Annotated in this window: 46 protein-coding genes and 1 rRNA gene; 21 read left to right on the top strand and 26 right to left on the bottom strand. The window is 57.2% G+C overall.

All coding sequences use genetic code 11. The annotated features are described in order from the left end of the window. A 5S ribosomal RNA gene (gene rrf / locus AC13DJ_RS10240) occupies positions 1-103 on the top strand; the annotation flags it as partial. Between the two features lie 100 nt (positions 104-203). On the opposite strand, the gene AC13DJ_RS10235 is transcribed toward rrf, so the two are convergent. From AC13DJ_RS10235 to AC13DJ_RS10195, 9 genes are all read right to left on the bottom strand, one after another. Continuing rightward, positions 204-452 (bottom strand): sulfurtransferase TusA family protein, encoded by a 249-nt coding sequence (locus AC13DJ_RS10235; protein ID WP_022989825.1) that lies wholly within the window; start codon positions 450-452, stop codon positions 204-206. Further along, positions 436-561, bottom strand: coding sequence for a hypothetical protein (locus AC13DJ_RS10230; RefSeq protein WP_266096169.1), 126 nt, complete (start codon positions 559-561; stop codon positions 436-438). Before AC13DJ_RS10230 ends, AC13DJ_RS10235 begins: the two co-directional genes overlap by 17 nt. Continuing rightward, the gene (locus AC13DJ_RS10225; protein ID WP_288371917.1) at positions 558-1730 is read right to left on the bottom strand and encodes a formate dehydrogenase subunit gamma; all 1173 of its coding nucleotides are present in this window, start codon (positions 1728-1730) and stop codon (positions 558-560) included. Before AC13DJ_RS10225 ends, AC13DJ_RS10230 begins: the two co-directional genes overlap by 4 nt. An 88-nt stretch (positions 1731-1818) precedes the next feature. Then, on the bottom strand, positions 1819-2427 hold the full coding sequence (gene fdh3B / locus AC13DJ_RS10220; protein WP_036219858.1) for a formate dehydrogenase FDH3 subunit beta: 609 nt from the start codon (positions 2425-2427) through the stop codon (positions 1819-1821). 15 nt (positions 2428-2442) lie between these two features. After that, positions 2443-5250 (bottom strand): formate dehydrogenase subunit alpha, encoded by a 2808-nt coding sequence (locus AC13DJ_RS10215; RefSeq protein WP_482934069.1) that lies wholly within the window; start codon positions 5248-5250, stop codon positions 2443-2445. A gap of 165 nt (positions 5251-5415) precedes the next feature. Then, the gene (locus AC13DJ_RS10210) at positions 5416-5604 is read right to left on the bottom strand and encodes a hypothetical protein (protein ID WP_199456033.1); all 189 of its coding nucleotides are present in this window, start codon (positions 5602-5604) and stop codon (positions 5416-5418) included. A 41-nt stretch (positions 5605-5645) separates the two neighbouring features. Then, entirely contained in the window at positions 5646-6257 is a 612-nt protein-coding gene (locus AC13DJ_RS10205; protein ID WP_474544095.1) for a TorD/DmsD family molecular chaperone, read from the bottom strand. A gap of 91 nt (positions 6258-6348) precedes the next feature. Beyond that, on the bottom strand, positions 6349-6972 hold the full coding sequence (locus AC13DJ_RS10200) for a DUF3306 domain-containing protein (RefSeq protein WP_482934068.1): 624 nt from the start codon (positions 6970-6972) through the stop codon (positions 6349-6351). Beyond that, positions 6972-7550, bottom strand: a complete 579-nt coding sequence (locus AC13DJ_RS10195; RefSeq protein WP_199456036.1) for a DUF3305 domain-containing protein — start codon at positions 7548-7550, stop codon at positions 6972-6974. Before AC13DJ_RS10195 ends, AC13DJ_RS10200 begins: the two co-directional genes overlap by 1 nt. Before the next feature lie 142 nt (positions 7551-7692). Between AC13DJ_RS10195 and AC13DJ_RS10190 the strand changes: the two genes are divergently transcribed. The 4 genes from AC13DJ_RS10190 to AC13DJ_RS10175 are packed head-to-tail and all read left to right on the top strand — an operon-like array spanning position 7693 to position 11711. Further along, entirely contained in the window at positions 7693-9672 is a 1980-nt protein-coding gene (locus AC13DJ_RS10190; RefSeq protein WP_482934067.1) for a 4Fe-4S binding protein, read from the top strand. Positions 9673-9691: 19 nt separating this feature from the next. After that, complete coding sequence (locus AC13DJ_RS10185; protein ID WP_232902918.1) at positions 9692-10537, top strand: Mrp/NBP35 family ATP-binding protein; 846 nt, start codon at positions 9692-9694, stop codon at positions 10535-10537. Continuing rightward, positions 10534-11238 (top strand): biotin/lipoate--protein ligase family protein, encoded by a 705-nt coding sequence (locus tag AC13DJ_RS10180; protein WP_289103188.1) that lies wholly within the window; start codon positions 10534-10536, stop codon positions 11236-11238. The genes AC13DJ_RS10185 and AC13DJ_RS10180 overlap by 4 nt, the downstream gene beginning before the upstream one ends. Continuing rightward, positions 11235-11711 (top strand): DUF6505 family protein, encoded by a 477-nt coding sequence (locus AC13DJ_RS10175; RefSeq protein WP_482934066.1) that lies wholly within the window; start codon positions 11235-11237, stop codon positions 11709-11711. The genes AC13DJ_RS10180 and AC13DJ_RS10175 overlap by 4 nt, the downstream gene beginning before the upstream one ends. On the opposite strand, the gene AC13DJ_RS10170 is transcribed toward AC13DJ_RS10175, so the two are convergent. From AC13DJ_RS10170 to AC13DJ_RS10140, 7 genes are all read right to left on the bottom strand, one after another. Continuing rightward, a complete protein-coding gene (locus AC13DJ_RS10170; protein ID WP_482934065.1) occupies positions 11712-12989 on the bottom strand; it encodes a molybdopterin-binding protein in 1278 nt (425 codons plus the stop codon). It lies immediately after the preceding gene. Continuing rightward, the gene (gene mobB / locus AC13DJ_RS10165) at positions 12986-13477 is read right to left on the bottom strand and encodes a molybdopterin-guanine dinucleotide biosynthesis protein B (protein ID WP_482934064.1); all 492 of its coding nucleotides are present in this window, start codon (positions 13475-13477) and stop codon (positions 12986-12988) included. Before mobB ends, AC13DJ_RS10170 begins: the two co-directional genes overlap by 4 nt. Next, positions 13474-14061: a molybdenum cofactor guanylyltransferase MobA gene (gene mobA / locus AC13DJ_RS10160; RefSeq protein WP_482934063.1), complete on the bottom strand. Its 588-nt coding sequence runs from the start codon at positions 14059-14061 to the stop codon at positions 13474-13476. The genes mobB and mobA overlap by 4 nt, the downstream gene beginning before the upstream one ends. Further along, positions 14054-14923 carry a formate dehydrogenase accessory sulfurtransferase FdhD gene (locus AC13DJ_RS10155; RefSeq protein WP_482934062.1) on the bottom strand — a complete coding sequence of 290 codons (870 nt, stop codon included), beginning with the start codon at positions 14921-14923 and terminating at the stop codon, positions 14054-14056. Before AC13DJ_RS10155 ends, mobA begins: the two co-directional genes overlap by 8 nt. A gap of 64 nt (positions 14924-14987) precedes the next feature. Beyond that, positions 14988-15794, bottom strand: a complete 807-nt coding sequence (locus tag AC13DJ_RS10150; RefSeq protein ID WP_474544100.1) for an ABC transporter substrate-binding protein — start codon at positions 15792-15794, stop codon at positions 14988-14990. A 42-nt stretch (positions 15795-15836) separates the two neighbouring features. Continuing rightward, positions 15837-16580: an ATP-binding cassette domain-containing protein gene (locus tag AC13DJ_RS10145; protein ID WP_288373645.1), complete on the bottom strand. Its 744-nt coding sequence runs from the start codon at positions 16578-16580 to the stop codon at positions 15837-15839. Continuing rightward, positions 16577-17275, bottom strand: coding sequence for an ABC transporter permease (locus AC13DJ_RS10140; protein WP_199456047.1), 699 nt, complete (start codon positions 17273-17275; stop codon positions 16577-16579). Before AC13DJ_RS10140 ends, AC13DJ_RS10145 begins: the two co-directional genes overlap by 4 nt. A gap of 117 nt (positions 17276-17392) precedes the next feature. On the opposite strand from AC13DJ_RS10140, the gene AC13DJ_RS10135 reads away from it, so the two are divergent. Together AC13DJ_RS10135 and AC13DJ_RS10130 are read left to right on the top strand one after the other, a co-directional pair. Beyond that, positions 17393-18277 carry a substrate-binding domain-containing protein gene (locus tag AC13DJ_RS10135; RefSeq protein WP_482934061.1) on the top strand — a complete coding sequence of 295 codons (885 nt, stop codon included), beginning with the start codon at positions 17393-17395 and terminating at the stop codon, positions 18275-18277. Positions 18278-18318: 41 nt separating this feature from the next. Next, the gene (locus AC13DJ_RS10130; RefSeq protein WP_482934060.1) at positions 18319-19443 is read left to right on the top strand and encodes a molybdate transporter family protein; all 1125 of its coding nucleotides are present in this window, start codon (positions 18319-18321) and stop codon (positions 19441-19443) included. A 60-nt stretch (positions 19444-19503) separates the two neighbouring features. On the opposite strand, the gene AC13DJ_RS10125 is transcribed toward AC13DJ_RS10130, so the two are convergent. Continuing rightward, the gene (locus AC13DJ_RS10125; RefSeq protein ID WP_286815499.1) at positions 19504-19671 is read right to left on the bottom strand and encodes an RSP_7527 family protein; all 168 of its coding nucleotides are present in this window, start codon (positions 19669-19671) and stop codon (positions 19504-19506) included. 125 nt (positions 19672-19796) lie between these two features. Here AC13DJ_RS10125 and gcvA point away from each other — a divergent pair, with 125 nt between their 5' ends. From gcvA to AC13DJ_RS10110, 3 genes are all read left to right on the top strand, one after another. Next, the gene (gene gcvA / locus AC13DJ_RS10120) at positions 19797-20693 is read left to right on the top strand and encodes a transcriptional regulator GcvA (protein ID WP_482934059.1); all 897 of its coding nucleotides are present in this window, start codon (positions 19797-19799) and stop codon (positions 20691-20693) included. Positions 20694-21166: 473 nt separating this feature from the next. Then, entirely contained in the window at positions 21167-22567 is a 1401-nt protein-coding gene (locus AC13DJ_RS10115) for a hypothetical protein (protein WP_482934058.1), read from the top strand. 42 nt (positions 22568-22609) lie between these two features. After that, positions 22610-24235 (top strand): AMP-binding protein, encoded by a 1626-nt coding sequence (locus AC13DJ_RS10110; RefSeq protein WP_482934057.1) that lies wholly within the window; start codon positions 22610-22612, stop codon positions 24233-24235. A gap of 108 nt (positions 24236-24343) precedes the next feature. On the opposite strand, the gene AC13DJ_RS10105 is transcribed toward AC13DJ_RS10110, so the two are convergent. From AC13DJ_RS10105 to AC13DJ_RS10090, 4 genes are read right to left on the bottom strand one after another with little or no spacing between them, the layout of a single operon-like run. Further along, positions 24344-25765 (bottom strand): NAD-dependent succinate-semialdehyde dehydrogenase, encoded by a 1422-nt coding sequence (locus tag AC13DJ_RS10105; protein WP_482934056.1) that lies wholly within the window; start codon positions 25763-25765, stop codon positions 24344-24346. Positions 25766-25789: 24 nt separating this feature from the next. Further along, a complete protein-coding gene (locus AC13DJ_RS10100; protein WP_482934055.1) occupies positions 25790-27538 on the bottom strand; it encodes an acyl-CoA dehydrogenase family protein in 1749 nt (582 codons plus the stop codon). A gap of 41 nt (positions 27539-27579) precedes the next feature. Next, a complete protein-coding gene (gene phbB, locus AC13DJ_RS10095) occupies positions 27580-28329 on the bottom strand; it encodes an acetoacetyl-CoA reductase (RefSeq protein WP_273133533.1) in 750 nt (249 codons plus the stop codon). 23 nt (positions 28330-28352) lie between these two features. Next, complete coding sequence (locus AC13DJ_RS10090) at positions 28353-29720, bottom strand: malonyl-CoA decarboxylase (RefSeq protein WP_482934054.1); 1368 nt, start codon at positions 29718-29720, stop codon at positions 28353-28355. Positions 29721-29871: 151 nt separating this feature from the next. On the opposite strand from AC13DJ_RS10090, the gene AC13DJ_RS10085 reads away from it, so the two are divergent. The 6 genes from AC13DJ_RS10085 (at position 29872) to AC13DJ_RS10060 (ending at position 34172) form a co-directional block, all read left to right on the top strand. Then, positions 29872-30303 carry a MaoC family dehydratase gene (locus AC13DJ_RS10085; RefSeq protein ID WP_273133530.1) on the top strand — a complete coding sequence of 144 codons (432 nt, stop codon included), beginning with the start codon at positions 29872-29874 and terminating at the stop codon, positions 30301-30303. Positions 30304-30319: 16 nt separating this feature from the next. Continuing rightward, positions 30320-30865 carry a hydrolase gene (locus AC13DJ_RS10080; RefSeq protein ID WP_482934053.1) on the top strand — a complete coding sequence of 182 codons (546 nt, stop codon included), beginning with the start codon at positions 30320-30322 and terminating at the stop codon, positions 30863-30865. 95 nt (positions 30866-30960) lie between these two features. Next, complete coding sequence (locus AC13DJ_RS10075) at positions 30961-32481, top strand: PAS domain-containing sensor histidine kinase (protein WP_482934052.1); 1521 nt, start codon at positions 30961-30963, stop codon at positions 32479-32481. 4 nt (positions 32482-32485) lie between these two features. Continuing rightward, positions 32486-33127 carry a response regulator transcription factor gene (locus AC13DJ_RS10070; RefSeq protein ID WP_482934051.1) on the top strand — a complete coding sequence of 214 codons (642 nt, stop codon included), beginning with the start codon at positions 32486-32488 and terminating at the stop codon, positions 33125-33127. 167 nt (positions 33128-33294) lie between these two features. After that, positions 33295-33573 (top strand): hypothetical protein, encoded by a 279-nt coding sequence (locus AC13DJ_RS10065; RefSeq protein WP_273133526.1) that lies wholly within the window; start codon positions 33295-33297, stop codon positions 33571-33573. After that, on the top strand, positions 33489-34172 hold the full coding sequence (locus AC13DJ_RS10060) for a lipid A-modifier LpxR family protein (RefSeq protein WP_482934050.1): 684 nt from the start codon (positions 33489-33491) through the stop codon (positions 34170-34172). Before AC13DJ_RS10065 ends, AC13DJ_RS10060 begins: the two co-directional genes overlap by 85 nt. A gap of 535 nt (positions 34173-34707) precedes the next feature. Here the strand turns inward: AC13DJ_RS10060 and dctP are convergent. From dctP to prpR, 5 genes are all read right to left on the bottom strand, one after another. Then, the gene (gene dctP, locus AC13DJ_RS10055; protein ID WP_482934049.1) at positions 34708-35772 is read right to left on the bottom strand and encodes a TRAP transporter substrate-binding protein DctP; all 1065 of its coding nucleotides are present in this window, start codon (positions 35770-35772) and stop codon (positions 34708-34710) included. A gap of 22 nt (positions 35773-35794) precedes the next feature. After that, positions 35795-37102, bottom strand: a complete 1308-nt coding sequence (locus AC13DJ_RS10050) for a TRAP transporter large permease (RefSeq protein ID WP_289103317.1) — start codon at positions 37100-37102, stop codon at positions 35795-35797. Positions 37103-37105: 3 nt separating this feature from the next. After that, a complete protein-coding gene (locus tag AC13DJ_RS10045; protein WP_273133522.1) occupies positions 37106-37618 on the bottom strand; it encodes a TRAP transporter small permease subunit in 513 nt (170 codons plus the stop codon). A gap of 52 nt (positions 37619-37670) precedes the next feature. Further along, on the bottom strand, positions 37671-39281 hold the full coding sequence (locus tag AC13DJ_RS10040; RefSeq protein WP_273167726.1) for a long-chain fatty acid--CoA ligase: 1611 nt from the start codon (positions 39279-39281) through the stop codon (positions 37671-37673). A 223-nt stretch (positions 39282-39504) separates the two neighbouring features. Next, on the bottom strand, positions 39505-41469 hold the full coding sequence (gene prpR, locus AC13DJ_RS10035; protein ID WP_273167724.1) for a propionate catabolism operon regulatory protein PrpR: 1965 nt from the start codon (positions 41467-41469) through the stop codon (positions 39505-39507). Positions 41470-41714: 245 nt separating this feature from the next. On the opposite strand from prpR, the gene AC13DJ_RS10030 reads away from it, so the two are divergent. The 5 genes from AC13DJ_RS10030 to AC13DJ_RS10010 are packed head-to-tail and all read left to right on the top strand — an operon-like array spanning position 41715 to position 45895. Then, complete coding sequence (locus AC13DJ_RS10030) at positions 41715-42779, top strand: phosphotransferase family protein (protein ID WP_273133519.1); 1065 nt, start codon at positions 41715-41717, stop codon at positions 42777-42779. After that, the gene (locus AC13DJ_RS10025) at positions 42776-43162 is read left to right on the top strand and encodes a DUF6285 domain-containing protein (protein ID WP_273133518.1); all 387 of its coding nucleotides are present in this window, start codon (positions 42776-42778) and stop codon (positions 43160-43162) included. Before AC13DJ_RS10030 ends, AC13DJ_RS10025 begins: the two co-directional genes overlap by 4 nt. Then, on the top strand, positions 43162-43884 hold the full coding sequence (locus AC13DJ_RS10020) for a histidine phosphatase family protein (protein ID WP_482934048.1): 723 nt from the start codon (positions 43162-43164) through the stop codon (positions 43882-43884). Before AC13DJ_RS10025 ends, AC13DJ_RS10020 begins: the two co-directional genes overlap by 1 nt. A gap of 56 nt (positions 43885-43940) precedes the next feature. Beyond that, on the top strand, positions 43941-45119 hold the full coding sequence (locus tag AC13DJ_RS10015) for an acyl-CoA dehydrogenase family protein (RefSeq protein ID WP_273133516.1): 1179 nt from the start codon (positions 43941-43943) through the stop codon (positions 45117-45119). Between the two features lie 2 nt (positions 45120-45121). After that, positions 45122-45895, top strand: coding sequence for an SDR family NAD(P)-dependent oxidoreductase (locus AC13DJ_RS10010; RefSeq protein WP_482934047.1), 774 nt, complete (start codon positions 45122-45124; stop codon positions 45893-45895). Positions 45896-46091: the final 196 nt, after the last annotated feature.

The raw sequence follows: 46091 nt of genomic DNA, 5'->3' as shown, positions 1-46091 counted from the left end.
TAGCGGTCTGGAACCACCTGATCCCATCCCGAACTCAGACGTGAAACAGACCAGCGCCGATGGTAGTGTGGTTCGCCCATGTGAGAGTAGGTCATCGTCAGGCTCTTAATACCAAAACCCCCGACAGCGTTGCTGCCGGGGTTTTTTTCATTTCAGGTCTGGGAAAAATGAAAGTCTGCAGAAAGAATCCAAAGGCATTCTCTCTAAGCCAGGCAAATCCGATAGCGGAGCACGCCGGCCTCCTCCTCGCGAATCCATTCAATCCGGTGCCCTGTGATATCGCACAGCGCCTGCATGTCCTTACGGCCACTGGGGTCATCGGCCAGGAACTCGACCTGGGTCCCGCTGGGTAACCCCTGGGTGCGTTTCTTGAAGCGGAGAATAGGGAGGGGGCATACCAAGCCGACGGCATCGATCTGGTATACCTCGGTTTGATCAGTCAAGTCGTACACTCTCACTGCTGCCCTGTTCCGCTGAAGACCAGCCGAACTGGTTCAGAACAACCGGGGCGAGCGAGGCTATGATCAATGCTACGACAAATGCGGAAATCATTACCTTCATGATGATCCTCCTTTGCCTTGTTTGGCCTCTTCCTCTTCTACCCAGAGGTCGTGGTGCTGGCGAGCCCATTCCAGGTCAACCTGGCCGCTACCCATCGCATCGAATGCGCCTTCCATACCCACAGTGCCGATATAGATATGGGCGATGATGGCCAGCATCATCACGAATGCCACGATCGAATGCCAGATGTTGGCATATTGCATTTCCTCGTGTGGTGTCAGCTCTGTTGGCAGGCCTGTGCCCAGAATGCTGTTGATGACACCGAAGGTGTCGCCGAAAAGAGGCATCTGGAACGGGAACAGCAGGGATAATCCGGAAAGCGAGACAGACACACCCAGCAGCATCACGGTCCAGAAAACGACCTTCTGGCCTGCGTTGAATTTCCTGGCCGATGGATGGCCCTTGGTGAAGATGCCGCCCCCCGCCTTGATCCACTGCCAATCTAGTTTGTCAGGTATGTTATGCGCTACCCACATCACAAATGTCATAACCAGGCCGAGCATGAATGCCCAGGCAATGTTGTTGTGAAGCCACTTTGAACCGACTGCGAGGGTCGAAAAGGCATCGAGCCCGATCACCGGGATCAGGAAACTGCGGCCCATCAAGGTCAGCAGCCCCGTTACGCCCAGGGCTATGAACGAGCCGGCCAGCAGCCAGTGACCAAACCGCTCTATGGCTTTGAATCGTTCAATGGTCGTGCCCGCAGGGCCGCCATCAATCATGATTTTGCCACGCACAAAGTAGAACACCACGAGCAGCACGATGATCCCCAGCAGGGCACCACCGCCCCAGGTGATGATGGGTCCTTCCCGCAGTTTGTACCAACTGATGCCCCCGTCCTGGATCATGACGCCATTGGCCGGGCCCGGAGACTGCACGGTGGGGTCGATCTGGTTATAGCGAATCGCGCGCCAGGTGTCGGCATCCGAGACGCCGCCCCGTGTTCCCAGCTGTTCTGTGATTGGTGCCGCCTTCTCAGGATTGCCCAGATTTTCGGACCGGAAACTGTCGTCCAGTTTCTGCTGCTCCTGGCGGCGCATGATATCTTCGAGGGTCTGGGCACCCCCGGTTGCTGTGCGGTCAACCTCCGGGCCCTCTTGCGCCCAGGCAGGGTTGAATATCAGTGACGCCAGCACAAGGGCGGCGGCACCCAACAGACGTTTGTTCATCAGAGTACTCCAGCGGAATCAACAAGAAGGCGTTGTGGCTGAAGAAGTTCCGGAGCTCGGGGAGCTCCGGAACTTCGTTCAGATCAGCTTATGCACCTTTCTTCTCGTAGGCTGTGCCCCATCCCCAGGCGCCGGAACCGAAACCACGGTTCACCACGCGCTGGCGATAGATGTCCGCCACCTCGTTGCCGTCACCGGCAAGCAGGGCTTTGGTCGAGCACATTTCCGCACAGATCGGCAGTTTGCCTTCCGCAATACGGTTGCGGCCGTACTTGGTGAATTCGGCTGCGGAATTGTCTTCCTCAGGACCGCCTGCACAGAAGGTGCATTTGTCCATCTTGCCGCGGCTGCCAAAGTTGCCCGCTTGCGGGAACTGGGGCGCACCGAACGGGCAGGCGTAGAAACAATAGCCACAACCGATACACAGGTCCTTGGAATGCAGCACGATGCCGTCCTCGGTCTGGTAGAAGCAGTCCACCGGACAAACCGCCATACAGGGCGCGTCTGAACAGTGCATGCAAGCTACCGAGATCGACCGCTCGCCCGGCTTGCCATCTTCGATGGTTACCACTCGGCGACGGTTGATGCCCCAGGGGACTTCGTGCTCGTTTTTACAGGCCGTTACGCAGGCATTACATTCGATGCAGCGCTCGGCGTCGCAAAGGAATTTTGCTCTTGCTTGTCCTTCAAGTGCCATGGTCTACACCTCTTGTTATGCTGGTTCGATCGCACACAGGGTGCACTTGGTCTCTTGCATCTGCGTGACCGAGTCGTACCCGTATGTCTGAACGGTGTTAGTGGATTCACCCAGTACGTAAGGATCGGAACCCTTCGGGTATTTGTCCCTCAGGTCCTTTCCTTCCAGGTGCCCGCCGAAGTGGAAAGGCATGAAGGCAACACCTTCGCCAACCCTTTCGGTCACCATGGCCTTGACCCTGATGCGCGCGCCCTCCGGGCCGGAAACCCAGACGTCTTTACCGTCACGGATGTTCAGGTTATTGGCATCACGCGGGTTTATTTCGATGAACATATCCTGCTGCAGTTCCGCCAGCCAGGGATTCGAGCGGGTTTCTTCACCACCACCTTCATACTCAACCAGACGGCCGGAGGTCAGAATGATGGGGAAGTCCTTGCTGAAATCCTTCTTCTGAATGGACTCATACAGGGTCGGCACGCGCCAGAAGGTCTTGTCGGCGTAGGTTGGGTAATCTTTGACCAGATCGCGCCGATTGGTGTAAAGCGGTTCACGGTGCAGAGGCACAGGGTCCGGGAAGTTCCAGACAATAGCACGGGCCTTGGCGTTACCAAAGGGCGCGCACTCGTGCTTGATGGCCACACGCTGGATGCCGCCGGACAGGTCGGTTTTCCAGTTGGTCTCGGGGCCTGCCACCGCATCAATGCTGGCACGTTCCTCGGCTGTGAGGTCTTTATCCCAGCCCAGGTCCATCAGCATCTGCATGGTGAACTCCGGGTAGCCGTCCTTAATGTCGGAATCCTTGGAGTACACGCCATCGGCCAACAGGTTATTGCCGTTATGCTCAACACCGAAGCGGGCGCGGAAAGTCAGGCCGCCCTTGGACACCGGTAGCGACATGTCGTACAGGTTCGGTGTTCCCGGGTGGTTCATTTCCGCCGTACCCCAGCACGGCCATGGCAGACCGTAGATATCGCCATCGCAAGGTCCACCGACTGCGCGCAGGGTGGTCTTGTCGAAGTGATGCTGGTTGGCCATGTGTTTCTTCAGGCGCTCGGGCGATTGGCCGGTATAGCCGATAGTCCACATGCCACGGTTGAACTCATGGGTGATGTCTTCCACCACCGGTTCGTCGCCCTCAATAGCAATATTGCGAAACATGCGGTCTGTGAAGCCAAACTTGTCCGAAAACAGCTTCATGATCTCGTGGTCGACCTTGGAGTCGAACAACGGCTCGATGACCTTTTCACGCCACTGCAGGGAACGGTTCGATGCGGTAACGGAACCGCGGGTTTCGAACTGGGTGGTTGCCGGCAGCAGGTAGGCACCGTCTTTGCGATCGTGCAGCACGGCCGACACGGTCGGGAACGGGTCTACAACCACCAGCAGGTCCAGTTTTTCCATCGCTTCTTTCATTTCGAGCATACGGGTCTGCGAGTTGGGCGCGTGGCCCCACAGCACCATGGCCCGTGTGTTGTCAGGCTGCTCGAGGTTTTCCTTGGCTTCCAGGACACCATCAATCCAGCGGGAAACCGGGATACCTTTCTCGTTCATCATGGGTTTGGTTTTGCCATTCCTGTCCAGGGTGGCAAAGCGGCCTTTCAGCCAATCGATGTCTTCTTCCCAGACCCGCGCCCAGTGGGCCCATGAACCAGCCGCCAGGCCATAGTAGCCGGGCAGGGTATCTGCCAGTACGCCGAGGTCGGTAGCGCCCTGAACGTTGTCGTGGCCACGGAAAATATTGGTACCGCCGCCAGCGACACCCATGTTGCCCAGTGCCAGTTGCAGGATGCTGTAAGCGCGGGTGTTGTTGTTACCGTTGGAGTGCTGGGTACCCCCCATACACCAGATCACCGTGCCCGGACGGTTATTGACCAGGGTGCGGGCGACACGTTCCAGCTGTGCGCCGGGGGTGCCGGTTACCCGCTCGACTTCCTCTGGGTTCCAGCGTTTGACCTCTTCGCGAATCTGCTCCATGCCGTATACGCGGGTACGGATGAATTCCTTGTCTTCCCAGCGGTTTTCGAAGATGTGCCAGAGAATACCCCAGACCAGCGCTACGTCAGTGCCCGGGCGGAAACGCACATACTCGTCGGCATGGGCGGCTGTGCGGGTGAAGCGCGGGTCACACACGATAAGCGGTGCGTTGTTCTCTTCCTTGGCTTTCAGGACGTGCAGCAGGGACACCGGATGCGCCTCGGCCGGGTTGCCCCCGATAATGAAAATGGCCTTGGAATTGTGGATGTCGTTGTACGAGTTGGTCATCGCACCGTAGCCCCAGGTGTTGGCTACACCGGCGACGGTGGTGGAGTGGCAGATTCGGGCCTGGTGGTCGACGTTATTGGTGCCCCAGTAGGCCGCAAACTTACGGAACAGATAGGCCTGCTCGTTGCTGAATTTCGCACTGCCCAGCCAGTAGACGGAATCAGGGCCGCTTTCCTCACGGATCTGCAGCATCTTGTCGCCGATTTCGTTAATGGCCGTATCCCAGGAAATCTTCTGCCACTGGCCGTTGACCATTTTCATGGGGTACTTCAGACGCCGTTCGCCGTGGGCGTGCTCCCGCACAGAAGCGCCTTTGGCGCAGTGTGAGCCCAGGTTGAACGGGCTGTCCCATCCGGGCTCCTGCCCGACCCAGGTGCCATTCTGTACCTCGGCAATCACGGTGCAGCCTACCGAGCAATGGGTGCATACAGACTTTTTAAGCACCATTTCCCCACCTTCGGTTGATGGGGTTGCAGCCTGAACCCGGCCCGATGTCAGTGATAAGGCCGCCAGGCCTCCCACCGTTACACCGGAAGCCGCCAGAAAACTACGACGGTCCATAGTCTTGGCAGCGAGGGATGAAAGTAAAGATCCTTTACGGGGGCCTTTCGCAACCCCGTTGGTCTTCTTCCGTAACATGTCACCTACCTCTCTCTTTTTATTCTCGTTTTTCCGGAGGTGTGATCATCCAAGAGCGTCACGCAACCTTGAATGATTCACGCATCCTTAAAAGCGAGCCGATTCGAAATACTTGCGAGTGTGTTCAGTGTCGCGCAGACCGCTGCTTTTCGGGGCGTCTGTTGCCACCCCGGCTGCAGCGTTCGGTGCAACGGCCATGGCAACAGCAGCGGGTGCTGCGGATGCGGCCAGTTGCAGGAAACGGCGCCGACTGTTTTCACGCTTCGGGCTGTCCATCGGACTCCTCCACCTGAGTTAAGGGATCGGGCAGATCCCGGTTATTGAATTGCAAAGGCATCCGCCTCTACCGCCATGAAGGCCCGGCCCAGCGAGCCGACCGGAGCGTAGAGGACTGAGCTTTGCGCTTCTTCCAGATCCGTAAAAAACAACGCCGCCCACTTTGCCATGTGGGCGTCAAAAAAAGCTTTCTGTGATGACACATCGCTGTCGCAGGCGAACTCGCCGGTGATAATGCCCGCCATGATTTCGCATAGGGTGCCGATGTGATCTTCCGGTTCTTTCACGTCGTCGCTGACCTTCACTCCCCGGGCCATCAGGTCGGTGCGCAGGTCGGCCAGCGGTTTCTCGTTCAGGAAGCCGGTCAGGTAATAACTGGCATAGGGCAACAGCTCACCCCGGCCCACGCCAATGAACAGGTTGTTGAACTCCTGCTCGGCGTCGACGGCCGTAGTACGTTGGGCAAGGGCGGCCAGATTTTTGTAGGCGGAACCCAGAGGTGTGTCGTCACCCTGCAAGGACGCCAGCCCTTTAAGCAGCTCGTCCGAAGGCGGGCTGCTTAACAATACAGCCAGTAATTGATAGATCTGGGCCCGGGCGCGGTCTTCGCCAGTGATCGAGCGGGGGCATTGAAGTACAGCGGTATCAGACAAGTCTCTTTCCTTCGGGTTTTGTACGACTTTTAGACAGTCATTTGTAAGTTATAGCCCTAACCTGTATCCGGTGCAATGATACTTCCGGCCTTCAGGATTCGAAACGCATTCTCGGCCTGTAGCGTGGTTCCCACTCTTCCTGGGTGTCAGAAGAGGCCGGCTCGGCCGGATAAGGCGCTGCTGAAGCTGTCACAGGGGTGTCGGGCGCCGGTTCATGGTCAGCGCTCACAGGGGGCGCCTGTTTCGGGGCCGGGGGAATCACGTTTGGAGAACTCGCCTGGGGCTCGATCTGAGTGTCGCCCTGTTCTTCACGGCGGGCGTTCTTATCGAACATGCCCTGTCCCACCTTATACAGGGTATTTACGGTTTTGGTGGCGAGGGCGGCATCCGTGTAGTCTTCATCGTAGTCATTCAGGCCGTCCAGCACCGCCAGTACCGGGTTGGTTTTCCACAATGCCCGCAGGGCCTTGCGGCGCAGTAATTCCGGAATCTCTTTACGCATGAAGCCGGTGATGTCCGCACCCAGTTCAAGGGTGTCCGGATCGGGCAGGTGGTACTTCGCCAGCACCTCCTGCTCGGGCAGGGCTTCATTGAGGGCGAGCTCCTGTTCCTCGGGTGAAGGCTCGGGGTCATTGCTTTGGGGAGGAACAGGTTCGGCCGGTTTGCCCGCTTCGGCCTTTTTGCGCGCCCAGCGCTGAAGACGTGACTCAGCCATCAGTGAACCCTCGGCTTCTTGATATTGGAGGGGGCGCGGTAAACGTCGCTTTCCTGGCGAATCCGGGGGTCGCCCTTGCCGTCTTCTACGGTGTCGACAGCAACCTCATTGCGACGGCGTTTCTTGAAGGGCTCCTCGATGTAGTGCATGTCGATAAATTCCTTGATCCAGGCCGCCAGGGACTCGGGAATCGGAACCGGTTCGACAATGCTTTCGCCACTATCCAGGGAATCCAGCGCCTCATGGGCACTGGCGGTAACAGTGCTGACCACCCAGCCAGACGGGGACTGGCCGGTCTGGTCCTTGTCCATGACAATCCAGACGGAAGGCACGGCCATATTCAGGGAGACCAGGTAGCCCTCCACATCCGCGCGGAACAACTCCATGGTGACCGTGCCCGCGTGGTAATCGACCACTTCGCCCTCGCGAACCAGCTCTTTCCAGAACGCCTCCGGAGCGCCGGGTATCACCGCCACGGGCTTCCAGATGTCCTTCGCCCAGCGGGTTATCCCCGGGGTACGGCGTACAACGGCCCCCACCTGTAACTCACGTTTCCAATGCTCTGTACGACTGCTCATGGGAATTCTCGTTTTGTCATAGCCCTAAGCTAGCAGGACACAAACAATTATCCAATTGTCCTTACGTAAAAGCCTGTGGCATGCTCGAAAGTCAGAATTAATCTGTATACGCAGAAAAGCAACGAAAAGAGCCAAATTCCTGATGACGGCACACAAGACCCTACTGTTATGCACCTGTGACAAAACACAGAGCTTTGATCCGAAGGCACTGCAGGCGGCCGCGGCAGCCGAGCAGGTCATCGTGGTGGACCAGCTGTGCGGCACAGACATGAAAACCGCTGCGGAGCACCTGAGTGGCGCAAACGAAGTCCTTATTGCCTGTGGCCAGCAGGCGGCTCTGTTCGAGCGCCTGGGCGAGGATATACAGGCGGAGATTCAGCATTCCGCGCCCCTGAGCACCCTCGATATCCGGGATCGCGCCGGATGGAGTGCGCCGCAGGCTAATCCGAAACGCCTCCATGCCAAGCAGGCAGCGCTGATGGCCGCGGCTCAGTTACCGGCGCCCATGGCACCGGTGAAAACCATCCGTTCCAGCGGCGTATGCTGCGTTGTCGGCCCCACCGAGCAGGCCATACGCATGGCCGAACTGGTGCAGGACGAACTCGGCGTTACCTGTATCGTTAATGATGCGGGGCCGGTACAACTGCCCTCGGCGGCCTATGACGTGGCGAAGGGCAAGCTGACCGGTGCCTATGGCGCACTGGGCAACTTCAAGCTGGAGTTTTCCGGCCTGCAGATGATGAATCCCGCCGGCCGAGGCGAGCCCGGTTACGGCGAGGCGAAAGCCACCGCCCACAGTGAATGTGACATCTTTATCGACCTGCGCGGCATGGGCCCGGCATTCCCCAGCCACGAGAAACGTAACGGCTATTTCTGGGCCGACCCGGCCAAGGCCGGGGAGCTTGAGCGCATTGCCCTGAACGCAAGGGAGTTGGTGGGCGAGTTCGAGAAGACCGTGTACTTCCGGCTGGAAGAATCCCTGTGCGCCCATTCCCGGGCCAATCAGCCGGGTTGTACCCGTTGCCTGGACGTATGCTGCACCGAGGCCATTTTCTCTGCCGGTGACCATATCCAGATCGACTCGGATATCTGTGCCGGTTGCGGCTCCTGCGCGGCGGTCTGCCCGACCTCTGCGATCACCATGAACGAGACCTCCTTCGAAGCCATCACACGAAACCTGGAGGTGATGGCCCGGGTTTATCGCGAGCACACTGGCGAGGCCCCGAGGCTGGTGTTTCACACCCTGGACGCCGGCGCTGAGGCGATTGCCTACCTGGCCCGTTACGACGATGGCCTGGCAGACGATCTGATCCCGCTCGGCCTGGAGCACATCGACCGGGTTGGCCATGCCGAAATCATGGCAGCCTTCGGTGCCGGTTACGCGGAAGTGCTGATCCTGCCGGACAATGAGATCGACCGCCGGGCGGTTGCAGCGGAAGTTGAACTGGCTCAGGCCATGCTGACGGGCACCCGGAACTCTCCCGGCCGGGTCCGGGTTATCGAAGCCATCGAACTCTGCGCCGCCGGCGACAACGCCGGGCGGGTGAGTGAACCGGTGCTGCTGGTGGGCGGGCGCCGTGATATCACCCGGGTAACGGCCAACGCGATGGCAGATAACATCGAAGCGCCGATTCCGCTGCCGGCCGGCGCACCCTATGGCGCCATCGAGATTGATTCCGACAAATGCACGCTCTGCCTGGCCTGTGTGTCGTTGTGTCCGACCGGGGCCCTGGGCGATCACCCTGATCGGCCAGAAGTCCGCTTTACCGAAAACGCCTGCGTCCAGTGTGGCATCTGCCAGAGTACCTGCCCCGAGACGGCCATTACACTGAAACCCCGGCTGGATCTGTCGAAGGATGCGCTGAGCCCCCGGGCGTTGCATGGCGAGGAACCCTTCGAGTGCATCCAGTGTGGAAAGCCGTTTGGTGTTGCCAGCACCATTAACCGGATTGTTGAAAAGCTGGAGAACCAGCACTGGATGTACACCAAGTCTGATAATGTTCAGCTGATCAAAATGTGCGACGACTGCCGGGTCAAGGCCCAGTACCATGGCAACAACGCCCCCATGGCGGGCGGTGAGCGCCCCCGGGTTCGCACCAGTGACGACTATCGGGACAGCTGAACACTAAACGGGAAGTAACATGGTTCAATACACCGAAGTAGGAAAAGACAACCTGATTGGCACCGACGCGCCGCGGCCGCAGGACAAGAACCCGAGAGGCGTTGACCGGATTATTGCCATTGCCTCGGGTAAGGGCGGCGTGGGCAAGTCCACAGTGGCATCGAACCTGGCGGTTGCGCTGGCCTCGAAAGACCTGAAAGTCGGGCTCCTGGATGCCGACGTCTACGGCCCCAGCCAGCCCCGCATGCTGGGTGTTTCAGGCCGCCCGTCCAGCCCCGATGGCCATACCATCCTGCCGCTGCGCAATCATGGGGTCACCCTGATGTCCCTGGGCTTGATGGCTCCGGAAGACGAAGCCATCGTCTGGCGTGGCCCCATGCTGATGGGTGCCCTGCAACAGATGATGAACCAGGTGGAGTGGGGCCGGCTGGACGTTCTGCTGGTGGACCTGCCCCCGGGGACCGGTGACGTGCAGATGACCCTGAGCCAGAAATTCTTTGTGGCCGGCGCCGTGGTGGTCTCCACGCCCCAGGACATCGCCCTGATGGATGCACGCAAGGGCATCGACATGTTCCAGCGCATGGACGTGCCTCTGTTCGGTTTGATCGAGAACATGGCGTCGTTTATCTGTGACGGTTGCGGCAAGGAGCACCACCCGTTCGGGCACGGCGGTGCCCGGGCCGAGGCCGAAAAGCTTGGCGCGCCTTTCCTTGGAGAGATCCCGCTGGACCTGGATATCCGGCTGGGGTCGGACGGCGGTGTGCCGATCGTGGTCTCCAAGCCAGAGAGCCCACAGGCAAAAGCCTTCCAGCGCATTGCCGATGAAATCATCGCCTCTGACGTCTACGCCCGGGCCATCCGATGATGCAGTCACCCCAGTTCCCACCGTTGCTCACGGGCGAAGCGGTGCCCAGACACATGGATCCGTTTGCCAAGGCGGTCAGCCGGGCCGTTGCTGGAGTCGATTCGGGTACGGTGTTCTACTCGGAGGGCCCAGACACGCTGCATGCGGCCCTGGTGCTGGCACCGGAGACGCCTTTGGAAGAAGCCATCCAGGCCGTCTACGTGGCCCAGGTCGGCCTGGCCGAGAGCCTCGGCGCCCTGGCCCCACCGGAAGTGCCGGTACATTTCCAGTGGCCCGATCGTATCAAGGTGAACGGTGCTGTCTGTGGCAGCGTCCGCTTTGCGGCGGACGTATCCGACCCGAAAGCCTTCCCTAACTGGCTGGTGATTGGCATTGATGTGCCCTTTACCCCGGCAGGCGGTGAGCCAGGTGCCAACCCGAATGAAACCTGCCTGCACGAGGAAGGCTGTGTGGATATCACGCCCATGGCGTTGCTGGAAAGCTGGTCCAAACACACCCTGTTATGGCTGACCTACTTCCTGGACAGCGGGTTCGAGCGGGTACACAACGAATGGCGGCCCCGCTGCGACACCCTGGGTAAAACGATCGAGTATCCGAAGCCCGGGCTGTTTGTCGGGCTGGATGAAAAAGGCCGGATGCTGCTGCGGGAGGGTGTGATGACCGAAACAGTGAGCTTGATTGAATTCGCGGAGCATGTATGAAGCTGGCACGAACCCTGAGGCTGGATGTATCCGATGAAAATGTCTTTGAAAACCCGGCCCCCAGTGGTGAGTGGGCCATTTCCGGCGGCTTCGAGTTTTCCAACTGGACCGAAGCAGACCTGAAGGGCAAGGCCCGCCAGGCCTTCAGTAACGGCTGGTACAGCATTGAATCTGGTGGCCGGGCCAGTTTTGTGGGTGTGTGCAACATCACCGAAGCGGAACTGGAGCAGTTACGCCGGACCCTGGCGCAAACCTTTGTCGAGATCTACGGTGCGCCGGATATTGATTCAGCTTACCCCGTGGCCTGTGAAGAAATCGACCAGATGCGCACCATGTGCGAGGACTTCGAAGACAATACCCTGCTGATGGTCAGCCGCCGGCTGACCGATCTGGGAGTTGAGGAAACCTACCGCTCCCGGGCCCCGCAGGATGCCTCGCTGGAGGCCTTTGCGGTGCACGGCAGCGTCGATTGATTACAGACCGAAGCTGCCGTAGGGAATGAACTTTACCGGGGTGCCCGGTTCGATCTGCCGGGCGCTTTCGTCCAGCTCGACCATGCCCTCAGACCAGGCCAGGCCGGTGACCCGACCGGAGCCTTCGGAACCGAATACCTCAACCTTTCCGTCACGAACCCGGGCGCGCAACATCTCGCTGCGCCCCGGTTTCTTGTTCTTGGAAAAGTTGGCCGGGATGACGTAACCCTGGGGCTCAAACCATTCCGCCCCGGCCATCAGTGCCATGGCCGGCACGCCAAAGCGCAATGCACAAACCCAGGCGGCAACCGGGTTGCCCGGCAGGCCCACCACGGGTGTGCCCTTGAACATGGCCAGCGCCAGGGGGCGGCCCGGCTTGATGGCAATGCGCCAGTTGCTGATCTCGCCATGGGCTTTCAGGGTTTTCGACACGTGGTCTTCATCCCCGGCAGAAACGCCACCGCTGGTGAGGATCAGGTCGCACTGTTCCGCGCCGCGCTCCAGCGCCTCTTTCACAGCGTCAGGCCGGTCCAGCACATGGCCCAGGTCGACCAGTTCATAGCCTAGCTGCGTGATCATCGAACTCAGCATCGGGCGGTTGGCATCGTATATCTGCCAGCCAGTGACCGGGGCGCCAACGGGCTTTACTTCATCGCCGGTCGACAGCACGCCAACCCGCAGGCGCTGGTAAACGTCAACGGATTCCACGCCCACGCTGGCGAGTACGGAAATCTGGGTGGGGGTCAGGCGGGTACCGGCGTTGAGAATCCGGTCCTGCACCTGGATATCCTCTCCGGCCAGGCGCCGGTTGGCGCCTGCCTTCAGTGTGCCGTTCAGGTGCAACTGGCCATTGATGACTTCGCAGTCTTCTTCCAACACTACCGTGTCTGTGCCTGCCGGCATGACTGCTCCGGTGAGGATGCGGATGGCATGGCCTGCGGGAACCTGTTCCCTATAGGGTTCGCCGGCGGCGCTGCGGCCGTCTACCAGCGGCAGTGAGCACGGCACTTCGGTCAGGGGGCCGGCAAACGCATAGCCATCAACCGCGGAATTGTTGCTGGGCGGGTGGGCCCGTGGCGCAAAAACGTCTGCGGCCAGTATGCGGCCGTTCAGATGCGACAGTGGAACCTCGCGCTCTATGCCCACCACCGGGTGCAAACGGGATCGCAAACGCTCCAGGGCCTCGTCGACCGGCGTCCAGTTCACGCCGGGAGGCAGGGCAAAGCAGTCGTTACGAAGTGGTTTTACGGTGCTTTCTTGATTGGCGCTGCTGCTCATGACGGTTCACGCTTCAGGATAAAGTCAGCGATTCCGGAGACATCGTTGATGTCGAAAACCGGGCCTTGGAAGTCCGCAGCATAGTCTGCCACGACGGCAACGATGCTGGAGTTCTCGTGATACAGGGCGGCGCGGGTGCTGTCCTTTCGGTGCACCTCGATTTTGGGGTGAGAGTGGGTTTTGAAACCTTCTACCACAACCCAATCGCAGGGGCCCAGCCGGGTTAGCAACTCGTCCAGGGTCGGCTCCCTGGCGCCCCGGAGTTCATGCATGATCGCAAAGCGCTGGCCGCCCGCCAGGATGACCTCTTGTGCGCCGGCCTCCCGGTGCTTGTAGCTGTCGGTGCCGGGTTGGTCCACATCCACCAGGTGATGGGCGTGCTTGATTGAGCTAACGGCCAGTCCCCGACCGGACAACTCTCGAATCACTGCGCTGGCCAGGGTGGTCTTGCCAGAATTCTTCCAGCCTACGAAGCCGATCACGTTCATTTCAGGTGCTGCTCCGCCCAGGCCAGGTCTTCCGGTGTGTTGATGTTGAAAAAGTCGACCTCATCGAACATTACCAGCGACTCAGCATGGGCCAGCGTCCACTGGCGGATTTTGCGTACGCCGTCGTTCAGCGCCGCCCTCAGGTCGTTCCGCAGCGAAACATCCCAGCGGCCAAAGGTTGGCTGGGGTATCCGGCCACGCTCCGGGTCCGGAGTTGCCGCCAGTACCACCGGAGCGTCGATGCCGGACAGGCGTTCGACCAGGTCGAGGGGAAATGACGGCGTGTCTGCCGCCACGCTGAACAGCCAGTCATGGCCCTGTTCAGCGGCCCAGTCCATGCCTGCCAGAATGCCGGCCAGGGGCCCGGCGTAATCCGGTATAGAGTCGGCGACCACGGGCAAGCCCAGATCATCGAAGCGGCCCAGGTCGCCATTGGCATTTAGCACCACAGCGTCTACCTGCGGCGTAATTCGGCCGATAACCCGTTGGATCAGGGACTGATCGCCCAGCATCAACCGGCCTTTATCAACACCGCCCATGCGGTTGGCCTGGCCGCCGGCCAGGATGACGGCGCACTTACTCATGTTCAGCCCCTTTTCGACGCATTTTTTTGTCTTCATCCGGCACCTGTGAAAGGTCCTGGTCGAACACCAGTCGGTGCTGGCCACTGAGGCAGGTGAACTTCTTGCCTCGCATCCGCCCGATCAGGGTCAGCCCGACCTGACGGGCAATGTCCACGCCCCAAGCAGTGAAGCCGGACCGGCTGATCAACGTCGGAATGCCCATCAGGGAAGTCTTGATCACCATCTCGGATGTCAGGCGGCCGGTTGTATAGAGTACCTTGTCAGCTGCCGTAATGCCGTTGATATACATCCAGCCTGCGATCTTGTCGACGGCATTATGGCGTCCCACGTCTTCCATATAGGCCAGGATCTGGCGGCCCTGGCATAGCGCAGTACCGTGAATGGCGCCGGTTTCCATGTACAGGCTGGGGGTGTGGTTAATCTGGTACGAAAGGTCGTAGAAGGTGCTGGTGTGCACCGGGGTATCAGGCAGTGCCAGGCCTTCAAGGCCGGCCATCATGTCACCAAACACAGTGCCCACAGCGCAGCCGGAAGTGCGGGTTTTCTTCTCCAGCTTGTCTTCGACGGCTGTGGTGCCGGCGGTGCGAACCACGGCCACTTCCAGTTCTTCGTCGTAATCAATGCCGGTAACCTGGTCGGTTGCTTTCAGCATGCCCTGATTGAGTAAAAAGCCAAGAGCGAGGTATTCCGGGTGATCGCCGATGGTCATGGCCGTAACGATCTCCTGGCTGTTCAGGTAGATGGTCAGGGGGCGTTCTTCGATAACACTGATCGACTTCGGTTGACCGGTTTCGTCAACGCCCTCGACTGAACGGGACAGCCGGGGGTCTTGAGGATCTGGAAGGATGGAATCAATCGTCATTTTGCTCTGGCCGTCTTATGGAGGCTGCAGAACGCAGCCTCTACATAGATTGCCAGAGATTAGCCTATTTGGCGTTCGGGAAAAACAGCTGCTCTCCATTCACCTTGAAGTCGGCAATGGCCTGCTGGCCGTCTTCTGAAATCAACCAGTTGTGCCACTTGGTGGCCAGGTCGTGCTTGAGGTGAGGGTGCTTTTCTTCGGACAGCAACAGGCTGCCATACTGGTTGAACAGCACATCGTCGCCTTCAAAGACCAGGGTCAGGTTCTGGCGGTTGCCGAAGGCCACCCAGGTGGCCCGGTCTGACATGACATAGGCATCCATGGCGGCAGCGGTGTTCAGCGTGGGGCCCATGCCACTGCCAAGCTCGCGATACCATTCGCCATCCGGCTCAACGCCGGCGTTCTCCCAAAGGCGCAGCTCGGCACGATTGGTGCCGCTGTCATCCCCGCGCGAAGTGAATGGCGCCTGGGCTTCGGCTATTGCGGCAAAGGCTTCAGCGGCGGTTTTTGCGGCCCGGACATTGGCGGGATCGTCTTTCGGGCCGATCAGCACGAAGTCGTTATACATGACATCGGCGCGTTCAGTGGCGTTGCCTTCCTGGATAAACCGCTCTTCGCCGGCGGTGTCGTGCACCAGCAGGCTGTCGGCATCGCCCCGGCGGGCCAGCTCAAAGGCTTGGCCGGTACCTACTGCCACTACCCGCACCTCAATGCCTGTGGCGTCTTCAAACTTCGGCAAGATTGAATCGAATAGCCCCGAGTTCTCGGTGGAGGTTGTTGACGCCAGGGTAATGTAGTCATCTGCCTGGGCACTGAGTGCCAGGCCCATGGCGGTTACACCTGCGAGTACCAGGTTCAGGGTTTTTTTCATCTTGTATTCTCCTTCTTGGGATTGGGGCATTCCTTGGGGCAGTTACTCAACCAGTTCTCCGGCAACAAACGCTTGCGCCTCCCGGGAAACCGGCCTGTTGAAAAAGGCTTCGGCAGGGGTATGCTCACGAACTTTTCCGCCAGAGAGAAACAGGACATCTCCGGCAAGTCGCCGGGCCTGGTGGATATCGTGGGTGGTCATCACAATTCGCGTGCCCCGCTGGTGGAAATCCCGCACGGCGGTTTCGACCGCTTTGATTGCCGCCGGGTCGAGCGCCGATGTGGGCTCATCCAGGAACAGCACCTGGGGCGAAAGTACCCACGCCCGGGCCAGCGTCAGGCGCTGTTGCTGGCCACCGGAGAGCACCCGTGCCGGTGTCTTCGCGCAGGCGGCCAGGCCAAAGCGTTCCAGGGCGTTAAGCGCGAGTTTCGTGCGCTCCCTGCGGGGCACATTATTTACAGCCAGTGCGTGAATAAGGTTTGCCACTGCGGAGCGACGCAACAAAACCGGTTGCTGGAACACCATGGCCTGGCGCGGGGGTGTGCCACCGGACCACGACACTTTCCCCTCGCTGGGCGTGAGCAGCCCGTGGGCCAGCCGCAGCAGCAAGCTTTTGCCGGCTCCATTGGGCCCCATCACCAGGGTAGGGCCGATGCCATCCAGCGTGAAGGAGCAAGGGCCAAGCAGCACCTTGTCTTCATGGCCGAAAGTTACACCCTCAAACTTCAGGGCCGGCGGAGGAGTGAGGGCCGAGGAAGTAATGTGTGATGCGTTCAGTGACGTCATCCCGTCCGCCTCCGGGTGAGCTCGCCCACCATGTAGGCGCCCGCGTTAATCAGCATCACCAGGGTCAGCAGCACAATGCCCAGCCCCAGCGCCAGAGGCAGGTTGCCCTTGCCGGTTTCCAGCACGATGGCGGTGGTCATCACCCGGGTTACCCCGTCGATGTTGCCGCCCACCATCATCACCGCGCCCACTTCGGCACTGGCGCGGCCGAAACCGGCCAGCAGCACGGTTAACAGGGCAAAGCGGGCATCCCATAACAGGGTGGGCATCATGCGGGCCCGAGACATACCCAGAGACACGAACTGCTCCCGGTATTCGCCCAGCATTTCCTCTACCTTCTGGCGCGAAAGTGCGGCGAGGATCGGCAACACCAGCACCACCTGGGCAATAACCATGGCACCGGGGGTGAACAGAAACCCGAACTCACCCAGTGGGCCGGCACGGGAGAGCAGCAAGTACACCATGAGCCCGGCCACGACCGGAGGCAGCCCCATCAGGCCATTGAGCAGGACGATGACGCCGCCACGCCCGGGGAATCGCCAAAGTGCCACCGCGGCGCCAAGCGGAAATCCGAGTACGGCGGCGATCAGTACCGCCATAAGCGACACCTGCAGGGACAGCATCACGATCTGAAACAGCGCGGCGTCGAAGTTGATCAGTAGCGAAAGCGCCACATAGAACGCATTATTTTCCAAAGCTGCGTCTCCTTATTGTTTGAGCATCGTGGCGTTTATAACTACGCTTTGCACAGGCTTCTGAAGAATATGCAGCTATACGCAGTCTGGTGCTTTGCCAGATGCCAGGAGAAAGCGATGCCCCTTCCCACTTACCTCACCACGGCCGAGGCTGCAGAGTACCTGCGCCTGAAGGAGCGTAAAATCTACGACCTGGTCAGTCAGGGCGTGATTCCCTGTGTGCGGGTGACCGGAAAGCTGCTGTTTCCGCGCCAGCGTATTGACCTGTGGTTGATGAACCACCTGGAAGGGGACGACGCTGTCAGCGCGCCCACGCCGCCGGTTCTGGCCGGTAGCCAGGATCCGCTACTGGAGTGGGCCGTGAAGGAAAGCGGCGCGGAACTGGCGTTGTTGTGCCAGGGCAGTGGCGATGGGGTGCAGCGGCTGATTAACGGGCGGGCGCTGCTTGCCGGTATGCATATCTGGCATGCCGAAAGCCAGCGGTACAACGACCCGGCTACACTGGGGCTGGGCGGGATGCGTGACCTGGTGCTGATCCGGTGGGCGAAACGACAACAGGGGCTGCTCCTGGCTGCCGATAATCCCCATAAACTTGCACGGTTGGAAGATATCGCCCGCCCTGGTATTCGGGTTGCCCACCGCCAGCCCGATGCCGGTGTCAGCCATTTGTTGCAGAGCCTGCTTGCCCGCCATCGAATCGATGCAGAGCAACTCGGCTGGGCTTCGCACCCGTCACTCAGTGAGGATGATCTTGCGTTAGCTATCCGGCAGGGTGAGGCGGATATCGGCATTGGCATTGAAGCGGCGGCACGCCGGCAGGGGCTGGCGTTTATTCCGCTGCAACAGGAACATTTCGACCTGGCCATGCGCCGTCGCCACTATTTTGAGCCGGCCATGCAGCAGCTGCTGGCCTTTGCCGGCAGTGAGCGTTTTGCCCAACGGGCCGATGCACTGGGTGGCTATGATATCCGTGAATTGGGGCGAGTGGTTTATAACGCCTGACGAGTTGCCAGGTTAGAGAGACGGGTGGAACAGGAGCCAGCATGCTTACAACCCGAAAAGATTGGGTAAGAGAGGTCAGCGGCGCGCTAGGCGATATCGGCACGCTGCTGCCCCTGAACCTTGGCGCGATTGCGGTTGCCGGGCTTGCGCCGGTGCCGGTGCTGCTGGGGTTTGCGGTGTTTTACATTGCGACCGGGTTATATTATCGCCTGCCGATCCCGGTACAGCCGATGAAAGCGGTTGCCGCATTACTGCTGACCACCCAGGTAAGCCACGAAAGCCTGGTGGCCAGTGGTATTCTGATCGGTGCCATCATGTTGCTGTTAGGGGGGAGCGGATGGATCAACCGAGTGGCTCGGCTGGTTCCGGGATCGATACTGAGCGGCCTTCAGCTGGGGCTGGGGCTCTTGCTGGCTGGCATGAGCCTGGGTTTGATGGCGACGTCCTGGCTGGCGGGTCTGGCCACGTTGCTGGTGCTGGTCTTTATTCTGTGGCGGTTACCTGCCTGGCCGGCAACGCTGATCGGGTTGGCGGTGTCTTTGGCCGTTGGCGCAGTAACAGGGTCGCCGGGGCTTTCGCTGGCGATGCCGGATTCAGTTGCATTCCACTGGCCCGAACTGCCGGGCCTGAGTGACTGGCAGCAAGGGTTTTCGGTATTGGCGCTGCCACAGTTAGCCCTGACATTAACAAACGCAATCCTGCTAACCGCCTTATTGGCGGGAGACTATTTCGGAGAACAGGCTCATCGCGTCTCGCCGGCGCGCCTGTCGTTAAGCACCGGCCTGGCCAACCTCTGCCTGGTGCCCTTCGGTGCCTTGCCTATGTGCCACGGAGCCGGGGGGCTGGCGGCGCACTATCGCTTCGGTGCCAGAACCGGTGTGGCACCCGTCTTGCTGGGAGCAGGGCTGTTGCTGGTGGCTTTGATGCCGGGAGGGCTTTCGGTGATTGCGGCCATTCCCGCGGCAGGTCTGGGAGCCCTGCTGTTGGTTGCTGCTGTAGAGCTGGCGTCGTCGAAACGTCTGTGGACAGCCAGGCCGTCATGCTGGCCCGTGATAGGCGTAACCGCGCTGGTCACAGTATGGGCTGACCCGGTGTTCGGGCTTCTTGCGGGGATGATCGCGGAAGTGCTTCGGGCGGCCTGGGTGCGCCGGCAAAAGATTGCCTAGCGTACTGGCCGCCCGCTGCACAGGACACACCGGGAGGCTACTCGGATGTGCCCAGGATAATTAGTGGCTGGTAGATACCCGAGCCGCCATGCCATGAAAGCGCTCTTTAATGTTTTTTACCAGTTGGCTGAACTGCTCTTTGATGTACTGGTTGCGGTATTCGGTCGCCAGGGCGATATAGTGGTCGACTTCTGCCTGGGTAACGATGTTGCTGTCTTGCTGATTCATAATGGTGCCTCCTGAGGGTAACTGGCAATTTGTATGGTGCTTATGCTACGAGCTTCCAGGCCGATCAAAAAGCGATAAATTCTAAGCGCAATGCTGAGAAAAATTCATGATAAGGGTTTGCCCCTATGCGTCGACTTCCACCTTTAAATGCCTTGAAGATGTTCGAGGCTTCAGCAAGAAGCCTAAGTTTTTCAGGGGCTTCGGAGGAATTGTTCGTCACTCCGTCAGCGGTCAGTCACCAGGTTAAGACGCTTGAGAATTTTTTAGGTGTAGAGCTGTTCCATCGGAGCAACCGAAAAGTGACTCTGACCCCTCAGGGGGAGCAGTACCTGGCGTCTGTAAAGCACGCATTCGATGAGATCGAAATGGCAACGCAACGGCTCTCGGCGACCCAGGGTGCCAGCGTGGTGCAGATCAGCGTAGCGCCCAATTTCCTCATCCGGTGGTTGATGCCGCGGATGTCCCGGTTTCGCGCGTTATTTCCGGATGTCGAATTGCAGATCAATGCGTCTATGGGGTTACTGGATTTCAATCGGACCAGCACAGACATGGCGGTTTACTACGGGAATGGCGAGTGGGACGACATTGAAGTGGAGTTTCTGCGTAAAGTAATGCTGGTGCCCGTGTGCGGCCCTGGCCTCTTGCAGACCGGGCCACCGCTTGAGAAGCCCGCAGACTTGGCCAATCACACGTTAATCTACGTGAGCAAGCGAACCTGGGAGTGGGATAACTGGCTGAAGAAGGCCGGGGTTGAATTTATTACCCCCAAAGGCTCCATGCAGTTATCCAGCAGCCAGTTGACTACTGCAGCGGCCCAGGAGAATCTCGGCGTGGCCCTGGCAGACCAGACCCTGATCTCCCGGGAAATCGAATCCGGCAAACTGGTGGTGCCTTTTGATATCCCGCTCGATACCAAGAAAGCCTTTTACCTGGTTTACCGGAAACACCGGCCGCTCACCAAAGGCATGGAGGCATTCAGGAACTGGTTGATGGATGAGTTGCAGGACAAAGGCACGGATTAGTGGCTGTAGCCAAGCTATGTGGCTTTTCGGGTTGCCTGGAGTGTCAGGCGCATTCGCCAAACCTCTTGCCCGTTGCCTTCTGAAAGTGGCGGGTGAACGTACGCCGGCTCATGTTGGTGCGGGTGCATATTCCGGCCCATCGTGACCGCTCAGAGTACAAAACCGACTCCAGCGTGATGGCCGTGTACAAATCGGTCACGATCCCCGGAATGACCGGTCACGTTTGCCGGAATACGCAATGGATGCCAATCGATCCAATTCACCCTTCCTTATTGAAGCTGGTTTGGGTCTAACTAACTGGAAATTCTACAAAATTTAAGTGCCTGTTAATCTAGTTTTGAATGGTTGGTAAAAAATACCCCTAAAACCAAGTAAAAACCATTGCTTGTACGGGTGTTAGTGCCTAGTATTTGGTCAGGGTGGGAATCTCCTTGGCTGTATTCCCAAACTTCCTTGGATGGAGAACAAAAACAATGTCCTTACATAAAAGACCAACCGGCGGTGAACAGCCGTCTATGTTGGGCGCGTTGAAGTTTCGCGTACCCTTCGTGCACTACAAAATTGAGATACCCGACATACTTCAGGGCGCCATATTGTGTGTTGTCCCGTTGAGTATCACGGCACTGATGACTTCGGTCCTGGGGATTCCATTCGAGATCGCAGTGGCTTTTGTTCTGCTCAACAACATGCTTTATCTGGTTCATACACATTTCGGTGATCCAACAGTTGCCGGCTGGATAACGGCGGGTATTCCGCTCTATATCGCATTCCTGACGGGCTACCCAGAGGGAGAAGCCAGAATATTGGCATTAATTGCATTGCAGATAACGGTTGCGGTGATCTTCCTCGGGCTCGGAGTATTCAAAGGCGCTGATGCTCTGGTCAGAAAAATGCCGGCCTCATTGAAGTCAGGAATCCTGATTGGCGCTGGTATCTCTGCCATCATGGGCGAATTCGGTGCTGATGGTCGGGTGTGGACCATGCCGATTACCATTCTGACGGGTGCTGTGCTCGGGTTCTTTATGCTGTTCTCTGAAACGGCTGGCCCACTGCGTGCCCGCTACGGTTTTTTCAGATTTGTCGCCCAGTATGGGATAGCAGTGCCATTTCTGGTTGCCTATGTATTTGGCATCATCATCGGTGAGGTAGATGCTCCGGTCATTGAGTGGGGATTCACTACGATCCCAATGGGCACCATCCTTCAGGACTACAGTGTGTTCGGGTTGGGCATGCCGCCACTTCAATACTTCATTGATGCTATCCCTCTGGCCCTGGCTGCTTACATCATTGCTTTTGGCGATATCCTGGTGATGGACTCTCTGTTCAAAAACGCGGATGCCGTACGCAAAGATGAGAAACTGGTATTCAGCCCCCGCCGCAATAGCATCATTGTCGGTATTCGTAATTTTGTACACGCCATTTTTGCGCCTTTCATCAGCTTGTCGGGGCCGGCCTGGACTGGTGGTCAAGCCCTGGTGATTAACCGTTATATGAACAACCCTCGCAAGGTAATGGATAGCTATTGGGGTGGTGCAACAAGCCTTTACTGGGGTATGACCATTGCCATTGTGTTGGTTCCGGTTGTGACTCTGTTCAAACCGGGCCTGAACATCGGCATGGCTTTGACACTGCTGATTCAGGGTTACCTGTGTGGATACCTGGCGATCGAAATGCTTGACCGTCAAACCAATCTAGAACGTGGGGTTGCTGTCATCGTGGGTGCTGTGCTCGCGGTACAAGGGGCTGCCTGGGGGTTGGGAGTTGGCCTGGTGCTTTGGTTCTTCCTGGAGAAAAACTGGTTTGCCGATGCGTATGAGGCTACCCACCACCATGATGATGAAATCTCAGAAGATGCAGTAACTGACCGAACCTGATGGTGGGTTTGTTCGCCCGTGAGAAAATAAGAGGTATCTGAAATGGAAAACATGTTTGAGCTTGGGCTCGACAAAGCAGAGGCAAATTACACGCCTCTGACGCCGATCACCTTTATTCAGCGAACGGCACTTGCGCATCCATCAAGGACGGCGGTTATTCATGGTGATCTCCGTCGGTCTTGGGCAGAGACTTACCAGCGCTGTCTGAAGATGGCATCGGCACTGCGTAAGCTGGGGATTCGCAAAGGGGACACGGTGGCAGCCCTGCTGCCGAATATTCCAGAAATGTTGGAACTGCATTACGCCGTGCCAATGATTGGTGCGGTTCTGAATGCCCAGAACACCCGTCTTGACTCAAAAACGATGACTTTCATGTTGAATCATGGTCGGGCCAAAGTGTTCTTTACCGATAAGGAATACAGCGATCGTTCACGGGAAGCCCTGGCAGGCTGTGATGCCAAGCCAATTGTGGTGGATGTGGATGATCCTAACTTTGGGGGCGGTGAACTGATTGGCAAAATGACTTATGAGGATTTGCTTGCCAGTGGCGACGATGACTTTGAGTGGGAAATGCCTGATGACGAATGGCAGGCGATTGCCCTGAATTACACGTCTGGCACTACGGGGAACCCCAAGGGTGTTGTTTACCATCATCGCGGTGCCCATCTCAATGCGTTGAGCAACGTCATCGGATTCGGACTGCCTTCAGGGGCAGTCTATCTTTGGACATTGCCGATGTTTCATTGCAATGGTTGGTGTTATCCGTGGGCCGTAACGGCCGCAGCAGGCACCCATGTGTGCCTGCGAGCCCCCCAACCTGAACCCGTGTTTGATGCTATTGCCCGACACGGAGTCACGCATTTCTGCGCAGCGCCGGTCGTGCTAAACATGTTGATCAACGCGCCCGATGATGTGAAGAAACCATTTAGTCAGACAGTAACTGCAGCTACCGGCGGCGCAGCGCCACCTGCTGCAACCATTGAAGCGATGGAGGCGATGGGTATCAATGTTGTGCACCTCTATGGCCTGACTGAAACCTATGGCCCAAGCCTGATCTGTGAATTCCAGGACGAATGGCACACTCTTGATAGCAAAAAGAAAGCTGCAAAGATGGCTCGTCAGGGCATTCTCTCGTTGTCTATGGCAGATATGATGGTAGCCGACCCCCATACTCTACAACCGGTCGCCAAGGACGGGGTTTCCATTGGCGAGCTGTTTGTTCGAGGTAATTCGGTGATGAAGGGGTACCTGAATAACCCGGAAGAGACCGCCAAAGCCCTTAAAGGTGGCTGGTTCCATACCGGAGATCTTGGAGTATGGCATGCCGACGGCTACGTTGAGATCAAGGATCGCTCAAAGGACATCATAATATCGGGCGGTGAGAACATTTCGACTCTGGAAGTCGAGAGCACGCTTTACGATCACCCTGCGGTTCTGGAAGCGGCCGTTGTCGCTGCACCTGATGATCATTGGGGGGAAATTCCCTGTGCCTTTATTACTCTGAAGTCGGGGAATGATGGCCTGACGGCAGATGACATCGTGGCACATTGCCGAGCGAATCTGGCTGGGTTCAAGGTACCAAAGAAGGTGATCTTTTCGGATGAGTTGCCAAAAACCTCAACCGGTAAGCTTCAGAAACATGTACTGAGGAGTCAGCTGTCAGCGTAGTGGTGGGCTGGTTTTGACGCTGTAGCTATGTTCCCCCGAACGAAAGCCGGGGGCTTTTTTTAGTCAAAAAAAGCCCGGGGTTAACCGGGCTATAGCAGAGTGACCTGTCTAGATCGCAAATCCACCGAGCTTGGTTTCCAGGTATTCCTTAATGCCTTCCTGAGCCCCTTCACGTCCAAGGCCACTATTTTTCATGCCACCAAAGGGTGCCGCAGCGCTGGTTGGGTTAATGTCATTGATGCCGATAATGCCGAAGTCCAACGCCTCAAAAGCACGCATCGCTGTAGCCAAATTGTTGCTGTAGATGTAGGCAGCGAGGCCATAGTCTGTATCGTTGGCCATAGCAATGACGTCATCTTCTGAACGGTAGGTAATGACGGGGGCAACCGGTCCGAACGTTTCTTCCCGATAAATTTTCATGGCGGGTGTAATGCCAGACAGCACAGTAGGGGCGTAGAAGTAGCCGTCTGACAGGCCCCTTTCCATTAGTCGCTCGCCACCTGTTTCGATCTTTGCACCTCGTGAAACGGCATCCTTAACCTGGCTATCCACTTTCTGTATGGCCAGTTCATTGATTAGTGGCCCAACTCCCGTGCCCTCAGACATGCCATTACCTGCAACCAAACGGCTGGCGCGGTTGGTCAGTTCCCGGATAAACGGTTCCAGATGGTCTTCGTGTACAAAAATTCGGTTCGGGCTTATACAGGCTTGCCCGGTATTGAGAAACTTAACGAGCGACAAGCCTTTGGCGGCATGCACAGGGTCTGCATCGGGGAAAACGATTGCAGGGGCGTGCCCGCCCAACTCCATGGACACCCGCTTCATGTTTGCTGCTGCGAGGGCATTCAGCTCCTTACCAACCGGAGTGGATCCAGTAAAGGTCAGTTTGCGGATACGCGGATCGGTACAGAAGGCTTCGCCAACTCTGGCAGGATTCTGCACAGTAAGTAGGTTAATCACACCTGGAGGAAAGCCGGCTTCGGCAAAGATTTCCATCATCGCTTTGGCGCACAATGGTGTGCTTTCAGCCGGCTTCAGGATGACCGTACAACCTGCAGCGAGGGCCGGAGCCAGCTTGCGGGTTATCATTGAAATCGGATAGTTCCAGGGTGTGATTGCGCCAACCACGCCGACGGGAGCTTTCTGCACAAGGAATCGCTGGTTCTCGCGGGCCGAGGGAATAGCCTGGCCATACATACGCTTGGCTTCTTCGGCAAACCAGAGCAGGAAGTCGGCGCCGTACTGGACTTCGTTGAGGGACGCTTTCAGTGGTTTTCCCTGTTCGCGGGTCATTAGTTCAGCCAGCTGACGCTTCTGACGTAACATCAACTCCCAGGCACGATAGAGGAGCTGAGATCGCTGATAGGCGGTTGTTTTCCTCCAATCCCTGAAAGCAAAATCGGCGGCCGAAAGGGCCGCCTCGATATCCTGATCTGTGCAGTCCGGCACCTGGCCGATTATTTCACCGGTCGCAGGGTTCGTGACCGGGAATTCAGGCCGTCCGGTCAGCCATTCTCCATTGATGTACATGAAGTCTTCTCCTCCTGAACGTAGTTAGAATTCATCCTCAGGGAGCGCCATTATGGCTTCGTCTCCGGCTCGTAGTGAGATTAGATAGCCAGAGCTTCGAGGTAGAATGTGGTCAATAAAGAAATTGGTGGTCGCCAGCCTGGATTTGGCAAAGTCTTCCTGTGATTGCGATCTCTCTCCGGCTACATTGGCCGCTTTCACCATCAACCATGCTGCAGTCACCGTAGAGCTCAGCATCAGGTAATTAAATGCCGCTGCGCCGGCAAATTGTTCATCTTCGCTGTGTTCGAGAACCGTTCTGGTCGCATCTTCAAGGAAGGCGACAGCCTGGCCAAACCGCGCCTGGCGTTCAGCGCTCAGCGTGGTGTGCGTTTGTTGTAGCCCCGTATACGGGCGCATATCATCGATCAACTCAGCCATGGCCTTGCCTTGATCCCGAACGGTCTTCCGGCCGATAAGGTCTATTGCCTGAATGCCATTGGTACCCTCATAAATCGGGAGGATTCTGGCATCGCGATAGTGCTGTGCAACACCTGTTTCTTCTATGAACCCCATACCTCCGTGGCACTGTATGGCCAGCGATGTTACTTCCTGGGCAATTTCCGTGCACCAGCCCTTGACCAGCGGAGTCAGAAGATCAGCACGTCGCTTGAAGCGGTCACGGATATCGTCGGGCAGGTCCCGCGCGTTTGCATAGTCAACAGCTACACAGCCGGTGTAAGCGAGGGCGCGGGCAGCCTCCGTCAGCGTTTTCATCGTCATCATCATCCGGCGTACATCCGGGTGACGAATGATCGGCGACGCTCCCCGCTCCCCGGGTGCGGTGCCCTGGGTTCGCTCGAAGGTGTACGCCCGTGCTTGCTGGTAAGCACGTTCCGAAATGGATACGCCTTGGAGTCCCACCGTAAGGCGGGCATTGTTCATCATAGTGAACATGCAAGCGAGGCCCCGGTTTTCTTCGCCAACCAGATAGCCAATGGCGCCTTCGTTGTCTCCGTAACTCATCACGCAGGTCGGGCTGGCATGAATGCCAAGCTTGTGCTCCAGCGACACCGCTTTGCAATCGTTGCGTTGTCCAGGTTCGCCATTGGCGTCTGGAAGATATTTGGGGACGGCAAACAGCGAAATGCCTTTAACGCCCGGAGGAGCATCGGGCAGTCGTGCGAGCACCAGATGGACGATGTTCTCCGCCATGTCGTGCTCACCCCAGGTGATGAATATCTTCTGGCCTTTAATCCGGTAAGCATCGCCGTCCGGGCGAGCTTGTGTTCGTATGCCCGAAAGGTCGGAACCGGACTGTGGTTCGGTCAGGTTCATGGTGCCGGTCCACTGGCCTGATATCATTTTGGGTAACAATTTCCGCCGGAGCGTTTCGCTGGCATTCTCAGAAAGCGCCTCGACGGCGCCCTGAGACAGCAAAGGACAGAGCCCCCAGGCCATGTTGGCGGCGTGCCACATTTCCTGAACAGGTATGGCCAGCGAAAATGGAAGGCCCTGACCACCTAATTCAGGGTCGAACTGAAGGCTGGCCCAACCGCTTTCAGCGTATTGCTGATACGCTTCCCGAAAGCCCGCGGGGGTCGCCACACGGTGTTCGCCATCCAGTCGAACACCGGTTCTGTCTCCGCTTTCATTGGTGGGCGCAATCACTGAGCCGGCAAAACGGGCAGCCTCTTCAAGAATGGCTGCGACCACATCGTCGCTGGCATCTTCGTAACCACAGGCTTTGGCCATTTCTGAAAAACCGGCTACCTGTTGCAGGGTGAAGGCCATTTCACGGGTGGGTGCTCTGTACTCTGTCATGGTCTGCTCCCTTAGCTCATGTACTGGCCGCCGTTGACCGACATGTTGGTGCCGGTTACGAATCCTGCGTCATCAGCGGTCAGAAACGCGACTGCCCGGGCAATGTCTTCTGGCTGACCAAGCCTGCCAACCGGAATGCCCGCCACAATGTTGTTGAGTACATTCTCTGGTACCTGACGGACCATAGGTGTGTCGATGTACCCTGGTGAAACCGAATTAGCAGTGACTCCTTTGCGGGCGCCTTCCAGTGCGATGGACTTGGTAAATCCGTAGATGCCAGCCTTGGTTGCTGCATAGTTTGACTGTCCGAACTGGCCTTTTTCGCCGTTGAGGGAAGACACATTCACGATCCGGCCAAAGCCGCGTTCGCACATGCCTTCGAAAACCTGACGGCACATGTTGAACATGGAGTTCAGGTTGACGTTGATCACCTGATTCCATTGCTCCGGTTGCATCTTTTTTAAAGGGGCGTCGTTGGTGATTCCGGCGTTGTTGACAAGAATGTCAATTGGGCCCTGTTCCTTTTCAACGGCTTGAACAAAAGACTGGCAATGCTCGAAGTCGGTAACATCCAGAGGATAGATGACAACTTCGATACCCTCGTTGCTTAGATCGGCTTGCCATTGTTTGGCCTGAGCAGTGAAGTCTTCACCTGGCAAGTGGGTGCCGACAACAGTTCGACCCTGACTGGCCAGCGCTTTACACATGGCAGTGCCCAGACCACCGGTTGCGCCAGTTACTACAGCGATACGATTAGACATTGTGTTCTCCTTTTTCGGGTTATTTACTTCAAGAGTTTTTTGATGGCAGGCGACTGGGAAACAGTGCCTGCCGTAGTGTAGTGCTGGCTCCGGTGAACGATTTTAGGGAGCTCGTAGAGATAGTTAACCATCAGCCCTGCGGACTGTTTCAGGCCTTTTTCTGAGGTGTCTGCCATCCAGTTCAGTCGCGCTAACTGAGCACCATTGCTCAGGTGAAAATGCGCAACGGGGTCAATAGCGCGGCCGGAATCGGGCTTTGTTGACGTTAGGTAGGCCGCTGCCAGCTTTGTAAGGGCCTCCTGTTGTCCGCCGGTTGTGTCTACCAGATTGGAGCGAACCGGATCGCGGGGCGGGGGGAAGCTTAGCCATTGTTCACCTCCCGGCAGCTGTGCCAGTTCTTTTGCTGGGGTGCCGTCAAGCCAGCGGCAAAATCCTGGAATCGGTGACAAAGTGGCAAATTGTTTCAAGTGGGGGAATTCATCTCTAAGCTTTTTCACCACCTGTTTTATCAGGAAATTGCCGAAGCTTATCCCCGCCAATCCCCGCTGTGCATTGGAAATTGAATAGAAAATCGCAGTATCGGCCGCATCGATATCCTGTATCGGAGCATTTTCGTCCAGAAGTTTCTGAACATTGCCTGCCAGCCCGTTAACCAGCGCAACTTCAACGAATATCAGGGGCTCTTCCGGCATGTTGGGGTGAATGAAGGCAAAGCATCGCCGATCCGAATCGAGCCGGTTCTTGAGGTCATTCCAGCTCTGGATGGCGTGAACTGCCTCATAGGCAATGAGTTTTTCAAGCATTGCTGCGCTGGAGTTCCAGCTGATTTCTTCAAGCTGGAGAAGCCCTACATCAAACCAGGTGGCCAGGAGGTTGCGAAGGTCCGTCTCCAGTGGTTTCAGGGCAGGGTAATCCTTGCAAAAAGTGAGCAGCTCATCTCGCATGTCGACCAGAAACTTGACGCCTGAAGGAACGCCATTGAATTGTTTGAGCAAAGCCGTGCGGCTCGGTTCTAATGCTTTGCGTAGGGCCTGTGCTGCTAAGGTTTTCTGTCCGGAGTCAGCGCTCTGCCACTGCCTGATGGCGTTTTCGACGCTGCTTTCGTTCACCCCGTACTGCTCGGCGAGCAATCCCAGAAAACGTATCTTCCCTGCTCTTGATAGCTTCAGGTAGGCGCGCCCAAGCATTGCCGCCCGGTTTCGAGCCTCAACTTGACCGCCATTTTCTGAAAGGCAGTTGTCTATCCACTCCTGGACGATCGAAGCCTCGGCATCTGGAAGGTCTGCAGCAATGTTCATGATGTCGGCACCGCGCCGGCCAACGGATTCCAGCCCACCGGGAACCAGTTTCTTGAATGCGCGTTCGAAAATGCTTACGGGTTGGCTCTGCATACCCTTTCCTCTCTTGTACAAAAAGCAGTGTTGTCTTTGTTGTTGAAAGAAGGCTATCAGAGCATTCTCAAAAAACCAAGTAAAAATACTTGGTTTGTTGGTGGTAAACCATTATCGTTGTAGGTGCATGGATCAAATAGAGGAAAACACGATGCAAGAGCTACACGGTTACTATCTGGAAGACCTAAAAGTTGGAATGGAAGCGTTCTACGCGAAGACGATTACTGAAGCAGATGTCGTGCTCTTCGCCGGTATCAGTGGTGATGACAATCCTGTGCATATCAACGTGGAGTACGCCAAAACCACACCGTTCAAGGAGCGTATTGTTCATGGCATGTTCAGCGCGGCCCTGATCTCGGCTGTTCTGGGAACGCGTCTGCCAGGGCCTGGTGCCATCTATATTGATCAGCAGATCAAGTTCAAGGCACCAGTGCACATCGGAGACACGGTCGTGGCTTCCGCCAAAGTCGTCGAGATCAATGAAGAGCGTCGTCGGGTAAAACTCGAAACGGTATGCAAGGTGGGTGACAAAGTGGTTGCTGAGGGTTTTGCCACCAATATGGTCGACCGCCGTCCGGCTTAAGAACAGGAGGTGTCAAATGATGATGGATAAAGAGCGCGCCATTGTTGCGGTCATTGATGTTCAGGCTCGCTTATTGGCGGGTGTTCACGAGAATGAGCAGCTTGTTCGGAACTGCAGTTGGCTGGTCAGGTTGGCGAGTCTGATGGGGGTCCCCGTGATTGGCTCTGAGCAATATCCTGACGGCGTGGGGCATACCGAGGAAAGCCTGCGGGAACTGGTTGGCGTCGACAATATTTACGGCAAAACGTTCTTTTCCTGTATCGACGACCCTGAGTTTGAAAAGGCGTTTCAGGATCATGGTCGCAAGCAGGTTGTGCTGTGCGGAATGGAATCTCAGGCTTGCGTTATGCAGTCTGTGCTGAGGTTGTTGGAGAAAGGCCTGGACGTGTTTGTCGTGGCTGACGCCATCTCCGCCCGAAACCCCTTCGATACCGACATCGCCTTGCGCCGGATGGAGCAGGCCGGAGCCAGAATAGTCACCAGAGAGATGGTCGGCTTTGAATGGCTGCGACGGTCTGACGCTCCGGAATTCAAGACGTTCAGCAAAGAGTTCCTTAGGTAGAGGGTTCGGGGCTCTGCGGCCGTATGGCCACGGGCCCCGGAGATCGTCAGAATAGGCTCCTGTGAGGCAACCACGGCTGGGAGAACCTGCTGAAAATGAAAACTCGAACGCCGGAAGAAGGGCTTACGGCCCTGACAGATGATGCTGAGCGCAATCGGCTCCTGGCCGAGATGGCAGAACAGTCTACGGATATGATTTCTCGGCATACCCCGGAGGATTGGCGGTTTATCTATGTTTCTCCGGCCGTCACCCACTTGCTGGGCTATAGTGTTGAAGAGATTGTCGGCATGTCTGCTTATGATCTCTACCACCCTGATGATGTGGAAGATTTCAGGTTGCGGGCGCCTACGGTGAATTATGATCGGGGCCTGTATACGCATACCTATCGTTTTCGCTGCAAGGATGGCCACTACACTTGGCTGGAAAGCACCAGTCGTACCATCCGTGACCCGCAGACAAACGAGATTAGTGAAATTCTGGTGGTTTCGCGGGATGCTACCCATCGAATCAAAGCCGATAAGGCAAACCGGCGCCTTGCCCGTGTTCTGGAGAGTACCCAAGATCTTGTGATCTTTCTGAACCTGGACCTTACCGTTTCTCACCTAAATGAAGTCGCTAGAATGGCGCTGCAGTTGGAGCAAACTGACTACAGTTCGTTTCCGTTGTCCTGGTTTGTTACCGAAAAGGGGCATGCTCAGTTGATGGATGAGGGTATTCCCGCAGCCCGGCGTTCCGGAAACTGGCGCGGTGAGCTGGATATGCGGAGTCTCAAAGGTCGTCGTATCCCTGTCATGCTGGAACTGTTGGCGCACCGCTCGCTTCATGGCGATATTGAGTACTTTTCTCTGGTGGCTCATGACCTCACAGAGAAGAAGGCGGCAGAGGAGCAGCTTAAGCAATACCAGGCGGATATCGACCATGCCAGCCGACTGGTGACAATGGGGGAACTGGCTTCGAGTCTGGCCCATGAACTGAACCAGCCCTTGTCGGCTGTGGTTAATTACTTGCGTGGGGTTGAACGGCGCTTTGCCGGTCAGGAAAGGATCACCTGGAGCGACCTGGAGCTTCCGATCAGCCGAAGCATACGCACGGCACTCAGGGCTGGTGAAATTATTCATCGGATGATGGACTTTACTCGTAAGCAAGAGCCCGTCATCTCTGACCTTGATCTCTCGGAATTGATACAAGAGATGGTGGACTTCTGTGAGTCGACTGCGGAGCGGCATCATGTGCGTGTAGTTTGTCAGGTGCCGGCGGGGTTACCGTTGGTTCGTGGTGACCGTGTCCAACTGGAGCAGGTTTTGTTGAACTTGATTGTTAATGCAATCGAAGCTAGCGCCTATGATTGTGAAGAGCCCTTTGCGACAGTGAGAGTTAAGGCAGACGATCAAGTGCCGGGGCACGTATGCGTGAGGGTTGAGGATCAGGGCGGTGGGATTTCGGAAGCCGACCTGCCGCGCCTTTTTGATCGTTTCTTCTCAACAAAGCAATCTGGCCTTGGAATGGGGCTGGCCATAAGCCGTACATTGGTAGAGAATCTTGGTGGCGAGTTATGGGCTGAAAATTTGCCTGAACGGGGCGCCCGCTTTTCTTTCACCTTAGATACTGCTGACTGACACTATGACTGCGAACACCGACTCTCAAACAGTATTTGTCATTGACGACGACGCTGATGTAAGAGATTCCTTGAAATGGTTGCTTGAGTCCGTCGGGTTGAAGGTTCGGGCGTTTGAAAATGCCCTGGAATTTTTTGACCAAGCTGATGTGAACCAAAGCGGGTGCATCGTAATGGATGTCCGTATGCCTGGGCTCAGTGGGATTAATGCCCAGAAGAAGCTGCCGGAGCACAACATTGAGTTGCCCGTTATCATGATCTCAGCCCACGGAAATGTGGACATGGCGGTAACTGCGCTCACGCAGGGAGCCCTGACCTTTATCGAGAAGCCCTTCGATGACCAGGTGCTGATTGATCATGTGCACAATGCCCTTGAGAAAGATCGAGTACGCCGATTCTGGCAGGATTCGCAGATACGCATGCGTGAGCACTATGAGAGCCTAACCCGAAGGGAGCGTCAGGTTCTGGAGCTCATTGTGAAGGGGCTTTCTAACCAGGAGGCCGCAGACGAGTTGCAAATCAACCGGAAAACCGTTGAAGGCCATCGTGCCAATATGATGGCAAAGATGCAGGTAGATTCGTTTGCGGAGTTGGTTCAGGTGGCAATTGCTTTGGGGTTGCTTCCGGGTTTTAACGCGACGGGATAACCCCGAGCCAGGTTGCAGCCGGTTGCCCTGAGGCTCTCTATCTGCAAGGTCAGTCGACAAAAAAAACCAAAATCAAGTATAAACCCTCAAATATTAAAAACAAACCAGGTATTTGTATTTGGTTATTCTGTGTGCTTTGATTCCTGAATAACAAATAGGAGTCGCACATGAATTCTGCACGCTTGGCAAAAGGCACGCTCACCAGTACACATTGGGGTACTTATCGGGTCCATACTGACAACGGGGTTGTAACCGCCATCAACAGTTTCGAAAAGGATCCTGACCCCTCCCCAATTGGACAGGGGATTGTCGATGTGCTCGATGGCCCGTTAAGAATTAAAAAGCCAATGGTACGTAAAGGTTGGCTGGAAAAGGGGCCGACATTCCCTATGCCGGCCACCTGTCGCTCAGCGGCACACTCTGGAGCTGGAACGCCGATACGATGACCGGCTTTGGTGCTCACATCGGTGTTTTTGGGCCTGAGAGTGGTGCCGAGTCGGTTCAGAAATGGGTGCACAAAGCCACTGGAAGCGACAAGCCGCAAGGGTGGGGGAATCAGCTTGGAACCGACGTGGTAGGTGGCATTCAGGCTGCGCATGGCCGAAAACTGTTGCAAGCCGGGCAGGGCGGCAACATTGAACAGCGTGTGTCGGTTATTGGGTCCGCGCTACTGTCGAGTTTTCGAACCTCCGTCAAAACCGGGTTGGTCTGGCAGCTTGGCAGACATCTTCCTATGAATTTTGTGCCGGACTACGCTGGCACCTCTTCAACCATCGCTTTGCCGGGTTCGTTTAACGATTCAGGCAGTAGCTGGTCCGTGTATGTAGGGCTGGGCGTTGAGTATCTAGGCTACTCCTACATCGACGACAACGCGGGGGCTTACCGCTTCGACGAAGGGCCGTTGATCGGTCAGCTCGGCCTGGGTGCTACCTGGCAGTGGGATCACCTGCTGGCCTCTGTCACACTGCGTGCCACGACTAGCGAAGACGAGCGTCATAAAGACAACTTCAGCTTTGGGACGTTGTCAGTCTCTTGGGCAATATAGAACTGTCGGTTTTGACCGTTGCTTACGGGATGTGGTGGCGGCTTGTTCTCGCTGTTAAACAAAAGCGAACACTCGAGACAGGGCTTTGCTTCAGGTGCTGTTGGCGCCCAAATGCGCATAGCCATGAGGGAATCAGTGAGTCCTACATTTGCACTAGTACGTCGATTTCAGATAGCGACTACATCATGTTCTTACCGGGTTCGCTGCTATTCACTCCTCCGGAAAGGGCGCATCGGATGACAAAAGGTGGTTTCTAGCCAGCCTTGCTTGCATGTGCCTGGATCGGAAAGCTTGAAAAGCTGACGAACCAAAAATGGACTTTTCTGTTAAGAATTAGTGGACGGGTGTGGACACTTTCATTGGCTCACATGCTCAAGAAATTGTTGCTGAGCCTGAATGTCCTCTTTGCGATCTGCCGGGCAGGGTGGGTTCAAGGCGACGTAAGTGTTGGAGCAATTTTATTTTCTGAATTCTGTTGTAGTTTTATGGGCAGCGCCCGCATGTACTGCCAGAGCCGCCCGGTTCGCTGGTAGACTCAGACCTTGCCAGTGAGCTTCATGAAATCCCTGAGAATGCTTCCAACCCGGCCGGAATACTCAGGATCTCTCTTGGAGATTTCGTCGATCACCTCCAGAGATTTCGAGCGAATCATTGCCACGGAGTCCTTGTTCATCTGAACGATTTCTCCCTTATGTTTGGTCTGGAAGTCCTGCATGCGTTGCAGATCCCTAATCATGAACATGCCGGCGGCCTCAAGGTGAGTGGCGAGAACTGCATCCTCGATCACCTTTTTGAAATCTGTCCCGAGATTCTTCCACGCTCTCAGAGAGACGAAGACTTCACTGTTCTGATGAGAGGCTAGGTTGGGTTGAATGATGTATTTGTTCACTTCCTGCAGGTTCATGCCCCATCCTGCGGAGACACCGCCCCAGTGTGCGCCATCCACTACGCCGGTTTGTAGGGCCTGATACAGTTCCCCGCCACTAATAGAAACGGGCGCTGCTCCCATCTTCTCGAAGACCTGAGCTGATGTGCCGTTGGAGCGAACCTTGAACCCCTCAAAGTCTTTTGGGGATTCTAGACGTTTGTTGCTGTACAGAGCGGTACCGCCATTCGAGATGGGGCCTACTTGGTAAACTCCACGCGTTGCGTAGGCCTCTCGAATAACCTTCAGGGCTCCCATGTCGTGCAGGAAAAACTGCATTTCCTCGATCGAATCCCAGGTTCCGAAGTTTCCGGTCAGATGGCCGGCAACGGGAATGTCGCCTACCCAGTACGCCGGGTAAATGAGGGCGCCGTCGAGCGTGCCGCGGCGGACACCCCGCAGAACGTCTCCCGTCGAGACGATGGAGTTGGGTTGGTGGGTTTCAATCTCAAGTTCGCCATTTGTCGCTTCCTGGATGCGGCGAGCAAGTCCGTTGAAAATCGGGTCGTAATACCAGTTTCCGGTTGGCCAATGCGTCTGGAATTTCCATTTGATTTTCTTGTTGGGCGATGCAATCACGGCCGGGGCCGAAAGGCCTGCGGCGGCAACAGTCACGGCGGCAGCCGAACCTTTGGTGAGAAACGCGCGGCGATTTATTGTCTTTGTATTTTTCATATCACTCTCTTTCGCTGTGTAGTCAGGATTTAGTGAGTAGTCTTACGCCGTCCGTCAGGATGGACGGAAACGCAAGGAGGAAAACACCGAACAGAATCATCAGGACGACATAGGGAAACACACTTCTGTAGAGGTCCAGAATCGAGGTTTGAGGGCTCAGGGTCTTGAGGTAAAAAATGTTGTAGCCGAATGGCGGCGATATGTAGCCAACGCAGAGGTTGAGCTGGAAGATCACCGCGAACCAGATGGGATCGAACCCCAGCTGTGTGACCACGGGCATGAAGATGGGCATCACCAGCAGAATGATGCCAATGGGGTCCAGAAACATGCCAAGAATGAATCCGGCCACTTGCATGATGAGAATGAGCAGCCAGGGGGAGATGTCGAGAGACAGCAGGAATGACTGAATAAAGTCGATGCCGTTGGCGGCGGAATACACTGACACAAATGCACTGGCGCCAAAGATGATCCACAGGACCATACCGCTCATGGTGGCGGTGGAGTAGCTGACCTCTTTCAGAAAGTCCCAGTTAAGCTCGCCCCTTATGGCAATCGCGATCAGCACGGCGGCCGCGCCAACAGCGGCCGCTTCGGTTGGCGTTGCGATGCCCAGAAAGATGGAGAGCAACACGACGGAAATAATGCCGACAGGGAGAATCACCGCCCGAAGAGAGTGGATCTTTTCGGCCAGTGGAACACTTTCGGTGGCCGCCGGGGCCTTTTCGGGCTGCAGGTTCGCTTTGATGATGACGTACGCTAGGATCACCGCCAGCATGCCCAGCCCGGCGATCAGGCCGCCCATAAAGAGCTTGCCGATTGACAGCCCGGTACTCATACCAATGACGATCAGGGTAATGGAGGGAGGAATCAGGATGCCGAGGGTGCCCGCTGCGCCGATGGTACCGAGCACGAATTTTTTATCGTAGCCATGCTTATCCATGGCCGGCATGCCTACCATGCCGGTGGTCAGGGTCGAGGCGGCACAACTGCCGGTCATCGCTGACAGGAGCGAGGCGAATCCTGTGGTGCCGACCAGAAGCCCGCCGTTCACCTTGCCCGACCAGAGATGGAAGGCGAGATAAAGGTCTGACGCTATCTTCGATTTGCCCAGTGAGATCCCCATCATCACAAACAGAGGGATGGCCGCCAGTGAAATTGACCACATGCTGGCGAAGGTTGCAGACAGGATGGGAAACAGACCGTTCAGACCGTTCATGATCACCACGAAGATGACCGCAACCGACCCCAGCGCGAACGCCAGTGATACGCCTGCCAGGATGAAAACGAGCAGCAGTCCGAACATCCCAGCGGTTAGTAGTTCAGGTGACATGGCTTACCCTTCAGTTTTTTGCTTTTGTTTTGGTTTTATGAACTCAAGGCTTGATGCGATGATGCCGCTTAGCCCCTGCAGGAGAATCAGGGCGCTCCCGACAAAGAGTGCAAGATGGACAGGCCACATGGGGTGGCGCAGGGCGCTGTCGTCTACCTCATTGAAATCCCAGGCGTCCATGAAATAGAACCAGGCCTCGTAGGTGAGCGCCAGGGTCCAGGTCACCAGAGCCACGTAGTTGAGGGTGTCGGCAAAGGCATTCCAGCGGGGGGACCGGGTGTTTAGCAGAATGTCGACCCGAACGTGCCCGCCTTTGATCAGGGTATAGGCACCGATCAGGATGAAGTAGCCCGCAAAAATGCGCTGGGTGTAGCCCGGAGCCCACACCGACGGAGCGTTGAAGGCATACCTCGCGATAACCTCATAGATGACGATGGCCATGCCAATGAACACGGCAAAGCTGCAGAGCTTCCCGATAGCCAGATTGAATGATTCAATGATTCTGAGAGGGTTCATGGCGTTCTCTGTTGTTGTGTTGAGATCACGACCGCACCACGATCAGCGGGCGTTAGGCCCACTGATACCGGGTAAAGTTCTCCCGAAGGGTCTTTTTGCTCACTTTCCCCGTGGCGGTATGGGGCAGGGTTTCCACAAACTCGCAGGCATTGGGGATCCACCACTTGGGTACCTTGCCGTCCAGGTAGTGCAGGAGCTCTGCCGGTTCCAGGGTGGGATAATGCTCATCGGGGACCACCACGAGCAGTGGGCGCTCACTCCAGTGCTGGTGGGCAACGCCAATCACCACGGCTTCGCGGACCCCGGGGTGAGACATAATGACATTTTCGATTTCGATTGAACTGATCCATTCACCGCCGGACTTGATCACGTCCTTAACCCGGTCGGTAATGCGCATGTAGCCGGAAGGGTCGATCGTGGCGACATCCCCGGTATTGAACCAGTCGTGTTCCTGAGGTTTGCCATAGTAAGTGCTGCAAGCCCACGGACCACGAATCTCAAGAACCCCGGTTGTTTCTCCATCATGAGGCAGGCTGTTTCCATCTTCATCCACAATGCGCATCTGAATGCCGAACAAAGGGCGGCCGGATTTCAGGCGCTGGTCGTCTCGGACAGCCTCCTCAAGCTGGTCGTGGCCCGGCAGATAGCGGTTGTAGCTACCGATGGGGCTGAGTTCCGTCATGCCCCAGCCGTTCTCCAGCCGGACACCGTGCTGGTCCATATCGTGGTAGAGCTGGAGCGCGCCTGCAGCACCCCCGATAACCCCTCTGGACAAGCTCGGAATGCGGGTGCCCGACGTGTTCAGGTACTGATTGATGCCATTCCAGAGCGTTGGCACGCCGAGTGAAAACGTCACCTGCTCACAATTGATGAGGTCGGTCATGGCCGAGGCATCGGCCACGTGGGGGCCGGGGAGCACCAGAGCCGCACCAGCCATGGGCGCGCTATAGGGCATACACCAGGCGTTGACATGAAACATGGGCACCAAGGGCATGACAACGTCTTCAGACGTGAGCCCGATGTGACTGGCCATGTTCTGGGACATGCACTGTAAGACGATGCTTCGGTGGCTGCCGAGGACGCCTTTGGGATCGCCAGTGGTCCCAGAGGTGTAGCATAGGTTGCTGGCCCGGTTTTCGTCCAGATCGGGCCAGTCGTACGTGTCTTGTTCCCGGCTGAGCAAGCTCTCATAAGCCAGCAGGTTCGGAAGCGAACTTTTTGGCAGCTCGCTGGCCGGGCAAAGAGCAATCCAGTGCCTGACGGTTGGCAGATGCGGCTGAAGCGATTCCATCATGGGAATGAATTCAGGGTCGATGAACAGAGCTTCATCCTGGGCATCGTTGATGATGAAACGCACCTGTTCCGGAAACAGTTTTGGGTTGACCGTGTGGCAGATCCGGCCAGTGCAGGGAATGGCATAGTGCAATTCGAAATGCCGGTGGTCGTTCCAGGCCAGGGTGCCAACTCGGGCCTCTGAGCTCAGAGCCAGTCGGTCCAGGGCATGAGCCAGCCGGGCGACCCGTTCGAACGCCTCCAGGTAGGTCAGTCTGGAAAAACCGCCATCGGCCCGGCGGGAAACGAGTTTGGTATCTGCGGCAACCGTTGCTGCATGGGACATTATGCTTTTGATGTTCAGGGGAACATCCATCATCAAGCCTTTCAAGGCAGGCCTCCGGGTATTATTTCTTGTTGTATCGGTTGGTGCGAGCGTCTGCACTGGGTGCTCAAGGTGTTGGTACTGACGACATCAGCAGAATGCATGCCAATTCTGGCGCTGACCGGTTGCTGCAGCGCCTGGCGTGGTGGGAGGGCGTTTCGTGGTGACTGGGAAAACGGAAGCGGCGTTTCATAATTGAAACTGCCGTTTCAGTTTTTGGTCGGGCGTTTCAGGTTTGAGCCTGGCCCTGGGCGCGACGCAGTCGGCGCCAAAGGGTTGAGCGGCTGATCCCCAGAGCTTTGGCGGTTTTGTTCATGTCGCCGTTGTTGGCATCCAACGTCTCACGAATGAGCGAAACCTCGGCGGCCTTGCCGACGCTGTGCAGATTCTCCGTAGGCGTATGAGCTGCGGGTTGTTGACGGGCCTCTGCAGGGAAAAGCTCGGGAAACAGGGTGTGCAGGGGCTGGGGATTGTCCGGAAAACGGCTGAACAGGAAGGCCCGCTCGATTATGTTTTCCAGTTCGCGAATGTTGCCGTTCCACGGGTGGTTCAGTAACTGCGGCATCAGCGTGTTCAGCACCTCGTTTATGCCCTGTTCCTGGCGGGCATCGCCCTGAGCGAGGTTGCTGGCAATCAGATGGCTGAGCAACGCAATGTCGGAGCTCCTCTGGCGCAGCGAGGGTACCGGGATGTTCAGCACGTTAAGCCGATAGAACAGGTCTTCCCGGAACTGGTTACGGGCAATCTGTTGTTGCAGGTTACGGTGAGTGGCGGCGATAACGCGGATGTTGATCGGTGTGGGTTCTGAAGCGCCCAGCCTCAAGACCTGGCGCTCCTGCAAGACGCGCAGAAGGCGGGTTTGAAGGTGGATAGGCATGTCCCCGATTTCATCGAGGAAGATAGTGCCATTGTGAGCGGCTTCAAAAAGCCCGGGTTTGCCGCCTTTGCGACTGCCGGTAAAGGCGCCGTCGTCGTAACCAAACAGTTCGCTTTCCAGCAGCGTTTCTGGAAACGCCGCGCAGTTGATCGCCACAAACGGCATCGGCTGTCGTTCACTGGCGTTGTGAATGCTCTGTGCGAACAGTTCTTTCCCGGTGCCGCTTTCTCCGGTGATCAGCACAGTTGAATCGGAATGCGCATACAGTTTTGCCAGCTGCACAGCGTTCTGGAAGGTGGTGTCTTTGCCCGCCAGTTGCTCGAAGTCGTACTTGGCGATGAAATGTCTGGGGCGGCTCTGGGCGCGCAACCGGCGCTCGGTGCGTTGGATTTCACGGATTTCCTGGCAGGTCAGAATGGCTCCGTCTATCTGGCCGTTCTCCATAATGGGCAGAACCGAAATTGCCAGGCGTTGGCTGCCGACCGTGCTCAAGTGGCTTTCGATGGCGGTTCCCGACGTTAACACCCCATTGAGATCAATGTCGGGAAAATGCGTTTTGGCCTGATCGCCGATGGCAATGGACCGGAGCGGGTGCAGCAGTGTGTTCATGCTGTCGTTGACAGAGAACACCTTACCGGATGCATCCAGGGCAACCACGCCTTCGTTCATATGTTTGAGCACCGCGTGAATGCGGCGGTGGTTGTGGGCTTCTTCGGCCCGGCTGTGGCAAATGGCGAGTGCGTCGTCGAGCGTCAGACGAACGGCATTGGCGTTGATGGCAAACACGCCTTCTGCCCCGGCGGCTTCGGCAAGATCAACCACGGTGGGCGAGCCAATGATGACGCGAATGCCCTGATCCACAAAGTCCCGGACTTTTTCCCGGGCGTCTTGCAGCGAGGTATAGACGGCCTGGGAAATCTCGACGGTAAACAGCCCTGACATTTCCTCAAGCTCTTTCAGTGTCCGCTGGTGCGTGAGAATGCCAGCCTTGGTGCCTCGTTCTTTCGCCACATTCAGCGCCCGGATCAGGTCGTACTCACCCATTCTGAAGGACAGAATGGTGGTGGTGATGTGCTTGCGTAGAAACTCGGCGGAGGCGCCTGAGCAAATCAGAATGTCTGCGCCTTGTGTCTGTTCCAGGGCCTTGGCGGTGGACAGCAGTTTTTCGACCGAGGTCTCGACAATCTGAATATCCGCCTGCCGTTCATACCGGGGCAGGATTTCGTTCAGTGTTCGGGTCAGCTTGCTGGGTTGTCCGTCGAATGTCAGGTGGCTGATCAGCACCGCGATGCGGGGTTTGAGGGGTTCAGGAGCCATGTTGGGTTCTTATTTGATTGAAAGGTATGCCCTCATACTAACCGCAATCCATTCAGTTCAGAAGTGAAATGAAATGTTTCATTGTTGAGAGATAGGGCGAGGCGTTGTTTTCTTGATGAAATGGGGTTTTCTTCAACTGATTGATATTACATAATTTATTTTTCTGAAATTTGTTGGCCCGCCGTTTGCTTTTGGTGCTGAGGAATCACGCTTTGTGAAATCACAGCAGCAAAAGAGAGCGTTTCATGAATGTTGCACTGAGAGAATCAGATTCGCAGTCCCCTCTCGACGGTGACTGCTGGGGGTGGCAGAAAAAGCTGGAGAGCTATCTGACCCGCGTTATGCCGGGCAGTAACGTCGCGATTGTTGGTATGCAGCGGCTGTCCGGAGGTGCCATCCAGGAAAACTGGCTGCTGGACGTGCACATCGTTGGAGGCGAAAAGGCTGGAAAGCATCGGTGGGTATTGCGGACCGACGCCGAGTCTGCCGTTGACGTTAGTATGTCCCGCGCCCATGAGTTCGCCGTGCTGACAACCGTTCACGAAGCCGGGGTTGAAGTGCCCACCCCGTTCTGGCTCTGCACAGACCTCGGCGTGATTGGCCGGGAGTTTTTCGTGATGCAGGCGGTGGGTGGAACCGCCGCAGGCCACCGGCTGGTCAAAGACGACGTCCTGGTGCCCGACCGCCCCGCGCTTTGTCGCGATCTTGGCAGAAACCTTGCCCGGCTGCATGCCATCAAGCCACCGAGCCACACCCTCGACTTTTTGCCTGTCCCTGTGGCAGACCCCGCACAGGAACTGATCACGCAGTACCTGGGCTTTCTGGATGCGTTGCCCTGGAGTTTCCCTACCATTGAATGGGGGCTGCGCTGGCTTCAGCACAACAAATCGGCACCTGCAGAGGCGTGCCTCATTCATCGGGACTTTCGCACCGGAAACTACATGGTCGATCAGGGCAGAGTGTCTGGAATTCTCGACTGGGAGTTCACCGCCTGGGGAGACTGGCGTGAGGACCTTGGCTGGCTGACGGCTCGGTGCTGGCGCTTCGGGAAAAACGAGAATTTGGCGGGGGGTGTTGGCGCTTTGCGAGATGTAATGGCCGGGTATGCCGATATCTGCCCGCGAACGCTATCTGAGGATGAGCTTCGTTACTGGCAAGTTATGGCGCATGTTCGCTGGGCCATCATCGCGGTGCAACAAACGGAGCGACATTTGTCCGGGCAGCAGCATTCTCTGGAACTTGCGCTCACCGGGCGGCTGCTGCCAGAACTGGAAAACAACATTCTGCAATTGATGGGAGGGCGGGCATGAACCATCCAGACGCATCGGAGCTGCTGTCGGCGGCTCGTGAAACGTTGATGAAAGAGGTGTTTCCGTCTGTTCCGGAAAACCTGCACTACGAGATCCGGATGATTGCCAGCGCGATGGGGATTGCTGCCCGGGAGGCAGAGCAGCGCGAGGCGGCCACTCAAGAAGAGATATCGCTTTGCTCAAGGCTGTTGCCGGAGACGGTCGTTGTGGGAACAACGTCACAGGACGAGGCGCGCCGGGCACTGGCCCGTGCCATCCGGGCCGGGCAGTTTGATCAGGAAACACAGGGTTCGGCCTTACATGAGGCGTTGCAACAGATGGTTCTGAGCGCACTGAGGATCAGCAACCCAAGGCTGGCCAACACAAGCGCGGGGGAGGCCTGATGTCTGTCTCACTGCATCCTGCAGGCGGGCCGGTGCGCCGGCGTGTCTACCTCGTTCGGCACGGACATGTGAACTATTTTGACGAAGCCGGGCGCCCTCTGGACCCGAGGTCTGTGTCGCTGTCCGCTTCCGGAGAAGCTCAGGTGGCTGCGCTTGCAGACCTGCTCCAGGGCGAAACCTTCGACAGAGCCGTCAGCTCCGATTACCCCAGAGCGAGGCAGACGCTTGGCATGATCGTGTCGGGTGCGTCGGTGCGAAGGGAACTCGAAACCGCTCAAGAGCTTCGGGAGATCCGGGCAGGGCGGCTCAGTGAGTTGCCCCAGGAAGCCTACGAGGCCGAAGTGTCCGGTGCGTATCACTGGGCTCAGAACCCGGGCGCGGGGTTTCTGAGAGGGGAGCGCTGGGAAGACTTCAGCCGCCGGATTCTTGACTGGTTTCAGGCACTGCTTGCCGACCCGGACTGGCAGACCGCTGTGATTGCCAGCCACGATGCGGTCAACCGGGTTGTGATGTCCTGGCTGGTGGGCGGTGACTTCTCGTCACTGCCCTACCTGGAGCAAGACCCGGCCTGCGTGAACATTGTCGACATTGACCATGCCCCGGGCCGCCTTCCGGTGACGGCTTATCTCCGGCTGGTTAATTACACCCCATACAACCCGATGAAGACGGGAGCAAGGCAGACCGTGATGGAACGCATTACCGAGTCCATGTTGAAGATGTGATGGGCTGGCGATCCGCCGAAAGAACGTCATTTACCACCCTTGATCAGGAAGATGCTATGAACATTGAAGTCAGTGAGGATATTCAGAACATGCAGGCCCAGGTACGGGCCTTCATCCGCGATGAAATCGTGCCGATGGAGTCTGATCCAAGGCAGACCGGGCATGGCCCGACAGAGGAACTGCGCGATGTGCTGGTGGAAAAGGCGCGTCAGAGAGGCTTGCTGACGCCTCATGCGTCTCTCGAAATGGGAGGCGCGGGGTTGTCCCATGTGGCCAAAGCCGTGATTTTCGAGGAAGCGGGGTACTCGCACCTTGGGCCAACGGCCATGAACATCCACGCTCCGGATGAAGGCAACATCCACCTGATGGATGTGGTTGCCTCTGAGGAGCAGAAAGAGCGTTGGCTCCGCCCCCTGGTTGAGGGAAAAATCCGCTCCTGTTTCGCCATGACCGAACCGTCCCCGGGCGCCGGCTCGGACCCCTCCATGCTGAAGACAACCGCGGTCCGGGACGGAGACGACTATGTGATCAATGGCGAAAAATGGTTCATCACCGGAGCCGAAGGGGCCAGCTTTGCCATCATCATGGCCCGGACGGAAGACGGCCACGCCACCATGTTCCTCACCGATACCGACCGCCCCGGGTTCATCGTGGAGCGGTTGATGGATGTGATGGATTCCTGCTTTACCGGGGGCCATGGTGTTGTCCGGTTTGAGGACTTGAGAGTGCCAGCGAAAGATATCCTGGGTGAGCCCGGTAAAGGGTTCCGGTATGCCCAGGTTCGGCTTGCGCCCGCCCGGCTGACCCATTGCATGCGCTGGCTTGGGGCGGCGCAGCGCGCCCATGACGAAGCCTGCCAGTACGCCCGAACACGGGAATCTTTCGGCAAGCCCCTGGGTGAGCATCAGGGAGTCGGGTTCATGCTGGCAGACAACGAGATGGACATCCTGACAACCCGGCTGGCGATCATGCACTGTGCTCAGGTTCTGGACCGTGGCGAGCGAGCCAACCAGGAATCCAGTATGGCCAAGGTCATCAGTTCTGAAGCCATCTGGCGAGTGATCGACCGAAGTGTCCAGATCCTTGGCGGCCAGGGCGTGTCGGGAGAGAACGTTGTGGAACGCATCTTCAAAGATGCCCGCGGGTTCCGGATATACGATGGTCCGAACGAGGTTCACCGGATGAGCCTGGCCCGGAAAATCCTTGCCCGTGAAACCGAAAAACCTAAGAGGTAAGCATGGCCGATAACACGGATCTTTTCAGTCTGGCCGGTAAACGTGTGCTGGTAACCGGAGCCTCAAGCGGCCTTGGCCGCCATTTCGCCAAAACCCTGGCGAGGGCGGGCGCCCAGGTGATTGTCGGGGCTCGCCGGGTTGACCGCCTGGAGGGCCTGGTGGCCGACCTTAATCGGAATGGCAGTAATGCGGTGGCCATGGCTCTGGATGTTACCTCCAGAGCCTCGGTGATTGCCTGCTTGGATGACATCTGCCGCCGGTTCGGTGGGCTTGATGTGGTGGTGAACAACGCCGGGGTAAGCGATACCAAAGGCGTGCTGGAGTACACCGATGAAGACTGGGATGCGATTGTGCAGACCAACCTCACTGGGGCCTGGATGGTGGCCCAGGAGAGCGCCCGCCGCATGGCCGAGCACGGTGGTGGCAGCATCGTGAACGTTACCTCCATACTGGCGACCCGCTTGGCCGGAGCAGTCGGGCCCTACTGCGCGGCCAAAGCCGGCCTGGCACACCTAACCCGCTCCATGGCGCTGGAACTGGCCCGGCACCGGGTGCGGGTGAATTCGCTGGCCCCGGGGTATGTGATGACTGAGATTAATCAGGCGTTTCTCCAAAGCGACGCCGGCGAACGGCTGAAACGCCGGATACCGGCTCGCGAGTTCTGTCAGTTGGACGACCTGGACGGCGCACTGCTGCTCCTGGCCTCCGACGCAGGGCGGGCGATGACGGGCTCGGAGATTGTGGTTGACAACGGCCATGCATGCTCGGGGTTGTGATGGAGGATGTTTGAAAGGATTGATCGTGCTTGAGGCCCGCATTGCGGGCATTTTCTTTTGTGCGCCAGGCATGGCGCGTAGCGCCTTGACGGGCGCTGTTCCGGTACAGGTGGTGCTGGCCGGATGACTTGGGGGTGTAAGTCCCCTGTGGGCCCGGTAAGGGGAACCACTAGCCGGACGGCAAGGGTGTCCACCG

This window comes from Marinobacter sp. L-46 (assembly GCF_056859535.1).
Note: the sequence above shows the minus strand (reverse complement) of the source record. Positions and strands in the feature narration are given on the sequence as shown.

Coding starts and splice junctions, on each gene's coding strand:
- AC13DJ_RS10230 (WP_266096169.1), bottom strand. CDS start 561: ATGAAGGTAATGATTTCCGCATTTGTCGTAGCATTGATCATAGCCTCG.
- AC13DJ_RS10225 (WP_288371917.1), bottom strand. CDS start 1,730: ATGAACAAACGTCTGTTGGGTGCCGCCGCCCTTGTGCTGGCGTCACTG.
- fdh3B (WP_036219858.1), bottom strand. CDS start 2,427: ATGGCACTTGAAGGACAAGCAAGAGCAAAATTCCTTTGCGACGCCGAG.
- AC13DJ_RS10215 (WP_482934069.1), bottom strand. CDS start 5,250: ATGGACCGTCGTAGTTTTCTGGCGGCTTCCGGTGTAACGGTGGGAGGC.
- AC13DJ_RS10210 (WP_199456033.1), bottom strand. CDS start 5,604: ATGGACAGCCCGAAGCGTGAAAACAGTCGGCGCCGTTTCCTGCAACTG.
- AC13DJ_RS10200 (WP_482934068.1), bottom strand. CDS start 6,972: ATGGCTGAGTCACGTCTTCAGCGCTGGGCGCGCAAAAAGGCCGAAGCG.
- AC13DJ_RS10195 (WP_199456036.1), bottom strand. CDS start 7,550: ATGAGCAGTCGTACAGAGCATTGGAAACGTGAGTTACAGGTGGGGGCC.
- AC13DJ_RS10190 (WP_482934067.1), top strand. CDS start 7,693: ATGACGGCACACAAGACCCTACTGTTATGCACCTGTGACAAAACACAG.
- AC13DJ_RS10185 (WP_232902918.1), top strand. CDS start 9,692: ATGGTTCAATACACCGAAGTAGGAAAAGACAACCTGATTGGCACCGAC.
- AC13DJ_RS10180 (WP_289103188.1), top strand. CDS start 10,534: ATGATGCAGTCACCCCAGTTCCCACCGTTGCTCACGGGCGAAGCGGTG.
- AC13DJ_RS10175 (WP_482934066.1), top strand. CDS start 11,235: ATGAAGCTGGCACGAACCCTGAGGCTGGATGTATCCGATGAAAATGTC.
- AC13DJ_RS10170 (WP_482934065.1), bottom strand. CDS start 12,989: ATGAGCAGCAGCGCCAATCAAGAAAGCACCGTAAAACCACTTCGTAAC.
- mobB (WP_482934064.1), bottom strand. CDS start 13,477: ATGAACGTGATCGGCTTCGTAGGCTGGAAGAATTCTGGCAAGACCACC.
- mobA (WP_482934063.1), bottom strand. CDS start 14,061: ATGAGTAAGTGCGCCGTCATCCTGGCCGGCGGCCAGGCCAACCGCATG.
- AC13DJ_RS10155 (WP_482934062.1), bottom strand. CDS start 14,923: ATGACGATTGATTCCATCCTTCCAGATCCTCAAGACCCCCGGCTGTCC.
- AC13DJ_RS10150 (WP_474544100.1), bottom strand. CDS start 15,794: ATGAAAAAAACCCTGAACCTGGTACTCGCAGGTGTAACCGCCATGGGC.
- AC13DJ_RS10145 (WP_288373645.1), bottom strand. CDS start 16,580: ATGACGTCACTGAACGCATCACACATTACTTCCTCGGCCCTCACTCCT.
- AC13DJ_RS10135 (WP_482934061.1), top strand. CDS start 17,393: ATGCCCCTTCCCACTTACCTCACCACGGCCGAGGCTGCAGAGTACCTG.
- AC13DJ_RS10130 (WP_482934060.1), top strand. CDS start 18,319: ATGCTTACAACCCGAAAAGATTGGGTAAGAGAGGTCAGCGGCGCGCTA.
- AC13DJ_RS10125 (WP_286815499.1), bottom strand. CDS start 19,671: ATGAATCAGCAAGACAGCAACATCGTTACCCAGGCAGAAGTCGACCAC.
- gcvA (WP_482934059.1), top strand. CDS start 19,797: ATGCGTCGACTTCCACCTTTAAATGCCTTGAAGATGTTCGAGGCTTCA.
- AC13DJ_RS10115 (WP_482934058.1), top strand. CDS start 21,167: ATGTCCTTACATAAAAGACCAACCGGCGGTGAACAGCCGTCTATGTTG.
- AC13DJ_RS10110 (WP_482934057.1), top strand. CDS start 22,610: ATGGAAAACATGTTTGAGCTTGGGCTCGACAAAGCAGAGGCAAATTAC.
- AC13DJ_RS10105 (WP_482934056.1), bottom strand. CDS start 25,765: ATGTACATCAATGGAGAATGGCTGACCGGACGGCCTGAATTCCCGGTC.
- AC13DJ_RS10100 (WP_482934055.1), bottom strand. CDS start 27,538: ATGGCCTTCACCCTGCAACAGGTAGCCGGTTTTTCAGAAATGGCCAAA.
- phbB (WP_273133533.1), bottom strand. CDS start 28,329: ATGTCTAATCGTATCGCTGTAGTAACTGGCGCAACCGGTGGTCTGGGC.
- AC13DJ_RS10090 (WP_482934054.1), bottom strand. CDS start 29,720: ATGCAGAGCCAACCCGTAAGCATTTTCGAACGCGCATTCAAGAAACTG.
- AC13DJ_RS10085 (WP_273133530.1), top strand. CDS start 29,872: ATGCAAGAGCTACACGGTTACTATCTGGAAGACCTAAAAGTTGGAATG.
- AC13DJ_RS10080 (WP_482934053.1), top strand. CDS start 30,320: ATGATGATGGATAAAGAGCGCGCCATTGTTGCGGTCATTGATGTTCAG.
- AC13DJ_RS10075 (WP_482934052.1), top strand. CDS start 30,961: ATGAAAACTCGAACGCCGGAAGAAGGGCTTACGGCCCTGACAGATGAT.
- AC13DJ_RS10070 (WP_482934051.1), top strand. CDS start 32,486: ATGACTGCGAACACCGACTCTCAAACAGTATTTGTCATTGACGACGAC.
- AC13DJ_RS10065 (WP_273133526.1), top strand. CDS start 33,295: ATGAATTCTGCACGCTTGGCAAAAGGCACGCTCACCAGTACACATTGG.
- dctP (WP_482934049.1), bottom strand. CDS start 35,772: ATGAAAAATACAAAGACAATAAATCGCCGCGCGTTTCTCACCAAAGGT.
- AC13DJ_RS10050 (WP_289103317.1), bottom strand. CDS start 37,102: ATGTCACCTGAACTACTAACCGCTGGGATGTTCGGACTGCTGCTCGTT.
- AC13DJ_RS10045 (WP_273133522.1), bottom strand. CDS start 37,618: ATGAACCCTCTCAGAATCATTGAATCATTCAATCTGGCTATCGGGAAG.
- prpR (WP_273167724.1), bottom strand. CDS start 41,469: ATGGCTCCTGAACCCCTCAAACCCCGCATCGCGGTGCTGATCAGCCAC.
- AC13DJ_RS10030 (WP_273133519.1), top strand. CDS start 41,715: ATGAATGTTGCACTGAGAGAATCAGATTCGCAGTCCCCTCTCGACGGT.
- AC13DJ_RS10025 (WP_273133518.1), top strand. CDS start 42,776: ATGAACCATCCAGACGCATCGGAGCTGCTGTCGGCGGCTCGTGAAACG.
- AC13DJ_RS10020 (WP_482934048.1), top strand. CDS start 43,162: ATGTCTGTCTCACTGCATCCTGCAGGCGGGCCGGTGCGCCGGCGTGTC.
- AC13DJ_RS10015 (WP_273133516.1), top strand. CDS start 43,941: ATGAACATTGAAGTCAGTGAGGATATTCAGAACATGCAGGCCCAGGTA.
- AC13DJ_RS10010 (WP_482934047.1), top strand. CDS start 45,122: ATGGCCGATAACACGGATCTTTTCAGTCTGGCCGGTAAACGTGTGCTG.